This window comes from Paraburkholderia bonniea, from assembly GCF_009455625.1.
Taxonomy (GTDB): Bacteria; Pseudomonadota; Gammaproteobacteria; order Burkholderiales; family Burkholderiaceae; genus Paraburkholderia; species Paraburkholderia bonniea.
The window spans coordinates 115,343-172,883 of record NZ_QPEQ01000002.1 but is presented as its reverse complement, the minus strand read 5'-3'; the positions used below and the strand labels follow the sequence as shown (position 1 = coordinate 172,883).

Annotated in this window: 52 protein-coding genes (2 of these 52 cut by a window edge); 20 read left to right on the top strand and 32 right to left on the bottom strand. The window is 59.3% G+C overall.

Annotated features, from left to right (window positions below):
* From GH656_RS14655 to GH656_RS14625, 7 genes are all read left to right on the top strand, one after another.
* Positions 1-739: the 3' end of a peptide ABC transporter substrate-binding protein gene (locus tag GH656_RS14655; RefSeq protein ID WP_153076811.1), read on the top strand. Its footprint begins 878 nt before the window's first position; the window shows 739 of its 1,617 coding nt (coding positions 879-1,617); its start codon lies off the left edge, out of view; its stop codon occupies positions 737-739.
* 17 nt (positions 740-756) lie between these two features.
* Positions 757-1,695 (top strand): ABC transporter permease subunit, encoded by a 939-nt coding sequence (locus GH656_RS14650; protein ID WP_153076810.1) that lies wholly within the window; start codon positions 757-759, stop codon positions 1,693-1,695.
* A 2-nt stretch (positions 1,696-1,697) separates the two neighbouring features.
* Complete coding sequence (locus GH656_RS14645) at positions 1,698-2,618, top strand: ABC transporter permease (RefSeq protein WP_153076809.1); 921 nt, start codon at positions 1,698-1,700, stop codon at positions 2,616-2,618.
* A gap of 1 nt (position 2,619) precedes the next feature.
* Positions 2,620-3,648 (top strand): ABC transporter ATP-binding protein, encoded by a 1,029-nt coding sequence (locus GH656_RS14640; protein WP_153076808.1) that lies wholly within the window; start codon positions 2,620-2,622, stop codon positions 3,646-3,648.
* Entirely contained in the window at positions 3,645-4,643 is a 999-nt protein-coding gene (locus GH656_RS14635; protein ID WP_153076807.1) for an oligopeptide/dipeptide ABC transporter ATP-binding protein, read from the top strand. Before GH656_RS14640 ends, GH656_RS14635 begins: the two co-directional genes overlap by 4 nt.
* A 154-nt stretch (positions 4,644-4,797) precedes the next feature.
* Positions 4,798-6,309 (top strand): OprD family outer membrane porin, encoded by a 1,512-nt coding sequence (locus GH656_RS14630; protein ID WP_153076806.1) that lies wholly within the window; start codon positions 4,798-4,800, stop codon positions 6,307-6,309.
* A 357-nt stretch (positions 6,310-6,666) separates the two neighbouring features.
* A complete protein-coding gene (locus GH656_RS14625) occupies positions 6,667-7,800 on the top strand; it encodes a hypothetical protein (RefSeq protein ID WP_153076805.1) in 1,134 nt (377 codons plus the stop codon).
* 84 nt (positions 7,801-7,884) lie between these two features.
* Here GH656_RS14625 and GH656_RS14620 read toward each other — a convergent pair whose 3' ends face one another.
* Positions 7,885-9,156, bottom strand: coding sequence for a flavin-dependent oxidoreductase (locus GH656_RS14620; RefSeq protein ID WP_153076804.1), 1,272 nt, complete (start codon positions 9,154-9,156; stop codon positions 7,885-7,887).
* 278 nt (positions 9,157-9,434) lie between these two features.
* Between GH656_RS14620 and gtdA the strand changes: the two genes are divergently transcribed.
* The 4 genes from gtdA to GH656_RS14600 all read left to right on the top strand — a co-directional run bounded on the left by gtdA (position 9,435) and on the right by GH656_RS14600 (position 12,588).
* Positions 9,435-10,487, top strand: a complete 1,053-nt coding sequence (gtdA, locus tag GH656_RS14615; protein ID WP_153076803.1) for a gentisate 1,2-dioxygenase — start codon at positions 9,435-9,437, stop codon at positions 10,485-10,487.
* An 83-nt stretch (positions 10,488-10,570) separates the two neighbouring features.
* Complete coding sequence (locus GH656_RS14610) at positions 10,571-11,269, top strand: fumarylacetoacetate hydrolase family protein (protein WP_153076802.1); 699 nt, start codon at positions 10,571-10,573, stop codon at positions 11,267-11,269.
* A gap of 71 nt (positions 11,270-11,340) precedes the next feature.
* Positions 11,341-11,988: a maleylacetoacetate isomerase gene (gene maiA, locus GH656_RS14605; protein ID WP_153076801.1), complete on the top strand. Its 648-nt coding sequence runs from the start codon at positions 11,341-11,343 to the stop codon at positions 11,986-11,988.
* Positions 11,989-12,099: 111 nt separating this feature from the next.
* On the top strand, positions 12,100-12,588 hold the full coding sequence (locus GH656_RS14600; RefSeq protein ID WP_153076800.1) for a MarR family winged helix-turn-helix transcriptional regulator: 489 nt from the start codon (positions 12,100-12,102) through the stop codon (positions 12,586-12,588).
* A 101-nt stretch (positions 12,589-12,689) separates the two neighbouring features.
* Here GH656_RS14600 and GH656_RS14595 read toward each other — a convergent pair whose 3' ends face one another.
* The gene (locus GH656_RS14595) at positions 12,690-14,276 is read right to left on the bottom strand and encodes an ABC transporter substrate-binding protein (protein WP_153076799.1); all 1,587 of its coding nucleotides are present in this window, start codon (positions 14,274-14,276) and stop codon (positions 12,690-12,692) included.
* Between the two features lie 372 nt (positions 14,277-14,648).
* Here GH656_RS14595 and GH656_RS14590 point away from each other — a divergent pair, with 372 nt between their 5' ends.
* Positions 14,649-15,728, top strand: a complete 1,080-nt coding sequence (locus GH656_RS14590) for a porin (RefSeq protein WP_153076798.1) — start codon at positions 14,649-14,651, stop codon at positions 15,726-15,728.
* Positions 15,729-15,922: 194 nt separating this feature from the next.
* Here the strand turns inward: GH656_RS14590 and GH656_RS14585 are convergent, their stop codons facing one another.
* The 15 genes from GH656_RS14585 to GH656_RS14515 all read right to left on the bottom strand — a co-directional run bounded on the left by GH656_RS14585 (position 15,923) and on the right by GH656_RS14515 (position 31,597).
* The gene (locus GH656_RS14585) at positions 15,923-16,957 is read right to left on the bottom strand and encodes a hypothetical protein (RefSeq protein WP_153076797.1); all 1,035 of its coding nucleotides are present in this window, start codon (positions 16,955-16,957) and stop codon (positions 15,923-15,925) included.
* Positions 16,958-17,192: 235 nt separating this feature from the next.
* Positions 17,193-18,182: an ABC transporter ATP-binding protein gene (locus GH656_RS14580; protein ID WP_153076796.1), complete on the bottom strand. Its 990-nt coding sequence runs from the start codon at positions 18,180-18,182 to the stop codon at positions 17,193-17,195.
* Positions 18,179-19,180: an ABC transporter ATP-binding protein gene (locus tag GH656_RS14575; RefSeq protein ID WP_153076795.1), complete on the bottom strand. Its 1,002-nt coding sequence runs from the start codon at positions 19,178-19,180 to the stop codon at positions 18,179-18,181. Before GH656_RS14575 ends, GH656_RS14580 begins: the two co-directional genes overlap by 4 nt.
* Positions 19,177-20,052, bottom strand: coding sequence for an ABC transporter permease (locus GH656_RS14570; protein WP_153077339.1), 876 nt, complete (start codon positions 20,050-20,052; stop codon positions 19,177-19,179). The genes GH656_RS14575 and GH656_RS14570 overlap by 4 nt, the downstream gene beginning before the upstream one ends.
* Positions 20,053-20,167: 115 nt before the next feature.
* Entirely contained in the window at positions 20,168-21,145 is a 978-nt protein-coding gene (locus GH656_RS14565; RefSeq protein WP_153076794.1) for an ABC transporter permease, read from the bottom strand.
* 206 nt (positions 21,146-21,351) lie between these two features.
* On the bottom strand, positions 21,352-22,479 hold the full coding sequence (gene hisC / locus GH656_RS14560; RefSeq protein WP_153076793.1) for a histidinol-phosphate transaminase: 1,128 nt from the start codon (positions 22,477-22,479) through the stop codon (positions 21,352-21,354).
* 59 nt (positions 22,480-22,538) lie between these two features.
* Positions 22,539-23,306 carry an HD domain-containing protein gene (locus GH656_RS14555; RefSeq protein WP_174769794.1) on the bottom strand — a complete coding sequence of 256 codons (768 nt, stop codon included), beginning with the start codon at positions 23,304-23,306 and terminating at the stop codon, positions 22,539-22,541.
* A gap of 63 nt (positions 23,307-23,369) precedes the next feature.
* Entirely contained in the window at positions 23,370-24,038 is a 669-nt protein-coding gene (locus GH656_RS14550) for a 4-carboxy-4-hydroxy-2-oxoadipate aldolase/oxaloacetate decarboxylase (protein ID WP_153076792.1), read from the bottom strand.
* A gap of 73 nt (positions 24,039-24,111) precedes the next feature.
* Positions 24,112-24,762: an RraA family protein gene (locus GH656_RS14545; protein ID WP_153076791.1), complete on the bottom strand. Its 651-nt coding sequence runs from the start codon at positions 24,760-24,762 to the stop codon at positions 24,112-24,114.
* Between the two features lie 3 nt (positions 24,763-24,765).
* Positions 24,766-25,473 (bottom strand): RraA family protein, encoded by a 708-nt coding sequence (locus tag GH656_RS14540; RefSeq protein WP_153076790.1) that lies wholly within the window; start codon positions 25,471-25,473, stop codon positions 24,766-24,768.
* A gap of 115 nt (positions 25,474-25,588) precedes the next feature.
* Positions 25,589-26,596, bottom strand: coding sequence for a DODA-type extradiol aromatic ring-opening family dioxygenase (locus GH656_RS14535; RefSeq protein WP_153076789.1), 1,008 nt, complete (start codon positions 26,594-26,596; stop codon positions 25,589-25,591).
* Between the two features lie 82 nt (positions 26,597-26,678).
* Entirely contained in the window at positions 26,679-27,698 is a 1,020-nt protein-coding gene (locus tag GH656_RS14530; RefSeq protein WP_153076788.1) for an amidohydrolase family protein, read from the bottom strand.
* A gap of 74 nt (positions 27,699-27,772) precedes the next feature.
* A complete protein-coding gene (locus tag GH656_RS14525) occupies positions 27,773-28,612 on the bottom strand; it encodes a FadR/GntR family transcriptional regulator (RefSeq protein ID WP_153076787.1) in 840 nt (279 codons plus the stop codon).
* Between the two features lie 184 nt (positions 28,613-28,796).
* Positions 28,797-30,245 carry an NAD-dependent succinate-semialdehyde dehydrogenase gene (locus GH656_RS14520; protein WP_153076786.1) on the bottom strand — a complete coding sequence of 483 codons (1,449 nt, stop codon included), beginning with the start codon at positions 30,243-30,245 and terminating at the stop codon, positions 28,797-28,799.
* A 26-nt stretch (positions 30,246-30,271) separates the two neighbouring features.
* The gene (locus tag GH656_RS14515; protein WP_153076785.1) at positions 30,272-31,597 is read right to left on the bottom strand and encodes an aromatic ring-hydroxylating oxygenase subunit alpha; all 1,326 of its coding nucleotides are present in this window, start codon (positions 31,595-31,597) and stop codon (positions 30,272-30,274) included.
* A gap of 289 nt (positions 31,598-31,886) precedes the next feature.
* On the opposite strand from GH656_RS14515, the gene GH656_RS14510 reads away from it, so the two are divergent.
* The 3 genes from GH656_RS14510 to GH656_RS14500 all read left to right on the top strand — a co-directional run bounded on the left by GH656_RS14510 (position 31,887) and on the right by GH656_RS14500 (position 35,487).
* Complete coding sequence (locus GH656_RS14510; RefSeq protein ID WP_153076784.1) at positions 31,887-32,837, top strand: PDR/VanB family oxidoreductase; 951 nt, start codon at positions 31,887-31,889, stop codon at positions 32,835-32,837.
* A 439-nt stretch (positions 32,838-33,276) separates the two neighbouring features.
* Positions 33,277-34,026 carry a FadR/GntR family transcriptional regulator gene (locus GH656_RS14505; protein ID WP_153076783.1) on the top strand — a complete coding sequence of 250 codons (750 nt, stop codon included), beginning with the start codon at positions 33,277-33,279 and terminating at the stop codon, positions 34,024-34,026.
* A 24-nt stretch (positions 34,027-34,050) separates the two neighbouring features.
* Positions 34,051-35,487, top strand: coding sequence for a cytochrome P450 (locus GH656_RS14500; RefSeq protein ID WP_153076782.1), 1,437 nt, complete (start codon positions 34,051-34,053; stop codon positions 35,485-35,487).
* Positions 35,488-35,549: 62 nt separating this feature from the next.
* On the opposite strand, the gene GH656_RS14495 is transcribed toward GH656_RS14500, so the two are convergent.
* Positions 35,550-36,992 carry an aminotransferase-like domain-containing protein gene (locus tag GH656_RS14495; RefSeq protein ID WP_153076781.1) on the bottom strand — a complete coding sequence of 481 codons (1,443 nt, stop codon included), beginning with the start codon at positions 36,990-36,992 and terminating at the stop codon, positions 35,550-35,552.
* 215 nt (positions 36,993-37,207) lie between these two features.
* Between GH656_RS14495 and aptA the strand changes: the two genes are divergently transcribed.
* Positions 37,208-38,536 carry an omega-aminotransferase AptA gene (gene aptA, locus GH656_RS14490; RefSeq protein ID WP_153076780.1) on the top strand — a complete coding sequence of 443 codons (1,329 nt, stop codon included), beginning with the start codon at positions 37,208-37,210 and terminating at the stop codon, positions 38,534-38,536.
* Between the two features lie 298 nt (positions 38,537-38,834).
* On the opposite strand, the gene GH656_RS14485 is transcribed toward aptA, so the two are convergent.
* The 8 genes from GH656_RS14485 to GH656_RS14450 all read right to left on the bottom strand — a co-directional run bounded on the left by GH656_RS14485 (position 38,835) and on the right by GH656_RS14450 (position 46,914).
* Positions 38,835-39,305 carry an RES family NAD+ phosphorylase gene (locus GH656_RS14485; RefSeq protein ID WP_153076779.1) on the bottom strand — a complete coding sequence of 157 codons (471 nt, stop codon included), beginning with the start codon at positions 39,303-39,305 and terminating at the stop codon, positions 38,835-38,837.
* Positions 39,302-39,829: a type II RES/Xre toxin-antitoxin system antitoxin gene (parS, locus tag GH656_RS14480; protein WP_153076778.1), complete on the bottom strand. Its 528-nt coding sequence runs from the start codon at positions 39,827-39,829 to the stop codon at positions 39,302-39,304. Before parS ends, GH656_RS14485 begins: the two co-directional genes overlap by 4 nt.
* 127 nt (positions 39,830-39,956) lie before the next feature.
* Positions 39,957-41,288, bottom strand: coding sequence for an MFS transporter (locus tag GH656_RS14475; protein ID WP_153076777.1), 1,332 nt, complete (start codon positions 41,286-41,288; stop codon positions 39,957-39,959).
* Positions 41,289-41,369: 81 nt separating this feature from the next.
* The gene (gene pcaDC / locus GH656_RS14470) at positions 41,370-42,554 is read right to left on the bottom strand and encodes a bifunctional 3-oxoadipate enol-lactonase/4-carboxymuconolactone decarboxylase PcaDC (RefSeq protein ID WP_153076776.1); all 1,185 of its coding nucleotides are present in this window, start codon (positions 42,552-42,554) and stop codon (positions 41,370-41,372) included.
* A gap of 6 nt (positions 42,555-42,560) precedes the next feature.
* Positions 42,561-43,958 carry a 3-carboxy-cis,cis-muconate cycloisomerase gene (locus tag GH656_RS14465; protein WP_153076775.1) on the bottom strand — a complete coding sequence of 466 codons (1,398 nt, stop codon included), beginning with the start codon at positions 43,956-43,958 and terminating at the stop codon, positions 42,561-42,563.
* Positions 43,959-44,142: 184 nt separating this feature from the next.
* Positions 44,143-44,811, bottom strand: coding sequence for a 3-oxoacid CoA-transferase subunit B (locus GH656_RS14460; RefSeq protein ID WP_153076774.1), 669 nt, complete (start codon positions 44,809-44,811; stop codon positions 44,143-44,145).
* Complete coding sequence (locus GH656_RS14455) at positions 44,808-45,572, bottom strand: 3-oxoacid CoA-transferase subunit A (RefSeq protein WP_174769793.1); 765 nt, start codon at positions 45,570-45,572, stop codon at positions 44,808-44,810. The genes GH656_RS14460 and GH656_RS14455 overlap by 4 nt, the downstream gene beginning before the upstream one ends.
* Before the next feature lie 103 nt (positions 45,573-45,675).
* Positions 45,676-46,914, bottom strand: coding sequence for a 4-hydroxybenzoate 3-monooxygenase (locus GH656_RS14450; RefSeq protein WP_153076773.1), 1,239 nt, complete (start codon positions 46,912-46,914; stop codon positions 45,676-45,678).
* Positions 46,915-47,141: 227 nt separating this feature from the next.
* Between GH656_RS14450 and folE the strand changes: the two genes are divergently transcribed.
* Positions 47,142-47,777 carry a GTP cyclohydrolase I FolE gene (folE, locus tag GH656_RS14445; RefSeq protein WP_153076772.1) on the top strand — a complete coding sequence of 212 codons (636 nt, stop codon included), beginning with the start codon at positions 47,142-47,144 and terminating at the stop codon, positions 47,775-47,777.
* A 135-nt stretch (positions 47,778-47,912) separates the two neighbouring features.
* On the opposite strand, the gene epsC is transcribed toward folE, so the two are convergent.
* Positions 47,913-48,851 carry a serine O-acetyltransferase EpsC gene (epsC, locus tag GH656_RS14440; protein ID WP_153076771.1) on the bottom strand — a complete coding sequence of 313 codons (939 nt, stop codon included), beginning with the start codon at positions 48,849-48,851 and terminating at the stop codon, positions 47,913-47,915.
* A gap of 514 nt (positions 48,852-49,365) precedes the next feature.
* On the opposite strand from epsC, the gene GH656_RS14435 reads away from it, so the two are divergent.
* Positions 49,366-50,070 (top strand): helix-turn-helix transcriptional regulator, encoded by a 705-nt coding sequence (locus GH656_RS14435; protein WP_174769792.1) that lies wholly within the window; start codon positions 49,366-49,368, stop codon positions 50,068-50,070.
* Here GH656_RS14435 and GH656_RS14430 read toward each other — a convergent pair.
* Complete coding sequence (locus tag GH656_RS14430; RefSeq protein WP_174769791.1) at positions 50,054-50,383, bottom strand: helix-turn-helix domain-containing protein; 330 nt, start codon at positions 50,381-50,383, stop codon at positions 50,054-50,056. The two genes, GH656_RS14435 and GH656_RS14430, sit on opposite strands and share 17 nt — an antisense overlap.
* Before the next feature lie 173 nt (positions 50,384-50,556).
* Between GH656_RS14430 and GH656_RS14425 the strand changes: the two genes are divergently transcribed.
* Entirely contained in the window at positions 50,557-51,147 is a 591-nt protein-coding gene (locus GH656_RS14425; protein WP_153077336.1) for an acyl-homoserine-lactone synthase, read from the top strand.
* A gap of 101 nt (positions 51,148-51,248) precedes the next feature.
* Positions 51,249-51,737, top strand: a complete 489-nt coding sequence (locus GH656_RS14420; RefSeq protein WP_153076769.1) for a universal stress protein — start codon at positions 51,249-51,251, stop codon at positions 51,735-51,737.
* A gap of 269 nt (positions 51,738-52,006) precedes the next feature.
* On the opposite strand, the gene GH656_RS14415 is transcribed toward GH656_RS14420, so the two are convergent.
* The 4 genes from GH656_RS14415 to GH656_RS14400 all read right to left on the bottom strand — a co-directional run.
* Entirely contained in the window at positions 52,007-54,310 is a 2,304-nt protein-coding gene (locus GH656_RS14415; RefSeq protein ID WP_174769790.1) for a TonB-dependent siderophore receptor, read from the bottom strand.
* Positions 54,311-54,368: 58 nt separating this feature from the next.
* Positions 54,369-55,745, bottom strand: coding sequence for a lysine N(6)-hydroxylase/L-ornithine N(5)-oxygenase family protein (locus GH656_RS14410; RefSeq protein ID WP_174769825.1), 1,377 nt, complete (start codon positions 55,743-55,745; stop codon positions 54,369-54,371).
* A gap of 68 nt (positions 55,746-55,813) precedes the next feature.
* On the bottom strand, positions 55,814-57,001 hold the full coding sequence (locus tag GH656_RS14405; RefSeq protein ID WP_246184319.1) for a GNAT family N-acetyltransferase: 1,188 nt from the start codon (positions 56,999-57,001) through the stop codon (positions 55,814-55,816).
* Positions 56,988-57,541, bottom strand: partial view of a non-ribosomal peptide synthetase gene (locus GH656_RS14400; RefSeq protein WP_153076767.1) — the end only. Its footprint extends 4,615 nt past the window's final position; 554 of the gene's 5,169 nt are visible here — the last part of the coding sequence; the start codon falls outside the window, past its right edge — the gene reads right to left on this strand; the stop codon is at positions 56,988-56,990. The genes GH656_RS14405 and GH656_RS14400 overlap by 14 nt, the downstream gene beginning before the upstream one ends.

Here is a 57,541-nt window from a genome sequence, read left to right as displayed (position 1 = left end):
TTACTACTACAGCCTGAACAATCAGGATCCGGCATTCAAGGACAAGCGGGTACGTGAAGCGCTCTCGCTGGTCATCGACCGCAATCTACTCACGTCAAAGCTGACCGCCAGTGGCGAGCTGCCGCTGTACGGCCTGATCTCGCATGGCACCGAAGGCGCGGCGGTGTACCAGCCCGAGTGGGCTGCGTGGCCGATGGACAAACGCGTCGCCTATGCCCGCACGTTACTCAAGGACGCAGGCTATTCCAGCAGCAAACCACTTGAATTCACCTTCACGTACAACACCAACGACCTGCATAAAAAAGTCGCGCTGTTCGTCACCTCCGAGTGGCGCACCAAACTGGGCGTCAACGCCAAACTGGAAAACGTCGAATACAAGGTGCTCATCAAGCAGCGCCATGACGGCAAGGTGCAGGTGTCACGCGATGGCTGGTTCGTCGATTACAACGATGCGATGTCGTACTTCGACCTGATTCGCTGCGGCAGTGTGCAAAACGACCAGCGCTACTGCAATCCCAAAGTGGATGCGCTGGTGACCCAGGCCAACCAGCAGCTTGATGCGGCCCAACGCACCGCATTACTAACCCAGGCGCATGAACTGGCGATGAATGATTTCCCGCTGATTCCGCTCTTTCAGTATTCCGCCGTGCGCCTGGTGAAGCCTTATGTGGGTGGCTACATGCTGTCGAATCGTGTCGACCAGCGGGCGTCGCAAGACATGTATCTGACGCGGCACTAGGCGCAGGAGCATCCGCCATGCTGGCTTACACCTTGCGCCGCACCTTGTGGGCGATTCCAACGATTCTGGCCGTCATCACCGCGTGCTACGTGCTGTTGCACTTCACCCCAGGCGGGCCGTTCGACACGGATAAACATTTGTCGGCGGCCGTGCTGGCAAACCTCAATGCGAAGTACCACCTCGACGAGCCGCTCTGGCAGCAATATCTGCACTATCTCGGTGCCTTGCTGCGAGGGGATCTAGGTGCGTCATTCAGGTATGCAGACTGGTCCGTTAACGACCTGGTGTGGAAGGCACTACCTGTGAGCCTCGGCATCGGCGGGCTGTCGGTGCCACTGGCGCTGCTGCTGGGCGTGACGCTGGGCACGCTGGCCGCCGTGCGGCGCGACAGTCTGCTCGATCATGCCGTGATGCTGCTGGGCAACCTCGGCAATGTGGTGCCGCCATTCGTGCTAGGACCCGTTCTGGTGTGGATCTTCGCCATCCTGCTGCGCGGCAGTAGCGGTCACGGCTGGCTTCCGGCCGGTGGCTGGGGCGAAGGGGAGTGGCGCTACCGGGTGCTACCCATCGTGTTGCTGACAATCATCAACATGGCCGCCATCGCCCGCGTGATGCGCGGCAGCATGATCGAAGTGCTCTCCAGCAACTTCATCCGCACCGCGCGTGCCAAAGGGCTGCCAGGCCGCACGATCGTGCTGCGGCATGCGCTCAAGCCCGCGCTAATGCCCGTCGTGTCACTGTTCGGCTCGGTCTGCATTGCCTCGATCACAGCTGCAGTGGTGACCGAATCGGTATTCGCGCTGCCAGGTCTTGGGCAACTGGTGGTGAATGGCGCGATCAACCGGGACTACACCCTGGTGCTAGGGCTGGTCGTCCTCACCACGGTCATCGCCGTGCTGTTCAACCTGCTGGTCGATCTCGCGTATGCGTGGCTCGATCCGCGCATCCGGTACTAACCATGTCTCGCACTCTGCATTCCGCCGACGCGGCCACTGTCTCGGCCGGCCCCCCCGCGCCGCCCGTAGCGGCCCGCTCACGCAGCCCGCTGCTCCTTGCATGCCAGCGCCTGGTGCGCAACCGCGCGGCACTAGTCAGCCTCGTGCTGCTGGCATTGATGGTCGCCGCGTGTTTTATCGGACCCTGGCTGCTGCCGCACGATGCACTAAGCAACGACTGGGAAGCACTGAGCCAGCCGCCTGGCTGGCACGGCGCGCATTGGTTCGGCACCGACGAACTCGGCCGCGACCTGCTGGCGCGCACGCTTGCAGGGGGGCGTGTATCGCTTGAAGTCGGCCTGCTAGGCACCCTCGTCTCCGGTGTCATCGGCGTCGCTTACGGTGCCACTGCGGGCTATCTCGGCGGCCGCACCGACAGCATCATGATGCGCATCGTCGACATGATGTATGCGATCCCCTACATGCTGATTGCGATCCTGATGATGACGTTTTTTGGCCGGGCTTTTTATCTCGTGATCCTGACTATTAGCACGTTCTCCTGGCTTGATATGGCACGCGTAGTGCGTGGCCAGACACTTTCACTGCGCTCGCGCGAGTTTGTCGATGCCGCCCGCGCGACGGGTGTGCGCTCCCGCACGATCATTGCGCGCCATATCGTGCCTAACCTGGTCGGCGTGGTGGTGGTCTACGCCACGGTCACGGTGCCCTCAATCGTGCTGACTGAATCCGTGCTGTCTTTTCTCGGGCTCGGGGTTCAGGAACCGATGACCAGTTGGGGCGTGTTAATCCAGGACGGCGCGCAAAAGCTCGAATCCATGCCATGGCTGCTGCTCTGCCCCGCATTGATGCTGTGTCTGACGCTGTATTGCGTGAACTTCGTCGGCGATGGCTTGCGCGATGCGTTCGATCCGAAGGAGCGCTGAGATGCCATTACTCGAAGTCAAAGATCTGAGCGTGCGTTTTACCCGCCGTGAAGGGCTCAGCGTTGCAGCAGTCCAGCGCGTGTCGTTCGCCCTCGAACCTGGCCAGACGCTCGGCATCGTCGGCGAATCCGGCTCGGGCAAGAGCCAGACGGTCATGGCGCTACTGGGGCTGCTCGCGGGCAATGGCACAGCCACCGGCGAGGCGTACTACGCTGGCCAGAATCTGCTGACGCTCGGCGAAGCTGGGCTCAACCAGATTCGCGGCAACCGGATTGGCATGGTGTTCCAGGATCCGATGACCTCGCTCAATCCGTTCCTCACTATCGAGCGGCAAATGACCGAAGCGTTGCAACTGCACGCGCGCGTCTCCCGCCGCGAAGCACGCCGCCGTGCCATCGAAGCCCTTGAGCACGTGCGGATTCCGGATGCCACGCGCCGTATTGGCATGTATCCACATGAGTTTTCTGGCGGCATGCGCCAGCGCGTGATGATTGCGATGGCGCTGCTGTCAAAGCCCGACATCCTGATTGCCGATGAACCCACCACCGCGCTTGACGTCACCGTGCAAGCGCAAATCATCGAGCTGCTGCGCGAACTGAACCAGACCTGCGGCACCGCGATCATTCTGATTACGCATGACATGGGCGTCGTCGCAGGCCTGTGTGACGAGGTGATGGTGATGTACGCCGGGCAGACCGTTGAACAAGCCGATGCACGCACACTCTTCAGCCGTCCAAGCCATCCGTACACGATGGGCTTGCTCAATGCGTTGCCGCGCCTGACTGATCCCGATGACGACACGCCACTGCGCACGATTCCGGGCAATCCGCCGCTGCCCGGTGAAAGCGGCGACGGCTGCGCCTTTGCCCCGCGCTGCGCCAGCGCAGTTGCGTATTGCCGCACCGCCCGTCCGTCACTCGCGCCGCTTAACTCCCTGGCTTCTCCGCTGGCCTCCTCATTTACCGCTCTAACTCCCGCGCTACGTGCCTGCCACCGGCCGCTGAACGAACTCCAGGAATTACGTCCATGAGCACCCCAGCCTTGCTGTGCGTCAGCGATCTGCACGTCCAGTTCAAGATCAAACGCGGCAGTCTTCCATGGTCCGGCAGCAGCCTGCTGCATGCAGTCGATGGAGTGTCCTTCGACATCAAACGCGGCGAAACAGTCGGCCTAGTTGGTGAATCGGGTTGCGGCAAATCCACGCTCGCGCGCGCCATCATCGGTCTCACACCCGTCGCCAGCGGCCACGTGCGCTGGCTGGGCGAGGACACCGTGCAAGGTGCAAAACGCGAACTGCGCCAATTACGGCGCGACGTGCAAATGATTTTTCAGGACCCGCTCGCCTCACTCGATCCACGCATGACCATCGAGCAGATCGTGGCCGAACCTTTGCGCACGCATCAGCCTGAAGTGGGACGCCATGAAGTACGCAGCCGTGTGCGCACCATGCTCGAACGCGTGGGCTTGAGCGCGCAGCATCTGCGGCGCTATCCGCATGAATTTTCAGGTGGGCAATGTCAGCGCGTCGGCATCGCCCGGGCCTTGATCGGTGCGCCGCAATTAGTCATCTGCGATGAACCCGTCTCAGCGCTCGATGTGTCGATCCAGGCGCAGATCGTCAACCTGCTGCGCGACCTGCAACGCGAGCTGTCGCTCTCACTGCTCTTCGTCGCGCACGACCTCGCCGTGGTGAAAGCCATCAGCCAGCGCGTGCTGGTGATGTACCTCGGCCGCGTGATGGAGTTCGGCAACCGTCACGAGGTGTACAGCACCCCGCAACATCCGTACACCCGTGGGCTACTGGCGGCAGCACCGGTGCCCGACCCGGTGCTGGAGCGCAGCCGCGAGCGCCTGCTGCTGCGCGGCGACATCCCATCGCCACTCAATCCGCCATCGGGCTGTGCCTTTCGCACACGCTGCCCCGATGCGCTTGCTGCGTGCGCCAATGAGCAACCCGCGCTCATCCGTCACGGGGCTCATGCATCCCAGGTGGCGTGCCTGCGGGCTGGCGCGAACGCCCTTTAGCAACCCACACGCCGGGCTCCATCCAGACCCTATGCCGTACTCAGGAAACGCCGTGCGCCGCGTGGCAGCCACCCACTGCAATGCAGCCTGCGGCATAACGTTGGCTGGCCCAGCACCAGCCAGCAGATTCATCGACATCAAAAACGAGACCTTCATGAGACACCAAGGACATACATCAGGAGCACAAAACGTTCTATGGCTGGCATTGGGCCGGCCCATGGTTGCCACCGTCGTCGCCACCGCCGCCACCGCTGCGCTGGCTGACGAGCCCCCCGCGCCGCCCAACCCGGCACCGTTGACGCAGCTGGCGCAGGCAAACCCCGGCGCACCGGCCACCTCCGTTGCGGCGGGCATGCCGGACATGAATAGCCCGCTTATCAAAGTCGAAAAAAATCGCGTCAACCTGCCCGAGCCAACACTATCGAGCCAGGCGAAGAGCCAAGGCCTGATCGGCGATAGCCACCTCAACCTGCTATGGCGCAACTATTCGGATTACATGGAGGTGAGCAATTCAAGCCATCGTCATGCGTGGATACAAGGTGTTCAGGCTAACTATGAATCCGGCTATACCCAAGGGTTGATCGGCTTTGGCTTCGATGCCTCGCTCTTCGCTGCGCTCAAGCTGGACGGCGGCAAAGGGGCTGGCAACATGGTGCATGTCGGCAAAGACGGCGATGGGCAAAACCAGCTGGCCTGGGCCTACCCTGGGATGTACGACATCAAGGGCCGTATTTCCGAAACGGTGTTGAAGTACGGTTTGCAAATCGTGTCGAATCCCTTTCTTGATCCGCACGACAACCGCGCGTTGCCCCCCACCTTCCTCGGTGCTTCGCTGGTGAGCAAGGATGTGAAGGACATGTCGCTGGAAGCTGGCAGCTTTACCAAAGTCGACGCACGTGGCCACACTAATCTGAGCTCACTCTCCACCTCGTATGGCGGAGTGAAGTTCAGCCGCCTGAGCTACTTTGGCGGCAGTTGGGACTACGCCCCCAGCGGCACGCTGTCGCTCTACGCCGACCAGGCCGACGATATCTGGCGTCAGTACTACGCCTCGGTATCGCACTCGATTGGCGACCCGCGCACGGTGAAATGGAGCGGCATGGCCAACGTCTATTCCACCCACGACACCGGCGCAGCCCGTCAGGGGCATATCAACAACAACGCCTATAGCCTGACGCTCTCCGCGCAACATGGCGCAAGCGGTTTGTTGCTTGGTTACCAGCAAGTGCTGGGTGACCAGTTTTTTGATTACGTGAATGAAACCAACGGCATCTATCTGAGCAACTCCATGGACGTTGATTACAACGCGCCGCATGAACGCTCATTGCAATTGCGCTACACGCTGGACGGCAGCTATCTCGGCGTACCAGGTTTGCGCGCGATGCTGTGGGGCGTGATGGGATGGGATGCGGATGCTTCAGCAGGGGCCGCGGCAAATGCCTCGGCCTCCAGCCCGTTGCATGACCTGTACTGGAAGAATGGCGAACCGGTGCACGGCCGTCACCACGAAATTGGCTTTGTCCCGAGCTATACGCTGCAAAGCGGCCGTTTCAAGGATACGAAGATCACCTTCATGGCGATGTGGCATGTCGGCCAGGCTCACTATTCCGACAGCAACAACATGGAATACCGGCTGGTGGTCAATCTGCCGATGAAGGTTTTTTAATGAATCAGTTGCACATGGCTACGATTGAGCGCCGCCATGCGCAACTGACGAACTGGCAAGCCAGCAGATAGCGGCAACGGGTGTGGGGCATTGCATTACCCCTATCCGGTGTCGCTATTTTTCATTCAATTTATTAGCCAATTTTTGACTCAGTGCCGCTCAAACCATGACCATTTAATTGCGCTTTTTAATCTACTGGCAACGCTTCATTCCGCAATTATTTCCGCTGCTGGCATATTCTGCCCAATAGCTGCTAACGTACGCTCGCGTATTGCATCAGTCATGCTGCTAGACTGGCAGCCCTGACCCCCGGCACAACATGACGCATACTTGACCGGCACTTATCGGAGTCAATCAATGCCAGCCAGCCCGATCCCTCCCCAAAGCACCTCACAGCACTCTGTGCGACATTTATCTGCTTCAGCCAGCGGCCTGAAGAACCTGCAATCAAGAGCCATCAAGACGATTACCTGGCTGTTATTCCGGCAGCGTCCACTGCGCCTGAAAGGCCCGGTCCAGGTAGACAGCAGCATGACACGCCGCAGCGATCCCTCTACAGAGATGGTCGCTGAACTATGGAATCAGCTCCCGGCCGAAATCATAGACTCCATCAAACCAAAAAGCCTGCCACTCACGCAGGCCGAAATTATCCGCAATATCCGCTTTAAACCTGACTATCAGGATTGCGCCCGTCATCTCCGCTATTTATCTGAACTTAACCTCGAACCCGAAATTTATGCACAACATGTTGCTGCGCTTTTTTCTAGCCCGGTACCGCAACAGACATTGAAAAAAATCGCAGTCGATCTGACTTTACTTAAACCTCATGAAATCACTACGCTGCTCACTTTTTTCAAAAATCAGGCGAGTACCACAGTCGATGGAATCAAATTAAAGCTGAAAGTCACGCTAAAAACCCTATTTGATATGGTTAAACAGGATGAAACGATTCCAGTGGCTGAATTTTTAACCTCTAACCTCTGCCATGAAAAGCTTTTGGCGCTATCTTTTGAGGCAAGTATTTTTTCCCCTGACACTTGGGATCAATACATTTCGAATACCAAATTTAAATCCTTAAAAAAAATCTCTCTGACGCAATGCGTGATGCACAAAACCGCCCAGACTGCGCCAGCCCCCGAGCATTTATGCTCAAGCGTCAAAGAGCTTGAAATCAGAAACACCTGTGATAGCCGTGCCTATCTCCTTCTCTGCTTTCCAGCAGCTGAGCGCATCACGCTGAGTGCTTCCAATGTAGAAATGGCTCATCTCAAGGCGCTGCAGAAAAATAAAAATCTGAAACAGCTCGATTTCGAATTTTCATCTGCGTCAGATCCCGCCAGGCCGCCCGCACTGCATACCTGGATGAGTCTCTCGATGATGGCTACATTGCGTTCCATCGCAGCGCGTGGCTGCGTAATCAATCAGGGGGCGTTTGACCCCGACTTGCGTCTTTCACCTTCGTCTGCCTCCCCTTCCTTACCTCCCGGATAAAACGCAGGTCCGGCCAACGCATCCGCATCGGGAAGCGTGCCGTAACACCCTCCCCATGCAGCAAGCCAGCGCTTAAAACAGCACTTAAACAGCCGCGCCGCTCTCAGCCGTGCCACGGTTCTTCAAATCATCCAGATGAAATCCCGCCACCCGTTTGTACTGGTTCGCAATCTCGCTTAACTCAGCGGCACTCGCCACATCTTCGATGCGCTCGAAACGCTCGCCCTGGGTGCGTTCATAGATCACTTGCAAGATCCGGTCCGGGGGGGCCTTGCGATTCATCAGCACCACGTCACCGGTTGCTTTCACCCGCGCGTGGTCGTATGCCATCAGCGCAGCCTCACTCACACCCAGTTCGGCGCAGCGTTGCGCCAGATACTGCGCATCCAGAATCGCCTGCCCCGCGCCGTTCGAGCCACGCGGCACCATGGGGTGCGCCGCATCGCCTAGCAGCGTGATGCGGCCGAAAGTCCAGCGCGGCAACGGGTCTTGATCGACCATCGGATATTCATAAATGGCTTCACTCGATTCGATCATCGCTGCGACATCGAGCCAGTCGAAATGCCAATCCGCGAACGCCGGGAAAAAATCGGCCAGACGTCCAGCGCCATTCCAGTCGCGCTTAGCAGGTTGCGGCGCTTCTATTTCCGCCACCCAGTTCACTAGCTGATTGCCTGCGTCATCGACGTTGTTCCGGATCGGATAGATCACCATCTTGCCGTGCGTCAGCCACCCGGCGCGCACCATGCTGGCACCAGTCAGAAACGGCGGTGCCTTGATCGTGCCGCGCCACATGTTGACGCCGGAATAACGTGGCGCACCTTCGTCGGGATAGAACTGCTTGCGGATCACCGAATGCACACCATCGCAAGCGACCAGCGCTGCACCATCCACGCGATAGCTCACTCCGGTGCGATCGGCAAATTCAACGCTCACGCCCTGGCCGTTCGCTGTCGCACCCAGGCAGCGGCGATCAGTCAGCACCCGGTCGGCTCCCAGGCGCTCAAGCACCGCATTCAGCAGCACCGTTTGCAGATCGCCCCGGTGAATCGAAAATTGCGGTTGCTCGTATCCGGCAAAACGCCCTGCGGGCTCCCGATAAATCAGTTGGCCGTGACGATTGAAGAATGCTGACTCTTGCGTTGTCACCGCAACCGCAGCCAACGCGTCGATCAAGCCCAGCTCTGCCAGCACACTGGTGGCATGCGGCAACAGGTTGATGCCCACGCCTAATGGCTTGATCTCCGGTGCCGCTTCGAATATCCGGCACGCGATACCCGCTTTATGCAGCGTCAGCGCTAGCGTCAAGCCGCCAATCCCTGCGCCAACGATGATGACTTCGTTGCTGTGTTGCATCTGTCTCCTCCTTGTAGGGCACGTGCGCCGCGCCGGTATTGCCTGAATTCAGGCTCTTGCGACGCCGCCTCAAAAAATACGCAGACGTCTGTTGAATATGCAGCGAAATATAGTGAGCACAAATCCGTTCGTCAAGCGCGGCATGCAGCGCAAAAAATTCATTTGACAGCCAGGGCGAGATTCACTATTTTCGGCAGACGTCTGCGTATTTACAGAAAGAATGGTGTAGCGACTGCCACTGCGCGGCACAGAACCAAACCCACCATGAAGGAGACAGCATGACCACCCGCCCCACCGGCTCTGCCCGGCAAGCGTTCTATGAGCAGATTCGCGCGCTCAGCATGACGCCGCTCTGGGAGTCGCTCAGCACCCTGGTGCCTCACACGCCGAATGGTCCGTGCGTTCCGGCGCTGTGGCGCTGGCAGGACGTGCTGCCGTATATCGAGCAGGCAGGCACGCTAATTACCGCCGAAGAAGCGGTGCGGCGTGTGCTCGTGCTGGAAAACCCGGCCCTGCCTGGGCAATCCAGCATCACGCAATCGCTCTACGCGGGGCTGCAATTGATCTTGCCTGGCGAGGTCGCGCCCGCGCATCGTCATGTGCAATCCGCGCTGCGCTTTATCGTGCATGGCCGTGGGGCGTATACCGCAGTGGATGGCGAACGCACCACGATGTTCCCCGGCGATTTCGTCATCACGCCAGGCTGGACCTGGCACGATCACGGCAATGACGGGCTGGATGGCCACAGTGAGCCGGTGGTGTGGCTTGATGGCCTCGATATCCCGATGATCCGTTTCTTCGACGCGGGCTTCGAAGAAAAAAGCGCGGCGCGCTCACAGCAAGTCTCTCGTCCCGAAGGCAATGCGCTGGCCCGTTATGGCCACAACCTGCTGCCGGTGGATTACACCCCTGGCTCACCCACCTCGCCGATCTTCAACTACCCGTATGCGCGCACCCGCGAGGTTCTTGACCGGCTATACCGCGACGGCGAAACAGACGCATGGCACGGCGTGAAGCTGCGCTATGTCAATCCCGTTACCGGCGGCTGGCCAATGCCTACGCTCGCCACGTTCATGCAGTTTCTGCCAGCGGGCTTCACGGGCAAGCCGTATCGCAGCACTGACGGCAGTGTGTTTTCAGTGGTCGAAGGACGCGGTTGCGTCGTGGTTGACGGTCAACGTTTTGTGTTTGGCCCGAAAGATCACTTCGTCGTGCCGTCATGGAAAAGCTTCACGCTGCATGCCGATGAAGATGCCGTGCTATTCAGCTTTTCGGATCGCCCGGTGCAAAGCGCGCTGAATATCCTGCGCGAAGAAAAACTCGACGCTTAACGTAGCGCACCACCTGCATCATCTGCACTATCTGCGCCAAGTTAGCTACTTTTGCTACTCACACATTTAATGGAGCACTTTCAATGACTCTGGTTTTTCAGGCAGCCCCTGTGGTCACGGTCCCCGTCGCGGGTTCAGACGATGCGTTTCCCGTGCGCCGGATTTACTGCGTAGGCCGGAACTACGCCGCCCATGCGCGTGAAATGGGTTTCGATCCAGAACGCGAACCGCCGTTTTTCTTTTGCAAGCCAACTGACGCGATCGTGTATGTCGCGCCGGGCACCACCGGCCAGTTCCCCTACCCCACGCAAACCGAAAACTGCCATTACGAAATGGAGCTGGTGGCCGCGATTGGCAAAGGCGGGCGCGACATCGCGGAAACAGAGGCGCTGGAGCACGTCTTTGGCTATGCACTTGGGCTCGACATGACACGGCGCGACCTGCAAATGGAAATGCGCAAGATGGGCCGGCCGTGGGATATCGGCAAAGCCTTCGATCATTCCGCGCCAATTGGCCCCCTGCATCGGGCAGAGCAAACTGGGCACCTCAAGCAGGGCGCGATCTGGCTGGAAGTGAATGGCATAACGAAGCAACGTGCAGACGTATCGCAACTGATCTGGTCGGTAGCTGAAACCATTGCGTACCTGTCGCGCTATTTCGAGCTGGTGCCGGGTGACCTGATCTATACCGGCACGCCGGAAGGCGTAGGCGCAGTGGTGAAAGGCGACACGATACGCGGCGGCATCGACGGCCTTGGTGAACTGCTAGTGGACGTGGTTTAAACGCTTGAGGCAAACGCTTGAAGCAACCACCGGTGCGCTATGCGTGAGGCACCGGTCACCGGGAACAACCTGTGCAACTCCATAACTTCTTTCGCAGCTCGGCTTCGTACCGGGTGCGCATTGCCCTCAATCTGAAAGGGCTGGCTTTTGATTACCTGCCCGTGCATCTGTCACGTGATGGCGGTGAACAGTTCGGTCCGGCTTACCGTGCGCTCAGCCCGGAAGCACTCGTACCGGTATGGCAAAACGGCGAGGTGTCGTTACATCAGTCACTGGCGATCATCGAGTATCTGGATGAGCGTTACCCCACTCCGCCGCTGCTGCCAGGCGACGCGCTCGGGCGGGCCTGTGTCAGAGCACTAGCGCTGGATATCGCCTGCGAAATTCATCCGCTGAATAACCTGCGGGTGCTGAACTACCTGAGCGGACCAGCGGGCTTGTCGGCTGAGGCGCGTCAAGCGTGGTACCACCACTGGATTCATACCGGCTTTGGCGCGCTCGAAACCCGTCTGGCCACCGCACGCACCACGGGCCGTTATTGCTATGGCGATACGCCAACGCTGGCTGATATCGCGCTGGTGCCGCAGATATTCAACGCCCAGCGTTTCGAGGTTGATTTGAGCGCGTATCCAACTCTGATGCGCATCAACGAGCAATGTCTGCAACTGCCCGCGTTTAGCCAGGCCGAACCAGCGCAACAGCCCGACGCCCAGCCGTAATACGCACGTAGTACACCGCCCTGGCGCAACACTCGCGCCAGGCGATAATGGCGCCCGCTCATCAAAACCCGATTCACGGCGCTGCGCCGCCCTCACTCTTTCGTTTTCGCCATGGCCAAAAATCCTGCTGCACGCGAGCCACGTTTGAGCCCGCTTGACCGTTTGTATACGCGCCCAGGTTTTATGATTCGGCGCGCCCATCAAATTTCAACCAACCTTTTTATCGAGGCCTGCGCGGAGCTCGATATCACCCCCAGTCAGTACGGTGTGCTCTATATCCTGTTGCATGAAGAGCCGCTAGAGCAGGTTGGCATTGCCCGTCTGATTGGTCTGGACCGTTCGACCACAGCGCTGGTAGTTAAAATTCTGGCCGAGCGTGGCTGGTTGGATAAAACGAAAAGCGTGACCGATCAACGCAAAGTTGAAATCTCGCTAACCGAAACCGGACGGCAAGCGCTACGCCAATGCGAGCGTTATGCGAAAAATTCGGTAACCACGCTGCTCGCGCCGTTCGATGAAGCGGAACGTGAACAGTTTCTGGGCCTGCTCGACAAATTTGTTTCGCACTTCAACGAGCACACCAGAGTGACGCTGGGGTAAGTGCTCAGATAAGCGGCCAACCACCCAGCACGCAAAACGGCGGGCAGTTCAAAACCATTGAACTGCCCGCCGTTTTTTACCTGCCTGAAACTGGCCGCAGCTTACTTCGCCGGGGCAGCATCAAAGCCATACATCTGTGAATCAATCCGTGGCACGACATGAATGCCGGCCCGCGCCGCAAAAGTGGAAACCTGCAGGTGAGTCGGAATAATCCCGACTTCGTCATGCAGCACCTTCGAGGTTTCACGGTACAGCGCTTCACGTTTCGCGTTATCGACCGTAGCCAGGCCCGCATTCAACGGCTTCCAGAAGTTCGGTGAATCGTAGGTCTGGATGTTGATCTTGCGGAACGGGTTGTTGGTCGGGTTCGAGAATAACGACTCAAGCTGAACGCCCATGTCACCCGCATCCGCACCCCAGCCGATCATGAAAAAGCCCATCTGCAACTGGTTCACCCGCGAGATGAAAGTGCCCATCGGCTGGGTTTCAACCTTGGTGCGGCAGCCAACCCGGGTCAGCATCTGCGCCACCGCTTGCGCCAGTTGCGAGTCGTTCACGTAACGGTCGTTCGGCGCGAACAGCGTCAAGGAGAAGCACTCGGGATAACCGGCTGCGGCCAGCAATTTCTTCGCTTCCTCTGGCTTGTACGGCTCAGGCGGCAACGCAGGGTTGTAGCCAAAAACGGTGCTCGGCACGCTGTTTTGTGTCGCTACCCCAAGGCCCTTTAACACCCGCTCAACCAGCACCTGGCGATTAATCGCCAGCGAAAACGCCTGACGTACCCGCACATCCTTGAACGGATTCTTGCCCAATGGTTTGCCGTTGTTATCAGTCACATACGGCGCGTTGTCGTTCAACTGGTTCATCACCCAGAACACCATCAGCGTGCTCGGCTTGGTGTACACGCTCAGGTCTTTGTCCGCCTTGATCCGCGCGACATCAGCACTCGGCACGTCGATCACGGCATCGACATCGCCCGACAACATCGCGGCTACGCGTGCCGCTGAGTTCGGCAAGATGCGGACCGTGACTTTTTCATAAGCAGGCTTGCTGCCCCAATAGCTGTCGTTGCGCACCAGCTCCACCCGGTCGCCACGCTGAAAGCGCGCGAACTTGTATGGCCCGGTTCCGACGAGACCCTTACCAGTTTCGAAGTCCTCACTCTTCAAGCCTTGCGTGTCCTTCTTTGACAGCATGAAGATCATCGACAGGTAATTCGGCAGCACCGCCAGCGGCCGCGCCGTGGTCAAGCGCACGGTGTACGGATCAACCGCTTGCACCTTGATGATGTCTTTGGTGAACACGCCGAACGTGGCTGGCGAATTGGTCAGCGTATCTGGGCGCGCGAGCGAATAAATCACGTCGTCAGCCGTAAAAGCTTGCCCGCTCTGAAACTTGACGTTGTGCCGCAGCTTGAGCTCCCACGTTTTGTCATCCAGCGGCTTCCATGATTCGGCCAGCCCCGGCTGCAAACGGCCATCCGGCGACATGTCGATCAGCGGCTCGAACACATTGCGCGCGACATTGCGGTTACCCGGCAAGTTGGCGAACTGTGGATCAAGCGACGTCACATCCGCGCTCACGCCGTATTTGAATTCAGCCGCACCGGCCTGTTGCTGCATCAATGCTGCAGCCAGCGCTCCAGCTGCTACCGCCAGCCGGGTCCAGCTCCGCAAGGTTGTTCCCATCTCCGTCTCCTGTCTGTGCGCAAGCCCACGTAGAGCTTCCGCTTTATTAAGGGGGCCGCATGCGGCCCCCGCCTGAAACACCTGTTGCGGATCACGCAAACGCTGCTTGTGGGGGCGCTTGCGTGTTTACCATTATGCAATAGACATAAATTTATTTCTGTATAACTGTATTATCGTTATACACTTCAATCGAAGTCAAGCGTTGCTCAAACAGATCTCAGGGGAACGCGAAACCGGCATACGGTGCACCGGGATGGAGGGGTGCACTGTGTGGAATACATGCGGCGCGCGAACACTGCGCACGACGCGCCGCAAATACCTGTAGCACTTTTAAAACCTGGCGCAGACTATCCACGGAATGGAGACAAAGAAATGAGAAAGTCCCTTGCGGCACCCCTCGCCGCCGCATCGTTGTGTGTCTTTGCAGCGACCGCGCAAGCCCAGAGCAGCGTCACGATCTACGGGATCGTCGATGCTGGTCTGACTTACGTCAACAACAGCAACGGCCACGCCGCATGGCTCACCGACACCGGTGTCCAGCAAGGCAACCGCCTGGGCTTCAAGGGCACTGAAGATCTGGGTGCCGATCTCAAAGCGCTATTCGTGCTGGAGAGCGGCTTCAATCTCAGCACCGGTGCGATGAATAACGGCGGCATCTTCGGCCGCCAGGCGTATGTCGGTTTGTCCAATTCGATTGGTACGTTGACGATGGGTCACCAGTACGACTTCATGGGTGACGTGATCGGCAATTACTCGATAGCGTATGTCGCGGGGGTCTATGCCTTCCACCAGGGCGACTATGACCGCATCTCGGGCGACCGTCTCGACAACACCGTGAAGTTCGTCAGCAAGAGTTTTGGCGGTTTCACCGCAGGCGGCATGTATAGCTTTGGCAATGTCGCGGGCGATTTCCGCAAGAACAGTGCAATGAGCTTCGGGCTGACATTCGATCAAGGCCCGTTAAGCCTGGGCGCGGCGTATACGGGCATCAACAATTTCCGTATTAACCCGGCCAATGACCTAGGTGTGAACAGTTTGTTCGGCCAGCCGCTGAACGGTACGGCTTTTGTCGCCGACAGCATGAAGACATGGGGCCTAGGTGGCAGCTATTCATTCGGCAAGTTCGGCCTGATGGCGAACTACACCGGCACACGGATCTCGTACCTCGGCAATGCCGCTACGCTGACGTCTGTCGAAGGTAGCTTGCTGTATCACTTCACGCCAGCGCTGGTGGGGGGTGCGGGCTATACGTGGTCGAAGCTGGAAAATTCACGCTGGGGGCAAACTGCCATTGGCCTGGATTATTCGCTCTCGAAGCGCACTGATGTCTATGCGGAAGCGAACTACCAGCAAGCCAGCGGTGATGGCACGCAAGCGGTGGTGCTGACGTTGCCAACCTCAAGCACCAACAAGCAGCTGGCGATGCGAATCGGCATGCGTCACCGGTTTTAAGCACAACCCCGGCGAGCGGCGTGGGTGAGCCATTGGCCGGGGAGTGTTAGCGCAGATTCAGTTTCTTTCTGGTTTCGAATTGCGGAGCGTGAGGTGCCGGACAGCAGTGGGGCACCTCACGCATTACGCCGGCCGATGTTGGCCGGCTTTTTTTCGTTGTGGTGATGTGCCGGTGACGTGCCCGCGCCCTAAATTTATTTAAGTGAGTTATTCAGCGAGAAAGACCTTATCAACTTGGAAAAAAACTTCGGTTTTTCCTTTGAAGACGACGGCACTGACAACTGCGGGGAACTCGATTGCTGCGGGCTGCAATCCGTTGCCTCCTGGCTCAGGTTAGGCGAGTTGGTATCCAGTGGCACGTTCTGCATCTCAGGCGTAACTGCAGGAGGCGTAACTGCAGGAGGCGTAACTGCAGGAGACTTAACCGCAGTGGACGTGACTGCAGGAGACGTAACCAGCACGCTTGGTGCACTAGGGCTTCTCCCCCTCCTAGCCTCATTGGCCTCATCTTTTTTCTCATCCAGCACGGGATTTTCATTCACTGTAACCGTGACAACCGGTATCTCTAGAAAACTCGTTGCTAAACTGCCTTGCCTCATTGCGTCAGCCAGAGGTTTCACCTCAAACAGGTCTGAATAATCGTGATCCAATTTGGCGTTGTTCTGCATCACGCCCGGCAAAACGGGAAAGGCTGGATGCATTGAACCTGGGCTCATGGCCTCTTTCTCGAACATGAGCTCGGCAGAAACCAAAAGCTTCTCTGAGGGGACCTGGGTCCAGCTACTGCTGGCACCATTTTGCATCGGCTGGCCAGGATATAAATCGTCTCGCGAGCTCAAATATAAATCGTCTAGTGATCTTGATAATTCGCTTTTGTAATCGTCTAAATATCCGGATCTTCTGGAGTTAGATTCACCATCAATTTTCTCCGGACAAACCTGCTTTTGCTCATAAACCATTACAGGGCCAGATTCAGAATTACTGCCACCTGCAGTGACATTTTCACCTTTCTGAGTCGCGTTATTAACCCGGTCCGAATTCAGGCTTACTTTACCCATATTGCGCAAATTAATTCCATTACCTGGATTTCCATTTCCATTTCCATTTCCATTACCCGAATTAACCTGCTGGACCTTCTTTCCAAGCACCGATCCGACCGGGTTACCTCCTCCATAAGACACTCCCATTCGGGTACATGCTGCCCTAAACTCAAGAGAAGAATTATTCATTTCATGTCTCCAAATAAGGCGGATTCTCCTGCTCTCCAGACAAGCATGTCAAGCCTGATTCATAAATATTCCATTTGCATTGAATGATTGCCTTAATCAGTAAATCTTGATTAATCAGGGACGCATGCAAAATGCTAAAATTTCAAACAAATGTTTAAAATAAATCGAATAAAGCAAAGGCCGTCGCATACCGCCGACGGCCTGTTTATTCAAACGGCCTTAGCCGTGTCTGGTCTCAGTCAAGCAAGTGACACGCCGCGAATTGCCCCGCCCCCACACTCCGTAATTCCGGGGCCAGCACTTTGCATATCGGCAACGCATGCGGGCAACGCGTATGAAAATGACATCCCTCCGGTGGCTTCAGCGGCGACGGAATTTCACCCTTGATCCCCATAAAGATCTTCTTGCGCTTGTCCAGCGCAGGCACCTCAGCCAATAACGCCTGAGTGTATGGATGACGCGGATGTTGATAGACCTCTTCGGTTGGCCCGGATTCGACGATCCGCCCCAGATACATCACCACAATCCGGTCGGCGATATGCCGCACCACGCCCAGGTCATGGCTGATAAACAGGTAAGTCAAACCCAGTTCTTCGCGCAGCTTGATAAAGAGGTTCAGCACTTGGGCCTGAATCGACACATCCAGTGCCGCAACCGATTCATCACACACAAGAAATTTCGGATTCACCGATAACGCCCGCGCAATCCCGATCCGGGCACGCTGCCCGCCTGAAAACTGATGCGCGAAGCGGTCCATCGAATCAGGATCAAGACCCACTCGTTCAAACAACCCAGCGACAAAATCACGCACTTCATCGCGCCGGATAAAACCATGCACGTGTGCGCCTTCGGCAACGATATCGGCCGCCCGCATACGCGGATTCAGTGAGGCATAAGGGTCCTGAAAAATCATCTGAATTTCCAGCCCGCTGCGCTCACGTTCACGCCGCGCCAGCGTCGCCATGTCCGTGTTCTGCCAGTAACGCTGGCCGCTGCTGGGCCAGTACACCCCTGCTGCGAGCCGCCCCACCGTCGATTTGCCGCAGCCCGATTCACCAACCAGCCCCACCACTTCGCCCGCATTCACGCTCAGGCTCAGATTGCTGACGGCTTGCACGCCTTTCGGTTTGGCGCGGCCAGTCAGTGCGCTGACAAGCCGCCCCGTCACATCCTGACGAGCGGAAAAGGTCTTGCTGACCTGACGCAATTCAAGCAACGGGGTCATGCGATCTCCTGATGAACGTCGGCTGCGTGCAGCTCACGCGCGGGGCGGATGCAGCGAACCATATGGCCTTCTTCAGCGCGGACTACAGCAATCTCCTGAGCGCATTCCGGCACCGCCGACGCGCAGCGCGGACGAAACGCACAACCACTGCCCAGCGTCAGCAATGATGGCGGCGCACCGGGAATCTGCCGCAGCATCACGCCTTTCGGATTACGGCTGGGAATCGAGTTCATCAGGCCCTGGGTGTAGGGATGCAACGGCGTATCCAGCACCTGATCAACACTGCCGTACTCAGCGATACGCCCGCCGTACATCACGCAAACCCGATCCGCGAGCCCCGCGACCACCGACAAGTCATGGGTAATCCAGATCAATGCGGTACCCGAATCGCGGCAGAGCTGCTGGATCTCGCCCAAGATCTGCGCTTGAATCGTCACATCGAGCGCCGTGGTGGGCTCATCGGCAATCACGACTTCAGGGCGGTTAATCAGCGCAATCGCAATCGCCACGCGTTGCCGCATGCCGCCCGAAAGCTGGTGCGGATAGCACTTTAAACGCTCGTCCGGCGCGGGAATTCCGACTTGCGCCAGTGCCCGGCGTGCCTCATCCAGCGCAACCCGCCGGCTCACTGAGCGATGTGCCAGCACCGCTTCGATCATCTGGGTATCGACGCGCAGCACGGGGTTGAGCGTCATCATCGGGTCCTGGAAAATCATCGCAATCCGGTTGCCGCGAATCTTGCGCCACTGCGCTTCATTCAAACCCGCAAGCTCATCGCCCGCCAGCCGGATGCTGCCGCTCACCACCTTGCCAGGCGGATCAATCAGCCCCATCACCGAATAACCTGTCTGCGATTTGCCCGAGCCTGATTCACCCACCACACCGAGAATTTCGCCGCGCCCGACGCTAAAACTGACCCCGTTCACCGCCTTTACGATGCCGCGCGGCGTCGTGAAATGCGTCGAGAGGTTGTCCACTTGCAAGACTGGCTGAGTCATTTCTTCAACCTCGGGTTGAGCACATCGCGCAGGCGATCTGCCATCAGGTTCAGGCACAGCATCAGCAGCAGCAGCGCCACGCCAGGAAACACGCTGATCCAGTACGAGCCGGACAGCAAGTAGTTATAGCCATTCGAAATCAGCAGCCCAAGCGACGGCTCGGTGATCGGCAGGCCCAAGCCGAGAAACGACAGCGTGGCTTCCAGTGAAATCGTGGTCGCCATCTGCACCGTGGCCACCACCAGCAGCGGTGGGATGCAGTTCGGCAGCACGTGGCGAAAAATGATGCGAGCGTCACTCAGCTTCAGGCAGCGCGCCGCCTCAACGTATTCCTTGCGCAGCTCGACCAGCGCCGAGCCGCGCGCAGTGCGGGCATACACCGCCCATTGCACCAGCACCAGCGCGTAGATGATCTTGTCCACGCCCTTGCCGAATGCGGCGATGAACACCAGCGCGATCAGGATCGACGGAAACGACAGCTGGATATCCGCGAGCCGCATGATGAACGCATCCACTCGACGGCCATAGAACGCCCCGGTGAGCCCGAGTGCCACGCCAAGCGCGAGCGCCAGCACGGTGCAGATCACGCTGACATACAAGCTGGTGCGCATGCCGTACAAGATCGCCGAGAGCATGTCGCGCCCTTGGTCGTCGGTGCCCAGCCAGTAGCGATGTGCGCCGGAGGCAGCATGAGCGAGCGGCGCGAGCTGCGAATCGCCAATGTCGATCTGCGCCAGGTCATAGGGGTTCTGTGGTGCGATCCATGGCGCGAACACGGCAAGCGCCGCGATCAGCACGAACAGCACGAGCCCAATCAATGCGAGCTTGCTCTGATAGAACTCATTCCACAGCGCGCTTAGCTGCCCGCCCATGCGCGCCAGCCGGTGCGGACGCTTGACGGGTTGCTTGATGGGTTGAGTTGCGGCCCTGGCCGGGTCCGGCTTGATACCTGTTTCAGCCACGGCGGTTCCTGTTGTCTGTGCCATATCAACCCTCTTGCGCTGCAACTGAAATACGTGGATCTAGCAGCGAATACAAAATGTCCACCACTAGGTTAATCAGCATGTAAATCAGCGCGACCGTCAGCAAGTACGCAATCACCACCGGCCGGTCCAGCGCATTGATCGAATCGATCAGCAGCTTGCCCATGCCGGGCCACGCAAACACCGTCTCAGTGACGATCGAAAACGCAATCAGCCCACCGAGGTTGATCCCAATCACGGTAATCAGCGGAATCATGATGTTCTTCAGAATGTGCACACCGACGATGCGTGAAGCACGCAAGCCTTTGGCGCGAGCAAATTTCACGTAATCAGTGAGCGCCGTTTCGCGCGTGGACGAATACGCGAGCCGGATAATCAGCGCGATATTGAACAGCGCCAGATTGAAGGCTGGCAAGATCAGGTGACGCCAGCCATCGAGTGTCAGAAAGCTCACCTGCATGCCCAGCCACGCGGTGGTGGTGCCGCGCCCGCCTGAGGGCAGCCAGCCGGTTAACACCGAACACAGCAAGATCAGGATCAGCCCGACCCAGAACGTGGGCAAGCTAAAGCCAATGGTGGAAGACGCGGTAATCAGGCGCGAAGTGAATTTCTCTGGCCGCAGGCCTGCATACATGCCGAGTGGAATCCCCAGCACCATCGCCATCAGCATCGAGATCAGCGCCAGCTCCATGGTGGCGGGCATGCGAGCCAGGATCATTTGCGCGACCGGCGCACCGGTCAAAAATGAAGTGCCGAAATCGCCGCGCACGGAGTGGCTAAGGAAGTTCCAGTACTGCCGCCAGGCGGGCTGATCGAGCCCGAGTGAAGCGATGATGCGGGTGCGCATTTCTGGCGTGGCGCTATCCGGCACCATCAGCGCAATCGGATCACCCACCACATACACACCGGCGAACACCAGCAGCGACATGACCCACAGCGCCAGTACGCTCTGGAATAGTCTGCGCAAAATAAACTCAAGCATGGAATGTCTCGCTCCATCGGGGGAATGGTTCTAAGCGACAGGACGGAATGCGCCTGTTTGTGATCTGCCGCAGCCAGAGATGCGCGCAGCGGACCGAGCTTTTTTGCCAAGTATAATATAGTTTATATTTATGTTCGTTCTAATCTCAAAAATAAGACTGACGCCGGAATCCTTGCTGCATGGGTCCGGCGTTATGCGTTACCGCTTCAAGCGCTGACCGTCACCAGCTCGCGCAACGCGGCAAAAAAGCGGGCGTTTTCTTTTGGCAACCCGACCGTCACGCGCAGCCATTCACCTAAACCGTAGTCGACCACCTTGCGCACGATGATGCCGCGCCGCAGCAGCGCATCGAACAGTTCGGCCGAGTTACCGACCTTGATGACGACAAAGTTGCCCTGGCTTTCGACATACGTCAGCCCAAGTTCCTTACACAGCGCGTAGAACTGCACGATGCCTTCGCGGTTGAGGCGATATGACTCGTTTAGATAATCGTCGTCGCTCAACGCGGCGATAGCCGCAGCCTGTGCCAGCGAATTCACGTTGAAGGTTTGACGCACGCGGTTGAGCAGATCGGTGACGTAAGGCGTGGCCAGGGCAAAGCCCACGCGCAGCCCCGCCAGGCCAAAGGCCTTCGAGAACGTGCGCGACACCACCAGGTTCGGATAGCGCCGCACCAGTTCAGTGCTGTCGTAGCGCAGCTGCGGTTCGAGGTATTCGTTGTATGCCTCGTCGAGCAGCACCACCACATCGCCGGGAATACGCTCGAGAAAAGCGCTGAGCTGCTCCAGCGAAAAGAACGTGCCAGTTGGATTGTTTGGATTGGCGAGATACACCACCCGGGTTGCGGGCGTCACGGCTTTTGCCATCGCATCGAGATCGTGGCCGTAGTCTTTTGCCGGCACCTGGATCATGCGTGCACCGGTCGCCTTGACTGCGTTTTGCCACGCCATGAATGCGTATTGCGACGACACCGCGTTGCAGTCCTGCTCCGGTTGCGCTGCCTGCAAAAAGGCCCGCGCCACCAGCTCAAGAATGTCGCTTGAGCCATTGCCCAGCGTGATCCAGTTCTTTTCGATCTTGTAGCGCTGCGCCAGCGCGGTTTTCAATGCATGGCCGTTCGGATCGGGATAACGCGCCCCACCCTGCAAAATCGCGTCGATCGCAGCCCGTGCTGCCGGCGGCATGCCCAACGGGTTTTCATTCGAAGCCAGCTTGATGATGCTGGCTTCCGGCAAACCGTATTCACGGGCTGTTTCTTCGATAGGCTTGCCCGCCTGATACGGTTTGAGCGAACCAATATAAGCAGGAGCGACGGGGCGCAGTTCGGTTGTCATGGAGAGGCCTTGTTAGCGAGCTGAAATACGGTGAGAACGTGTGGTGGCAGCAACCGTGGTTATAAAAACTTCGTCGGCCAGATGATGGTGCGCCAGATATGAGCCGACGGACTGCCGTCAAAACCCAGACCTTCTTTGGGCTGCCTGAAGTTGCGGCCGATGATGTCGGTGAAATCTTCCAGGTTGACCACCGCCTTCGGGTCGAACGAATAAATATCGTGCAGCGTGATCGAGCGGCTCGACATGTACCACTTGTGATTGCGTGCAAGCTCGTAATCGCGCTTGATGTAATCCTCCGGCTCGTACTCTTTGCCGAAGTAGCGCAGATACGCTTCCGGATAACCGTAGCCCACCGATTCATCAGCGAAAAAGCGCAACGCCTGGTGATACTGGATCGCCCAGCTCACTTCTTCATCAACATATGGCGCGATCATCTGCGCGCCCCAGTAACCGTGGTCACCGCGAATAAAACCCGCCACGCTGATGTCGTGCAGCAGGCACGCCAGCACCACCTTCTCGCTTTGGCCCGCTTTGAGCGCGTGCGTCGCGCTTTGCAGCACATGATTGGCCGGGCCAAAACGGTATTTGAAAAAATCAGCGAGGGTCGGCGCGGCAGGCATCTGCTGCAAACGCGGATCGTGGCCCATCATGAAGTGGCCATTGCCCGGCGGCGGTGGCACTGCCTGGGTCGGATCACGCTCGCCCGAGGTGTAGATCACAGACTTCACCACGCGCTGGTCCAGCTCCGCGATCATCTTGTGTTCGAGCGCATCGGCACGCTCGGAAAGGCTCAGCGGTTGGTCCGCCGTTGTTGTGGGGTGGCTCATTACAGTGGCTCCAGATTCCAGATGTGAGGTGTTGCGCGCTGTCGCTGCGCGGTGCCGGAGCGTCTAGCGATTCCAGCCGTAAATATCGAGGGTCAGCTCGCCCGCCGTAATGCGCTCCAGTATCTGCGCTTCGAGGTCTTCGCGCTCACGCGCTGCGCGCAGGGTTGCGCCCAGCATTTCCTGCGCCAGCACCACTACGCCATCCGCATCACCCACCACCAGATCGCCAGCACGCACCGGCACGTCCCCTATCCGCACCGGATGATTGATCCAGCCGCGCGCGCCGAAATCTTTGGTCGTGCCGCGAATGCACAGGCCACGCGCGAACACCGGGAAGCCAATCTGCGCCAGTAAATCCGCATCGCGCACGCAGCCGTCGATCACGAGGCCAGCGATGCCACGCTCTTTAGCCGCCGTGGACATCACTTCGCCCCAATAGCCCGCTTCATGAAAATCGCTGGTGTACACCACCAGCACATCACCCGGCTGCGCCACGACCATCGCCCGATGCAACCACAGGTTGTCGCCTGGCGGCGAATGCACCGTGACGGCCGGGCCACAGACGCGGAACGTCGAGCTCACTGGCTTGATCGCGGAAGGCAACGCGCCAGTCTTGTTCGCGGCTTCCAGCAAGGTCGCCGTGGGGAAAGCGCGAGCAATGTCGATCACGGCAGCAGCGGGCCGCTCGATGGCGGCGCTCACTAGCGGCGACTCGATGAAGGGATACGGCATGGTGTCTCCTGATGGATAACTTGATATGGACCCGCCACCTGCGGCGGGTGCGCCATGGGCCATGGGTCAGGGCTTAAGTCTTGGTTTGCAACGCGTGATAGCGGTGCTGTGCCCGGGCCTCGTCCAGCCTCATTCCCTCGCGGGCGGCGGCACGGATCGCGTTTTCCGCCTCGTGAATTTCTTCAGCCGCAGCCAGCACGCGTGCTTCGTGCGCTTGCGGAATCACGATCACACCGTCCGCATCACCAATCAGCAAATCCCCTGGTGTGACGCGCACATGACCGATATTCACTGGCACCTGGGTGCTCTCTACCTGCACCCGGTCTTTGCCGGTGCGCATCCAGTGCCCCTTGCTAAACACCGGATAACCCAGCGACAGGCACAGGCTGACATCGCGGCAGATGCCGTCAATCACCGTGCCCGCAATCTTGCGCCGGTGCGCGATCTCCGTGAGGATGTCGCCCCACACGGTGCAGTCCTCACGGCCTGCGTTATCGAGCACCACCACGCCCCCTTCCGGCACGTCGTCGATGTAATCGCCCACCGTGCCTGGCGGCGTCGAAGGCGGGCCGTAGAGAATCGTAAAAGCCCGGCCGCATAGCTTGAAAGACGGGTCGCGTGGTTTGATTCCGGTGCACTGGCCAACGATGCCCAGCCGATCCAAAGCGTCGCTCAAGGTCGCCGTATCGAGGCGCTGGGCGCGTGCTGCATTCGTATCGCTCATGATTTATCCGTGGTTTTCCAGCATGTATTCGTAATCCGCGCCCATCACCTGAGCAATCGGCACACCGTTCAACAGCTTTTTCGCCATCGCGGCTTCCTTGCCCGCGATCTGCTCGGCGGCGGCTAGCACGCGCTCGATCTCCTGCGCGGCAATGAAGATCACCGCGCTGTTGTCGGCAATCACGTAGTCACCTGGCTGCACGCTGACTGAGCCGACGTTGACCGGCACATTGGTGCCGGCTTCCGCGACACGGTTGCGGGCAGTAAATGCGGTCAAGGCGCGGGCGAACACCGGAAATTCGTATTGCCTGGCTTCGTCGATATCGCGCACCGGGCCATCTGCAATCACGCCTTCTATGCCGCGCAGCGAAGCGCCCAGCGACAAAATTCCGCCCCAACTGCCAGCATCCAGCCCGGTGCGCTGCTCCACCACAATCACGTCCCCGGGCCCAGCGAATTCGACCGCCGTGGTGCCCAGATGACGCGGTGCGCCGTTCGTAGCAGGGGCAGCGGCGAGCGCCACGGCATGGGCTTTGGCTTCGACCAGCTTGACCGTGACGGCGCGGCCCGCGATACGCTGCGAGCCCGAACGCTGGGGCAAGCCGGTTACGGTTCCTGGCAGCCCGAGCTTGTCGAGCGCGTCCGAGACCGCGCAGCAGTCAAGCCGCTTCAGGCGTCGGGTGTAGTCGTCTTGTTGCGCTTGTTGCTGCATGTTGCCCATCTCCTGTGCTTCAGTTTTTGTGTGACTTGATGTGGTTTTGCGTGACTTTTGCGTGACTTGGCATGACATGAATCCGGCTTCGTCCAGCGCTCATCCGGCGCTAGCGCTAGCTCCAGCTAGCGAAGGCCATGCCCGAGCCAGTCCCCGCTGGCGAGCGGTAGCACGCCACGTAGTCGATCAGGTTCATCGTCAGTCCAGCGCTTTGCGCAATGCCCACCAGCGGCAGCCAGCTTTTGATCTCAGCGGTATTGCCGTTGAAGTACGGCTCCGCGATGCCGCACAGCGTCGCTTCATCACCTTGCGCCAGCGCCTGCAACACCATCTGGTCGAGCGCTTCATCAACCACGAAATGGCTCATCCCACCCGAAGCCACCACCGCTACCCGCAACTCATCGGGCAGGCTTTTGAGCGCAGCGCCCAGCGCATGCCCCAGCGCCAGGCAGCGCGCCACGCGTGGCTGATTCGGCGCGACGCCGACGTTCAAAAAGAGCGGCACCGAGGGCGGTGGCGCATCGCGCATCACCCGGCGATAAACAAAACCAAACGCATGCGGAATGCCGTGCTGCCGATCCTCGCCTTGCGGCAGACGGTGCGACACGGCTGGATCAAAACCCGCATCGCACAACGCGGCGGCCAGCTGCAATGCATGCGCCGGTGCGCCTGGATAAACCGCACCTTCCGGTGGGCAATGGCCGTCTTCCGCTTCAGCGACACCTGGCGGCAAGCGCAGCCGCTGCGCTTCGGACAACGCGATGTTGTCGATCTGCGCGCCGCTGTACAGCGTGAGCGCGGGCGTCAGGTCATCCTTGAACACTTCGCGCTGATCGTTGCCCAGCACCAGCACCAGATCAGCCTGAACAGCGGCAAAACGCTCGGCCAGCGTATCCAGCGCCACCTGGCACGCGGCGAAACGCGCCTGCATTTGCGCTTGCGTCACCGCGTCAGCAAAACCGGGAGCACGCGCTTCGAGCAGTTCGGCATAGCTGTACGCCCGCCCCTGAAACCAGTGCGATGGATTTTTCATGTCCGCACCTGCACGCAAATGCCACAACTCAGGCGGCATCGACAGCAAAGGGCCATGTGAAGCTGCAAACGCACCGACGATCGTCGCCATGCGGTTCTCCTGCGGGTTTAACTAATTTATTAACTCAAGATGCCTAACGATGTTGTTATCCAGCGCGCAGTACAAAAGGCACTCACGCCGGCAAATCAAGGCGGAACACCTTGCGCGCATTGCCCGAGAAGATCTGCTGTTTCTCCACCGCGCTCAGCCATTCGAAGTTTTCGATCACCGGGCGGATATCGTCGAGCCAGCGGCCGGTCTGCGGGTCTTGCACCGTGCCCACCCCAGGACGCTCCGCACCAAAAATGCAGCGATCCGCGCCAACGGTTTTAATCAACAGACGCAACGCTTCTTCCGAATACAGCACGGTGTCGTAATAGAGCCGGCGCAAGCTGTCGAGAAACGGCTCGCTAGCACGTCCAGGGCGCAGCGACGGTGCCTGGAAGCGGCCAAACTGATACGGCACCGCGCCACCGCCGTGCGACACAACGATCTTCAGCTGCGGGAAATCTTTAAACACACGCGAACGCGCCAGCGCCATCACTGCAATCGTTTCTTCGTTGATGAAGTGCAGCGAGTAGTTATGCCGCTCTGAACGGCAGCCCGCCGAATGCAGATAGGCTGGCACATCGAGCTCCACCAGCTTTTCGTACAGCGGATACCAGTATTCGCTGCCCAGATCGGGCACGTCATTGGTGGCCAGGCCTTCGCTTGGATCTGTGTTGAGCAGCACGCCGACCAGACCAAGCTCCTTGATGCAGCGCTCAAGCTCAGGCAGACAACGGCTGATGGGTTCGCCATACGCCTGCGGCAAACCGCCCACGCCACGAAACGTCTGCGGCACGAGGCGCGCTTGCTGGGCAATGATGTCGTTGGTTTCTTCCGTAAACCAGTGGACGATTTTTGCTGGCTTTTCGCTGTGCATCATCTGGTACGGACGCGGCGAAATCAGTTGCAGGTCAGTACCGATGTCGCGCAATTGCTCGATGTGCGATTTAGTGCCGAAGGTGGGTGCGTTGAGCACCGCGAGCATTTCGTCGTCGCTGATCTGCGCGCTGCCCCGGCCATGTGCACCGCGATGGGATACAAGGCCAGACTTCCACACATAGAGGGAATCGGGGGCTGTGACGTGCGCGTGCGCATCAATAATCATGAGTGTCTCCGTCGGTTTATGTTTGTGGGTTAGATGCTGTGCGGTGCTGTTCGATGCGGTGTGGTTCTGAGTTACTACGCCGGGTTATTGCGCTGGACTGCCGGGTCATCGCCCTGACTGGCGCGGCGCACGCTCAAAGCTGCACCTGGCGTATGCGGCATACGTTCCGGCCACAGCGGAAGAAAGCTGGTGCGCACCACTTCGATTCGAGCACGCATCAATTGCCGCGCTAAAGCCACCTCACCGCGGCACACCGCTTCAAACAAAAGCCGATGCGAGGCCACCACACGCGCAGCGGTCGCCGCACTGGTATAGGTCGCCAGCAATGGCGTCAGCATGAAACGCAGCGCCTTGAACTGGGCCAGCAACAACCGGTTGCCCGACGCTGCAACCAGCGCTTCATGAAACCGCAGCGAGGCTTCGGTAAAAGTGTCGAGTTGCGTCCGCGCAGCATCAACGGCATGCAACGCGGCTTCCAGCGCGTCACGCTGCTGGGGCGTCAGCCCTTCGGCAGCCTTCTCGGCGGCCAGCACTTCGAGCGCCATTTGTGCTTCGAAGACTTCCGCCGCACTCGCACCCATCAAGCTGAGCTGAATCGAGAGCGCATCAGCAAAGCGCTCGGGATTGGCCCCGGCGATCCATGCACCGCCTTTAGCACCCATGCGAATTTCTACAATGCCCACGGCTTCAAGCGTGCGCAGGGCATCGCGTGCGGCGGTTCGGCTCACATGGAACTGCTGCGCCAGCGAAGCCTCGCTGCCCAGGAAATCCCCCGCTTTCACCTGATGTGAGAACAACGCGCTGCGCACTTGCGCAGCAATGCGCCACGACAGTTTTTCCGTTTGTACGGATTCCCAGGCGGCTGAAGCCAGGGCGGGGACTTGCTCATCGTGACGCGTTTGAACGGCTGTCATGGGGCTGAACGTAAAGCAATCGTGGGGATGCCTGAAACCTGCTGCGGGCTGCACCGTGCCTCCCCGAGGGCCAAAACTTAACTATAATATATATAACTATATTGCGTTTGCCTACCAGGGTTCGCCATCAGAGCGCAGAAAACCAACAACCGCCAGTGGCGCTAAAGGCCTGGTTTGCAGAGCGTTACAAAACGGCTTGCTGCACGAACTTGGTCACCAGATACGCCTGCAAACCTTCCACGCCATTTTCTGAGCCAATGCCGCTTTCCTTGACCCCGCCAAACGGCACTTCAGGGCCCGACACCAGCATGCTGTTAATGCCGATCATTCCCGCTTCGAGGCCATTCGACAGTTGCAGCGCGCGCCGGTCCGAGCCGGTGAAGGCATACGCTGCGAGGCCGTAATCCAACCGGTTGGCGCGCGTCAGCACTTCTTCGATGGTGTCGAACGCGCTGATGGGCACGACCGGGCCGAAGGGTTCTTCATTCATGATGCGAGCGCTTTCTGGCACATCGGCCAGCACCGTCGGCGCATAAAAGAAGCCTGGCCGTTCGAGCCGGTGTCCGCCTAATGCGAGCCGTGCGCCATGCGCCAGCGCGTCCTGGACGAAAGCATCCGCCGCCGCCAGGCGCCGGGCATTCGCTACAGGGCTGGCTTGCACGCCGGGCTCGAAGGCCGAACCGAGTTTCAGCTTCGAGGCCACCTCAACGAACGTTTCGACAAACGCGCCGTACACGCCGCGCTGGATATAAAAACGCGTAGGTGAGATGCATGCCTGACCGGCCTGACGGAACTTGGCGGTAGCGGTTAGCGTGGCGATGCGCTTCACATCGGCGTCATCGCAAACGATCATCGGTGCATGCCCGCCCAGCTCCATCACCAGTTTTTTCAGGCCGTTTTGCGCGGCGAGGCTGGCCAGGTGTTTGCCCACCGGAATCGAGCCAGTGAAAGCCACGGCCTTGATGACATTCGATGCAAGCAGGTAGGCAGACACGTCCGCAGGCACGCCGAACACCAGGTTCAGCACCCCTGGCGGCACACCGGCATCCTCGAAGCAACGCACCATCGCCACGGTGGAACCGGGCGTTTCTTCCGCCGCCTTCAGGATCACTGAACACCCAGCCGCCAGTGCAGCCGCCACCGTGCGCGCAGGAATCCGCACCGGAAAGTTCCAGGGAGTGAAGGCCGCGACTGGGCCAACCGGCACTTTCAGCACCAACTGGCGTGAATCGGGCAGCGGCCCAGGCACGATCCGGCCATATGCCCGCCGCCCTTCTTCGGCAAACCATTTGACGATATCGGCTGAGCTATGGGCTTCCTGCAAGCCATCGGCCAGCAACTTGCCGTGCTCGAAACTCATGAGCTTGCCGATCTGCTCAGCGCGTTCGTGCATCAGCGCCGCGGCTTTTTCCAGAATGCCTGAGCGCTCGAACGCGCTCATCCGCGACCATGTTGTAAAGCCGCTGGCGGCCGCCGCCAGTGCGTCGTCCAGATCAGCCACGGTGGCCAGCGGCAATTGCGCCAGTTCGGTTTCGTCAGCCGGGTTGATGACCGCCTGGGTGGCACGGCCGCTCGTGCGCCATTCGCCATTGATGAACAGCCCTAGTGGGATGTCGTAGTGTTTGCTGTGCATCTGCGTCTCCGATAAGTCAGATCAGGCTAGCTGGCAGTACCGGTCGTAACCGGTGTTGCGTCTTGCGCCACAGGCGAAGGTGATGGCGAACCATCGGGCTCAATGCCCATCGCCTCAAGAAACGCGCGCCGCACACTTTCAGGCTGCCCCGCCTGAAAGCGGAAGTCCTTCAGATGATGCCGCCAGAGCGGATGGTTAGCGACTTCGGCACGCGTCATGCCTTCTACGAAGGTTGCCCGGGCTGCGATGGGCAACTCTACCGACTCATTGAGTTTGGGGTCGCGGATGATGCCCTTCGGCTCGCCGCCATTGGCGATCACTTCCAGCTCTTCGAAGAAGCGCCGCCGCAGCATCACAATGCCGCGATCACTGCTACCAAGGTTTTCCTTCGTGCGGTCAGCGATCACCCCCTGCCCGGCCCACGCGACGAAATCCTGATTCATCACGTGGCTGGTGATCCACAAGCCGGTTTTCGGATCGGTTACCGGGCCATGCCAGGTCGGAATACTTTTCTGCACGAACGGCTCGCTTTCTTTCGGTACCCGCGTAAACGCCCAGGTCACGCTGAGAGTGCGGAAGTCGTCAATCGGCACACGCCATTCGAAATGCTCACCAAGGAAAAACGCATTCGGCCACAGACATACCCGGCCAATTGACCAGAGCGGATCATTTTCGTCAGCATCGCCACGCAGGCGCTTGTAGATAAAGCCGTACTCGAATTCGTCGAAATCGAGCTGTTTGTGCGTGGGAGAGTACGGGCCCGTATCGCCATTCAGGCGAGTGGTCCAGTTGTTGTGCATCCATTCGAAATGAATCGGATCAATCGAATTTTCCTGACATTGCAGCCAGTTGCACGGCACTTCTGAGATCACGATTTGCATAAAACCGTTTTCCCATGAAAACGGCTCCCAGTTCGGCACCAGCGGCGCGGGCTGCGGCCCGAGATAAGCCCACAACATGCCCGCTTTTTCCTGCACCGGATACGCCTTGATCTTCACTCGCTCCTTGAGCTTGAGCTGTGGATGCGCGACGTCTTCATACGGCTGCTCAGCGCATTTGCCATCCTGTTCATACAGCCAGCCGTGGTAATTGCAGCGCAGCCCGCATTTTTCAACGAAGCCGTAAGCCAGATCGGCTCGGCGATGCGGACACTGGCGGTCGATCAAGCCAAAGTTGCCACTCAAATCCTTGTACAGCACGAGGTCTTCGCCTAACAGCCGCACCGGCTTGACCGCCACCTCATCAAATTCGCTCACGCCCGCAATCGGCATCCAGTAGCGACGCAGCAGCTCACCCATGGGCTCGCCAGGGCCGACTTTCGTCAAGAGTTCGTTTTTTGCTTGGGACAACATTTTTTAAGTCTCCATTGTTATCGCATGGCTCGGCTTGTGGGCATCGTGCGGCCAGCTCTAGCTACGGCTGAATAGTAATACACATTAGATATATAGAGATGCTGGGCAGAACCCCTGGCTTCCTGGCTTCCTGGCTTCCATCAAGCAAATCTGTTTCTGCCACTTTCTCTGGGACGGCAAATGCTTGCCCGCACCGTGTTGGTAATATATATTATATATACACAGATGCGCAACAGAATTTACCAGGCGAAACGCGCCCGCATCAGGGACGGCATACAGGAAGGAGACTATGACTACGCTACAAGTGCGGCTTCACGCGATCAGCTATGAAGCGCCCACCATCAACACCTATGAATTACGCACACTCGATGGCGCAGCGCTGCCCAGCTTCAGCGCAGGCGCGCATATCGACGTGCATTTGCCCAACGGCATGACGCGCAGCTATTCGCTGTGCAATGCGCCGCACGAGACCCATCGCTATCTGCTGGGTGTCAACCGTGATCCCGCCAGCCGGGGTGGCTCGCAATGTGTGCATGAGGATCTCCAGGTTGGCACGACGCTGGAGATCAGCGCGCCGCGCAATCATTTCCCCCTCGTCGAAGACGCGCCGCACACCGTGCTGGTGGCGGGCGGAATTGGCATTACGCCTATGCTCAGCATGTTGCAGCGGCTCGAAGCGTTGGGGCGTTCATGGGAGCTGCATTACTGCAGCCGCACGCGTGCCGTCACTGGTTTTATCGCCGCGCTGGCACAGTACGGCGCACGCGTGCAATGGCATCACGATGCCGAAGCCGATGGCGTCAGACTCGATCTGGCCGCGCTGCTGCAAAGCCATGACACGTCAACGCATTTTTATTGCTGCGGCCCAAGCGGCATGCTAAGTGGCTTCGAGGCTGCCGCTGCGCAATGCGCAGGCGCGCCTGAGCGGTTTCACGTCGAATACTTTGCTGCCAAGGAAGCCAGTGCCGCAGAGGGCGGCTTTACCGTGCAACTGGCGCGATCCGGGCGACTGATTCCAGTGAGGCAAGGCAAAACCATTCTGGATGCGCTGGTTGATGCAGGGGTGGAGGTCAGCTACTCGTGCTCACAAGGCGTGTGTGGCACCTGTGAAACCCGTGTGCTGGAAGGCGTGCCCGATCATCGGGACATGGTGCTAACCAAAGGCGAGCAGCAAACCAACCGCTCGATGATGATTTGCTGCTCAGGGAGTAAAAGCGCTTGCCTGGTGCTAGACCTATAGCACCAGGGAAAACACCGGAGCAGGTGATGAGGTGAACTGAACCAGAGCGCCATAACCTGGTTAGAGCCGGTTGTATATATCTAGTAATAGATAATCTATATAAACGTATGATGATTGGTTGACTATGCTAGGATCCCGCCTGCTTAATCAAAAGGATGACGCGAGGGCCACGTACACAAAAACCCGGCATCTACTGCTGCGTAAATGAGTTAACGCGGTGGCTTAACGCAGCGGGTTAACGAGGACTGGCGAAAATTGCCAAACCATCGTTAGACACAGCGCCCCAGGGTGGCCGCCCTGGTCCCTCGCTTCAGGTCTTTTAAGCTGCCCGGGCTGCTTTTTTAGCTTTAGGCTAGTCCGCTCCACCCAGGCGTGAGCGCGACACCCCAAGCCACCCGATTCATTTAATGCAGCCACACTCAGGCTTTGGAGAACTAATTTGAAAAATAAAATAAGCAGTTTCACCCCGCTCTGGGAGCCAGTACAAACCGAAACTCTCTCCTGGCGCATCGTCTCACAAGTCAGAAGCGCCGTTTTTTCTGGCCAGATCAAAGCCGGTGATTTTCTTGGCAGCGAGACCTCCCTGTCAACCCAGTTCAACGTCAGCCGCATGGCCGCGCGCGATGCGCTGCGCTCACTCGAAGCAGTCGGCATCGTGCAGATCCGGATGGGTGCCAAAGGTGGCGCATGGATTGCCCAGGGCAACCCTGAGCGTTTCGCTGATGCGCTAGCGATTCAGCTGCATCTGATCGGCGTCAGCGCCGAAGAAATTTTCGATGCGCAAGTCGCCATCGAAGTCACCTCGGCAGAACTCGCCGCCAAAAACGCCACCCCCGAAAATCTCGCCAAACTGCATGCGCTGCTCACCGAGCTTGACACGCTGCGCGCTGATCCGCTGTTGTTCACCGATGCCTCCATGCGCTTTCATGAAGCGATTGTCGAAGCCTCACAAAACCGGGTGCTGCTCGCGCAGTTTCGCGGTCTGCGTTTCGTGCTCCAGCCGCTGCTCGCGCCCAACACCACCCACGCTATCGCCACGCGCGTGATCCGTTCGCACAAATCCGTACTGAGCGCGATTGAAGCGCACGACGATGCCAAAGCACGTGAAATCATGCTGCAACGGGTCAAGGCGATCCGCTCACGTGTGCTCTCCGGCACAGCGATCCTCCATCCTGACGACGACGAATAACGCGCCTGACACGCTTGCCGCCCGATGACTGATATTGCCTCCACTCCCCCCACACCCTCCGCGCCACTGCGGCAACTCGCCGATTTGCCCTGTCCTGCCGGATTGCCTCTGCTAGGCAATCTGCATCAGTTGGCCCCGACGCAACTACATCTGACTCTCGAGCGCTGGGCCGCTGAGCTAGGCACGCCCTATCGCTTCCAGATTTGCGGCACACCGGTCACGGTATGGACCGATCCTGAGTTATGCCAAACCATTTCGCGCGAGCGGCCGCATCGCTACCGCCGCTTCACGCCGATTGAAACCGTGCTGGAAGAAATGGGCTGCAATGGCTTGTTTTCCGCGGAAGGCGTGGCATGGGAGCCGCAACGCAAGCTCGTGATGCAAGCGCTATCAATCCCGAACATCAAATCGTTCTATCCCACGCTGAATGCGATTACCGAGCGGCTATACCAGCGCTGGCAACGCGCCGCCGCAAGCGGCGCAATCGTCGAAATGACGCAAGACCTGAAGCGTTATACGGTCGATATCACCAGTGCGCTGGCCTTCGGTGAAGACCCGCGCACGCTGGACCAGGACGGCAGCGCGATTCAGGAACCGCTGGCGCTGATCCTGCCTGCCGTGATGGCACGCATCAATGCACCGTTTCCGTACTGGCGCTATCTGAAGCTGCCAGGCGACCGGCGCGTTGACCGGGCGCTCAAGGAAGTGCATCAATACGTGCGCCAGATGATGCAACGCGCCCGCGAACGCATGCGTGATGACCCCGCCGAAACCCCACGCCATCTGCTCGAAGCGATGCTGCGCTTGCGCGATGCGCCAGGCTCGGAGATCAGCGACGACCAGGTGGCCGCGAATATCTTGACGCTGCTGCTAGCAGGTGAAGACACCACCGCCAATTCCATTGCATGGGCTCAGTTGTACATCGCCACTCAGGCACCGCTGCAACAGCGCCTTGCCATAGCAGCACGCGCAGCGCTGGGTTCGCACACGGTGTGCCCCGACTATGCCGGGCTAAAACAACTCGATCTGTTCGAAGCCGTATGTACTGAAGCCAGCCGCCTGCGTCCAGTAGCCGCAATCAGTTCGTTCGAGCCATTGGAAGACGTCTGCCTGGATAACGTGCATGTGCCTGCTGGCACGACGATGTTCTTTTTAAGCCGGCCCTCGATGCTGGACGAACGGCATTTTTCCCAGCCAGAAATCTTCGATATAGACCGCTGGCTGCGCGAACGCGATACCCGCACCGGCAACCATGACATGCGCGCGTACCTGCAGTTTGGCGCGGGCCCCCGAGTGTGCCCGGGACGGCATCTGGCCAGCGTGGAAATGCGTCTCGCACTCTCCACGCTGCTAGCCAGCTTCGAGATCGAACTGATGACGGACTCCGCCAGCATCAAGGAGATCAGCGCTTTCACGATGGTCCCGGACACCATGCCGATGCGGCTCAAAGCCCGCCATTAGTGCACTAGCTAGCGCACCGAGCCAGCACGCTAAGCCAATGCACTAAGCCAGCACACCTTCGCTCAAGCCACGCCCGGCGCACTCCGGGCGGTCTGCGACTGAACCAGTTGGGCAAGAAAACGCCATAGCGCATCGTCCGTTGCATACGGCACGTTGAAACGAAACCAGGCGCTCGGTGCAGCCGCAGGACGGAAATAAGCACCGGGTGCGAGCCAAATGCCTGCGGCTAGCGCTGCATTCGCCACCGCCTCCGCCCCGGCTGGTTCGAGCAGCAAGCGAGCCCACAGAAAAAGCCCCGCGCGCGGACGGTGAAACACCTCGAGCCCCAGTTCATCCAAGCGCTCTTCGACTCTTTCATGAGCCCGGCACAAACGCTCGGTGAGCGTCTCGACATGCCGTTGATGACGCCCTTCAAGCAGCACCTTGTGCACGATTCGCTCGGTCGTTTCTGAAGAAGTCAGCCCAACCGCCATCTTCACCCGCGCCAGTTCGCGCAGCACCTCGCGTTGCGCGACGATATAGCCGCAGCGCAATGCAGGCGTGATCGTCTTCGAAAAACCCCCTACATACAGCACCCGCTGCAACCCATCCAGCGCCGCAAATAACGGTGCGCCAGCTGGTGCGAGTTCACGGCTGACGTCATCTTCGATCAGCCACATCTGCTCGCGCTGAACCAGTTGCAGCAAGCGGAACGCCGCCGCCATGCTGTAGCTTGCGCCAGTCGGATTTTGCAGCACGGTATTGACGAAGATGGCTTTAGGCCGATGCCTCGCCACCAGTGTTTCCAGTACTGCCAGATCGACACCGGTTGCCGTGCGCGGCACGCCATGCACCACCAGCCCCGCCAGTTGCAGTATCTGCAGCAGATTGCAGTAGCCTGGATCTTCCACCAGGACGCTATCTCCCGGACGCAACAGCGTGCGCACGATCAGATCCAGCGCCTGGGTCGCACCCTGAGTCAGCAGCACATCGGACACATCTAGCGGCAAGCCACAACGGTCGAGCTGCGCCACGATTCGTTCGCGCAACGGCGCAAAACCATACGGCTGGCCGTAGTCGCCCAGCCGCACCGCAGGCACCCGGCCCACCGCGCGCAACGCATGTTGCAAGCCACTCTGGTTGATCCATTCATCCGGCAGCCAGCCGCCCCCGGCCTTGACTGGCATCGAATGATCCGCGAACACATCGGACAACAACCACGTCGCCGTCAGGCTAGGGGGTTGCCACGCCACCGCGCCAGGCGAGCACGGCGTGACAGCACGGGGCAGCACCCGGTAAGCCGAACCGCGCCGCGCCACCACCAGCCCTGCGGCCACCAACCGGTTGTAGGCCTCGACAACCGTGAAGGTGCTCAGATGATGCGTGCGAGCCAGTTCCCGCACCGACGGCAGCCGCGCCCCCGCCCGGAGCGTCTGCTGCTCGATTGCCTGGGTAAAGCACTGCACCAGTTGCTCAACTAGCGTTTGAGACGCGTCAGCGTCACGCCGTAATTCGAAGTCGATCATCGGGCTCGTGAACGTTAGAGAAGGGATGAGTCGCGTTATCGCGTTAGGGAGAAAGCACGCGGCGCTTAAAACACACCATAAAAAAAGCACCCGCATACCAATACAGTTGAGGCGTTTTTACCAGCACAGTAAACAGCGCCAGCGCGCCAACTGTTTATGTCCAGCATTTAACCCCGGGCGCTACAGTTGCCGCTACCACTTCGAGGAAATAAACCATGACTTCGCGCCCCGTTAGCGACGATCTTTCGTCTTTCTGGATGCCTTTCACCGCCAATCGCCAGTTCAAAAGCGCCCCGCGCTTGCTGGCCTCAGCCAAGGGCATGTATTACCGCACGACAGATGGACGCGAAGTGCTCGATGGCTGCGCCGGGTTGTGGTGCGTCAACGCAGGCCACGGCCGCGACGAAATCATCGCCGCCATCACCCAGCAGTTGGCTACGCTCGACTTCGCGCCCACGTTCCAGATGGGTCACCCGCTCGCATTCGAAGCGGCCAGCAAAGTAGCCGAGTTGATGCCTGCTGGGCTCGACCGGATTTTCTTCACGAATTCGGGTTCAGAGGCGGTCGATACCGCGCTGAAAATCGCGCTGGCCTATCACCGGGCGCGCGGCGAAGGCCAGCGCACCCGCCTGATCGGACGCGAGCGCGGCTACCACGGAGTTGGCTTCGGGGGTATTTCGGTAGGCGGGATCTCGCCTAACCGCAAAACTTTTTCGGGCGCGTTACTGCCTGGCGTCGATCATCTGCCGCACACCCACAACCTTGAGCACAACGCGTTCTCTCAGGGGCAGCCCGCCTGGGGCGAGCATCTGGCGGACGAACTAGAGCGGCTGGTCACACTGCACGACGCATCGACCATCGCCGCCGTCATCGTTGAGCCCGTGGCCGGATCGACTGGGGTGCTGATTCCACCTAAAGGCTATTTGCACAAGCTGCGCGAAATTTGCACCCGGCACGACATCCTGCTGATTTTCGATGAAGTGATTACCGGTTTTGGCCGTCTTGGCACCGCCACTGCCAGTGAATTTTTCGGCATCACGCCAGACCTGCTAACGATGGCCAAGGCCATCAACAACGCAGCGATTCCAATGGGTGCTGTCGCGGCCAGCCGCAGCATTCACGACACGGTGGTCAATCATGGCGCACCGGGCGCGATTGAGCTGTTTCATGGCTACACCTATTCGGCCCACCCAGCGGCAGCGGCCGCAGCCGTAGCCGCGCTAGCGCTGTATCGCCACGAGAACCTGTTCGCCCGCGCGGCAACGCTCGCACCCACATTTGCCAGCGCCGCTCACGCACTCCGTGATGCACAGCACGTCAAAGACATCCGTAATCTCGGGCTGGTGGCGGGTATCGAGCTAACGCCCCGTGATGGTGCACCGGGAGCACGCGCCTACGAGGCATTTGTTAAATGCTACGAAGCCGGTGTGCTGGTGCGTTTTACCGGCGACATCCTGGCGTTTTCGCCACCGCTCATCATTGACGAAGCGCAGATTGCTCACCTGTTCAATACGGTGCGAGCCGTGCTGGCGACGGTTGAATAGGCTGGGTTTTGCGGTGCGGCGAAAGGAGGGGATTGTCCGGTGGAAGGGGGATGCTGGCGGTGTGGGATGAGGGGGGGCGGCGGGGTCTTGCGGCGGGGGGTCTTACGGCGGGGTCTTGCTGCGGGGTCTTGCTGCGGGGTCTTGCTGCGGGGTCTTGCGGTGAATGCGGTGCCTTACGGCGGGTGCGGTGCGGGTACGGAGCGCAGCACATGAATGAATCAGACTGCACTAATGCCAGGACAAGCGCGCCAGAACAACCACACCGCCCGTGTGCCGCTGCCTGACGAGCGACGTAGCGCTACTTGAACAGACGCCGATCCAGTTCAAAGCGCTGCTTGTACAGCACCTTGACCTGCGTCATGCCTGCATGCACCGGATTGAGAATCAGGTTGTCATCTGTCGGGCACACCACCGACGGCACCCGCATCACCAGCCGTTTGCCTTCTTCCAGCCATTGCCGCGCCAGCGCAACCGTCGAGGCGGGATCGTGATCCAGCACGTTCCAGTCGTCAGGTAACGCAGGAACATACGCAGCCGTCACGGCCCGGTCTGGCACCTCAAGCGCCACCAGATAAAAATTGGCAACCGGTAAAAGACCTGCTGCATGCACCCGCGCTTCAAGCACGGCAGTCGAAGCACTGCAGCAGGTGTACAACACGGGCAAGCCCCGTGGATTCCAGCGCCCGCCTGTGAGCGCCGCACCATTGCCGCTCAGGTCATCCGCCCGGTAACGCCCGGGCTTTTCTTTTGCCAGGCGAAACACCTTCATACAGTGACGCCATGCTCAAGGCGCAACAGAATGTCGCGGACCCGGTCGAACCCCGTTTGGGTATCCAGCAGATTCAGCGGCCGCTCGTCACGCAATTGCGCATTCGGGCGCATGAGCCATTCGGCGGCCAGTTTTGGATCTTCCAGCACGTCAGCCGCCTGGCCATAAATCAGCATTGCGCGTGCGGCGCGGTCGGCCTCGCTGGCACTGAGCCGTTCACGCTGGGCGATCTTGCGATTGATCGTGCTTCCGGGCAAACGCAAGCTGGCCAGCAGCGATTGCATCGGAATACCTAATAACTCACTAGCAATGCGGTTGATAATCATCGCCTCCATGCCATCCCGAATCAGTTGAGATTGTTCAATCGGGTCGAGATCGAGAAAGAATCTGAAATCATCCTGCTCTAAACCCAGCCCATGTGTGCCGATCTGCGCGAGCCTTGCTGCCACTGCCAGCTTGACTACCGTTGCGCGGCTCCGGGCCCCGCGCGGCCCCTGTTCTTTTTGAATCGTATGTAGCGACATAAAGTTTCCCGGAGGGGTCATGTGCTGGTTTTATTCTATGGTCTTCCCAAATAAATAACAAGCCCCTCCCATTTGGGATATTGCTATTTGCAACGGATAGGTGAATAGGTGGATAGGCCCAGAGCATTTATCCAGCTCGAGCCCGCATCACAATGCCTTTGACCAGCAACGCGGCGGCGGCGGCCAGCGAAGGCAGCGCCAGCCAGGCAAAAATCGTGCTGAAGGCAAAGTTCGCCTGCAGCAGCAACCCGCCAGCGAAAGCGCCCAGAATTCCGCCAAGACGTCCTACACCTAGCATCCACGCCACCCCAGTGGCCCGCCCGCTCGTTGGATAAAATGCCGCCGCCAGCGCAGGCAATGACGACTGCGCCCCGTTCATGCACACCCCCGCCACGAAAGTCAGCAGTGCCAGCCACATCAGATGGCTGGCTTGCTGCCCCACCATCCAGACGAATAGCGCTGTCAGCGTGAATGCCAGTGCGATGACCCGGTGCGGCTCAAAACGGTCCATCAGCCAGCCCATCGCAATCGCGCCAATGCCACCGCCCAGCGGAAACAACGCGCTCACCAGCGCCGCTTCGCGCGCGGCATAACCCACGTCGTGCATCAATGTAGGCAGCCAGCTGGTCAGCAGGTAAAACACCAGCAGCCCGCAAAAATAAGTTAGCCAGAGCATTGCAGTGCCGCTTCTGAAACGCGGCGACAGCACCACTGAAAGCCCGGTTTGCTGCTGTAACGACACCTCTTCCGGCAGCACAAAACGCATCTGCCCAAACGCCATGCCTGGCGCAATGCGTTGCAGCACGGCTGCGATTTTCGCCCGCGGCCAGTCACGCAACACCATGAAGCGGATCGACTCCGGCAGCGCCAGCAGCACGACCACCAGCAACAGCGGAAACACCCCGCCAGTAATAAACACACTGCGCCAGCCGTAATGCGGCAGCAGCAGCGCGGCAACCAGCCCCCCCGCCGACGCACCGAGGGTAAAGCCGCAAAACATCGTATTCACCACCAGCGAGCGGCGACGCGCTGGCGCGTATTCGGCCATCAGCGTAGTGGCATTGGGCATCGCCGCACCCAGCCCGATGCCGGTCAGAAAGCGCATCACGGTCAACTCCGTTACCGACGATGCAAAGGCACAGACGATGCTGAACAGGGCAAAGATCAGCACCGAGCCAACCAGTACTTTCTTGCGCCCCATCCGGTCTGCCATCGGCCCGGCCATGAGCGCGCCCAGTGCGAGGCCAGCTAACGCGGCGCTCATTACCGGTGCCAGCGCGGTTTTCGACACCTGCCATTCCACCGCCAATGCGGGCGCAACAAAACCAATCGCCGCGGTATCGAAACCATCCGCCGCGACAACCAAAAAACACAACACCAGAATGAACCACTGATACGGCGAGAACCGCCGTTCGTCGATGAACTGCTGCACGTCAAGCGTGTGGGGCCTATCTGCCATGCGGATCTCCTCCAGATTTTTTTTCTGTTTTCACCAGCCTGCTGGATGCAGGCCCTTCATTTCACACCCGCATCAAAACCATTACAAACCAGTGCCGGTGTGAGCCCCCTCTGCGAATAGCTTGTCGGCCAGATGAAACGCCGAATTAGCAGCAGGCACACCGCAGTAAATCGCGGTTTGCAGCAAAACCTCCTTGATTTCAGCGCGAGTCACGCCGTTGTTTTTCGCCGCGCGCAGATGCAACGCCAGTTCTTCAGTGCGGTTCAGCGCAACCATCATCGCAATCGTCAGCAGGCTGCGCGTATGACGCGGCAAGCCGTCCCGGGTCCAGATTTCGCCCCACGCGTAACGGGTAATCAGATCCTGAAACTCGTGATTCAGCTCCGTGCGCGCGGCCAGCGAGCGTTCAACGTGAGCCTCGCCCAGCACCGCGCGGCGTACTTCTAGCCCGGCTTCATAACGTTCGTCGTTAGTCATGGCTGTCTGCTCCTTGAGAAAATTCAGCACCGTCCGGGTAAACAGTGGTGCCTGTTCAAGATTCGATAAATGCGCTGCGTCGAGTTCGACATAACGCGCGTCGGCAATCCGCAACGCCAGATCCCGGCCTTGCGCGGGTGTCGTCGCCAGATCATGCGTACCCGCCAGCACCAGCACAGGTGCCGTGATGCGCGCCGTGTCAGCGCGCAGATCCGCCGCATTGAGTGCGGCGCAGTTCGCCGCGTAACCTTCAGCGCTGGTATGCACGAACCCGTCCTGCAACGCAGCCAGCACGAGCGGTTCATGCGCTACGAAGCGAGCCGTGAACCAGCGTGACAGCACCGCATCGGCCAGCGCGGCCATGCCTTCGCTACGGGCCTTCGCGGCACGCGGCAGCCACACCTCAGGCGAACCAATGCGTGCCGCCGTATTGCACAGCACGACGCGCTCAAACCGCTCAGCGTGACGCGCGGCCAGCGCGATGCCGGTCAGGCCTCCCATCGACAGCCCGCAAAAATGCGCTCGTTCGATCCCCAGCCGATCCATTAAACCCAGCACATCGCTGCTTAACTGCTCGATGGTGTAGGGCCCCGGTGGAGCCGATGACTGGCCATGGCCACGCGTGTCGTAACGCAGCACACGAAACTGCTGCGCCAGCGCGCTAACTTGGGGGGCCCACATCGACAGGTCGCAACCCAGCGAGTTCGATAGCACCAGCCACGGGGCATCGGTGCTGTCACCATCAATCCGGTAATGAAGCTGAATGCCGTTAACGGTGAGATAAGGCATGCGGTTTTACTCCTGCGGTAAATGCGATGAATGCTGCGATGCGCGGCTAGCACGCGTGGTGTAAAGAGCCAGCACAGCGTCAACGCTGGCGCTCGCCTGGCCGGTGTAATGAGTGGGCTCAAGCAGCCGCTCAAGCTCGGCAAGCGGCAGATGCTGCGTGACCGTAGCGTCATCGGCCAGCACCTCGAACAACGTGCGGCCGCTTTGCAATGCGGCCCGGGTGGCCTGCTCCACGAGATGGTGCGCCTCAAGCCGGCCAGTCTGGTCCGCCAGCGCGAGCATCACCGCTTCGCCAAGAATCAGGCCATGCGTAACGTCGAGATTCGCCGCGAGGCGGGACGTATCTACTTCGATTCCGCTAATGATCTGCGCGGTCTGGGCCAGCGCGCCGCCTGTCAAGCGGGCAAGATCGGGCAACACATCCCACTCTGCCTGCCAGCCCCCCAGCGCACGCTCATGCTCCTGCACCATCGCGCTCAACATGGTCGCCACCAGCCCTGGCGCGCGCGTTGCCGCGCTCAGCACCGCAGCGCATCCCACCGGGTTGCGCTTGTGCGGCATGGTGGACGAGCCGCCCTTTCCTGGTGCGGCGGGTTCGGCCAGCTCACCGATTTCGGTTTGCATCTGCAGCGAGATATCGCGGGCCATCTTGCCCAGCGTACCCGTCAGGATGCCGAAGAATGCCGCAACCTCCGCCACACGGTCGCGCTGGGTATGCCACGACACGGCCGGCAGTGCCAAACCGAGCTCAGTGGCAAGCGTCTGCGCCACAGCCGGTGCGGCCTCGCGCAAGCTGGCCAGCGTGCCTGCCGCGCCGCCAAACTGCAGCACTAGCAGCCGCGCCCGCAGACCATCGAGCCGCTCGTGATGACGCAGCAACGCATCCAGCCATTGTGCAAACTTCAGCCCAAGCGTGAGTGGCAACGCCTGCTGCAACCATGTGCGGCCGACCATTGGCGTCGCGCGATGCTTGTGCGCCTGGCCCGCGAGCGCGGCGCAAAGCGTCTGCAAACCAGCATCCAGCAACGCGAACGTATCGCGCAGTTGCAGCACCATGCCGGTATCGAGAATGTCCTGACTGGTCGCCCCCCAGTGGACGTACTTCGCCGCTTCAACGTCAAGCTGCCTCACCTGCGCGGTGAGCTGCTGCACTAATGGAATAGCAAGGTTGCCGCCTGACGCGGCATCGCGCGCCAGCATTCCCGCATCAATCAGGCGGACAGCGCAAGCGGCCTCAATCACACTCGCGGCGTATGCCGGAATCACGCCGTGCGCCGCACAGGCGCGGGCCAGCGCGGCCTCTACATCGAGCATCCGTTGCAGCGTCACGCGCGGCGACCAGACCTCGTTCATCGGTTCGGTGCCGCAAATCAGGCTAGTCAGACGGACGCTGGAATCGAGCATGGAAATGGCTTCTACAGAACAGCAGCGCAGGAAAAAAGCGCGGGAGAGGAACGTGAGGGAAACGTGAGAAAAACGGCAACACAGGGGTAAGCAACACAGAGGCAAGAAAATCAGCGTGGCATGGGCATGGACATGGCTGAGGCCCCGGGGTGGCCGTAACCACGATCCGGCATCAGCCATGCATTTAATTCACCTGCTCCACTGGGGACGCACCGGTTGCATCAATCAGCGGCACACCGGTCAGCCGGGACAGCTCAGCAAAATCAATATCCGAAAATATCTCGCGCACCACCAGGCCATCGGGAGTGAAATCCAGCCGCGCCAGATCGGTATAGATCCGGTCCACGCAGCCCACTCCGGTCACAGGACAGGTACAGCTCGCCGTGATCTTGCTTTCGCCTTGCCGCGTCAAGTGCTCCATCATCACGTACACCTGCTTCGCGCCAAGCGCCAGATCCATCGCGCCCCCTACTGCCGGAATCGCATCCGGCGCGCCGGTGTGCCAGTTTGCAAGATCGCCAGTAACTGAAACCTGAAATGCACCCAGCACGCAAAAATCAAGGTGACCGCCGCGCATCATCGCAAACGAATCCGCATGGTGGAAATACGCGCCGCCAGTCAGCAACGTGACGTGCTGCTTGCCCGCGTTAATCAGCTCGTCATCTTCTTCGTTGGGGGCCGGTGCCGGGCCCATACCCAGCAGGCCATTCTCGCTATGAAGAAAAATTTCGCGGCTGGGGTCGAGATGATTGGCGACCAGGGTAGGCACGCCAATGCCAAGGTTCACATAAGCGCCTTCAGGAATGTCCTGGGCCACGCGCTGGGCCATTTGATCGCGGGTCAGTCGTTTCATGGTTTGAAATTCCCTGGTCGAACAGAAGTAGTCTGACGAAGTGCCGCTGCGCGCTCCACCGCCTGAGCGGCCTGAACCGCCTGGGCCGCTTGACCCACCTGCGGCACCTCAACCACACGCTGCACGAAGATGCCCGGAGTCACGATCGCTTCAGGGTCCAGCGCGCCAAGCAGCACCACCTGCGACACCTGAACGATCGTGGTCTTCGCCGCGCTCGCCATGATCGGCCCGAAATTACGGGCGGTTTTGCGATACACGAGGTTGCCCCAGCGATCGCCCTGATACGCCTTGATCAGCGCGAAGTCGGCAGCCAGCGGCGACTCAAACACGTAGTGACGGCCGTCGATCAAACGCGTTTCCTTGCCCTCAGCGAGCTGCGTGCCATAGCCCGTAGGCGTAAAAAACCCGCCGAGGCCCGCGCCAGCGGCACGAATCCGCTCAGCCAGATTGCCTTGCGGCACGAGCTCCAGTTCGATCTCGCCAGAACGATAAAGCGCGTCAAAAACATAGGAATCCGTTTGACGCGGAAATGAACAGATGATCTTGCGCACACGCCTGGCTTTGAGCAACGCGGCCAGGCCAATTTCGCCGTTACCGGCGTTGTTGTTCACGATGGTGAGATCACGTGCGCCCTGATCGATCAGCGCGTCGATCAACTCAGAAGGCATGCCCGCCGTGCCAAAACCACCAATCATGATCGTCGCGCCGTCATGAATGTCAGCGATTGCCGCCTGAAGTGAAGCGAATATTTTGTTAACCATGCCGAATCCCTTCTAGAACGCTGCAACAGATTGTTCGAATACGAGGTTAATTCTGTTCGACTAATGAATGAATCTGAAGCACGTTTAACGAACGTGCTGCGCATTATCTTAGTCGCGCAGAGACGCTGTCAAGGCAGTGCCCACGGCCGTCTGGCAAGGCATTTTGCATGCCAAAAGGCAACCCGGCGTAGTCTTCTGCCAGCACACGTGCGGCGGCTTGCGAGCGTGTGATTTGCCGGAGTTCTGCGAGGCGCAGACGCTGGGTGAAGGGTGTTTCGTCAGGGGTGGCATGCAGCAGATTCGTCATGCGCAAGGAGAAATGCTCCGCACGCCAGACCCGCTCCAGGCAAGTCGCTGAATAAGCCTCCAGCAAGTCCGTGCGATTGTCGCGGTAACGCGCCCCGAGCGCGCCCGACAGCACCCGGACATCCGCCACCGCGAGATTCATGCCTTTAGCGCCCGTGGGCGGCACGATATGCGCGGCATCACCTGCCAGAAAAAGTTGACCGTACTGCATTGGCTCGGTGACAAAACTACGCATCGGCGTCACGCTTTTTTGCATGATCGGCCCCTGAGCTGGAGTCCAGCCATCCGCGCTGGCAAAACGGGTACGTAATTCAGACCAGATACGGGCATCCGGCCAGAGCGCCAGATCTTCATGGATGCCGCATTGCAGATAAAGCCGCGTCACACGGGGTGAACGCATGCTGTAGAGCGCAAACCCGCGCTCGTGATGGGCATAGATCAGCTCATCGGCAACGATCGGAGCGTCCGCCAGAATGCCGAGCCAGGCAAACGGATACGTCCGTTCATATGTGCGCAGCACCTCTGATGGAATCGCCGCGCGGCTCACGCCATGAAACCCGTCGCAACCGGCGATGTAATCGCAGTCAATCTGCTGCCGCACACCTTGATGAGTAAATTGCACGGATGGCTGCCCAGTCTTGAGTCCGTCCAGTGCCACCTCGCTGACCTCGAAGTACATTTTTTGCTGCTCGCGCGAAGCCGCCGCCAGCAGATCGCGCACCACTTCATGCTGGCCATACACCGTAATCGCGCGCCCCCCAGTCAGCCCGGCGATATCGACACGATGCCGCTGATGCTCGAACAGCAACTCGATGCCGCGATGCACCAGCCCTTCGCTACGCATCCGGCAACCCAGCCCAGCCTCGTTCAGGGTATCGACCGTGCCTTGTTCCAGCACCCCCGCTCGCACCCGGTTTTCGCAATGCTCGCGCGAGCGGGCTTCAATCAGCACCGACTCGACACCCTGCAATCGCAGCAAATGAGCCAGCAGCAATCCTGCCGGACCCGCACCGATGACCGCCACCTGAGTACGCATGTCTTCTCCTCTCTTTTATTAGTTCGGACAACATGCGATTGTTCTTGCTTCTTTCTGGTACTGCAAGAGGGCCAATGCAATACGGGGTATAGAACGAAATTTCCCCCGCCTGAGCAGACAATTCCATGACCCGCCTCACCGTGAAGCGAATCACGTCCCAACAGCCGTGGCCAAAACATGGAACAATGCGCGATCTTTTGCCTCAGATTTTCTACAGGAGAACCCAAATGAGCCGCGATGCGCAGCCTGCGAAGCCCATTGACACACCCGAGCGCCCCACCCGTGAAGAAGCCGAAGCCGCCGTTCGCGTATTACTGCGCTGGGCCGGTGACAACCCGCAGCGCGAAGGGCTGCTGGATACGCCAGCCCGGGTTGTTCGTTCTTATGAAGAATTTTTCGCGGGTTATTCAGTAGAGCCGCGCGAAATTTTGTCGCGCACGTTTTCAGAAGTCGAAGGCTACGACGAAATGATCGTGCTGAAAGATATCCGCTTCGAAAGCTATTGCGAGCATCACATGGTGCCGATCATCGGCCGCGCTCATGTGGCGTATCTGCCCGAACGACGGGTAGTGGGCATTTCAAAACTGGCACGGCTGGTAGATGCCTTTGCCAAGCGTCTGCAGATTCAGGAAAAAATGACCGTGCAGATTGCCGACGCGCTCAACGAAGTGCTTCAGCCCAAAGGCGTAGGCGTCATGCTCGAAGCGTCGCACCAGTGCATGTCGACGCGCGGCGTGCATAAAGCCGGAGTGGGCATGGTGACTTCGCGCATGCTCGGCACCTTCCGCACGGACGCCTCCACCCGGCGCGAATTTCTGGCGATTATCGGCAACCCGATCGCCATGAGCGTATCGAATACCTGAGCTCCCGCGACCATCCTGGGTGCCCTTGCCAACGCGCCCCGCACGGAATCCGTGCGGGGCGCGTTGTGCTTTGCTGGCCTCACAAGGCGGGCCGGTCGTTTGCAGCAAACCGCTGCAAACCCGCTACCTCAATCGCTATGGCTGCACTCTGGAAGAAACCGCATCGGCACGTTCACCCTCTCGAACCTTGCCTTGGGAAACACTGCTGCCCGGTGGCACGCTATGCGTCAGCCAGACATTGCCGCCAATCACCGAGCCCCGCCCGATAGTCACGCGCCCCAGGATGGTCGCCCCGGCATAGATCACCACATCGTCTTCGACCAGTGGATGGCGCGCATTGCCTTTTACCAGCGAGCCGTCGATATCAGCGGCAAAACTCTTTGCGCCTAGCGTCACGGCCTGATACACCCGCACCCGCTCGCCGATGATGGCGGTTTCGCCAATCACCACGCCGGTGCCGTGATCGATAAAAAAGCTCGGTCCGATCTGCGCCCCTGGGTGAATGTCGATCCCGGTTCCGGAATGCGCGATCTCATTGATAACGCGCGCCAGCAACGGCACGCCGAGCCGGTACAACGCATGCGCCATGCGGTGATGCGTCATTGCACAGATGCCGGGATAGCACAGCAAAATCTCCGTTATATGCTGCGCGGCCGGATCGCCAGCAAACGCCGCCTGAATATCGCTGACCAGCAACGCCCGGATATCAGGCAACTGCCGGCCAAATTCGCTGGCGATCGCATAGGCGTGCTCGCGCAATTCGGTTTCGGGCGTATCGGCATGCTCGGGTAAAAAGCGCAAGGCCCGCCGAATCTGTTCAGCCAGCAGACGCAGCGTGCTTTCCAGCGTATGGCCGACGTAGTAATCGACGGTTTCATCGGTCAGGCCAGGCGCGCCAAAGTGGGTGGGAAACAACGCCGCACGCAAGCCATTGATGATATTGGCCACAGCCTCGCGCGACGGTAGCTCACGAATCCCCCGTGGATGCCGCGTGCGGTGGAGCTCTTCACGCGAAGCACGCAGCGCAGCAACGATTGGCTCAAGGCCCCAATGATGGGAAGGTACGTTGGACATAGTCAGAACGACAACCGTGCGGGAACACGGCTCAGAGTGAAATGTCCCGAGAGATTACCGTGTTTCCCTAACCCCCGCGCGAAGGCCCACTCCGCTCCGTTGCCATGAACCCGATGAAGTTGAGCGCCGCGTTGATCTCGCAGCGATGGGCATTCGTCGGCCTTAAAACCAGCCGCTATTAACAAAACAGCCATAGATCAATACTCAAAATAAAAACCCTAATGAGATAAATTGATCTTATTAAAGAATAACCGTGAAACTCCCGCTGACAATCTGTCAGGTTAGCGTTTTTTTTAGCCTTTTTTGGAACGAAAGCGTCTCTTCTAAAACTTCACAAAATTACGACAGTTGAGCCCGATCTCGCTCTGTGCCTGGAACAAACAATGCTAGATTATTGCGATACAACAAAAGGATGACAAATACGAGGTGTTAGACGCTTAGACGTCGGCTATACCTGCAGCGTAGCCTGCTGCGACTTCAGAGAATAATAATGTCGCTAAATTTCATTGAGCAGATGTCTCCGATGCTCAACGCGACCGACGAAGCATCGTGGTTCGACGCGGTGACGCAGTTAGCAGCAACATGGGGATTCGATCAGGTTCTGGTGGCCATTCTGCCGCGCCCGGGCTTGCGCCTTGAAGACGCGTTCGTGCGCACGACCTATTCGGCATCGTGGCGGCAAGCCTATATCAAGCAGGGCCTGGCGCACATCGACCCAACCGTTCAGCATTGCGCGACCAAATCGAGCCCGCTGATCTGGTCACCGACGGTGTTTTCAACTTTGCCGCAGCAGTCAATGTATGAAGAAGCTCGCGCTCATGGCTTACGCGCAGGCATCACGCTGCCCATCCATGGCCCAAAGCAGGAAGCGGGCATGTTGTGTTTCGTCAGCGACAGCAACCCAACAGAAGAATTCTGGAATCATCTGGACAAGGCGCTACCAAATCTTGTTTTATTGCGTGATCTGATAATTGATAGCAGCCAGCAGCATTTAAATACGCACGCTCAGGCTTTATTACCCAAACTTACGCCGCGCGAACGCGAATGCCTTAAATGGACAGCGCGCGGTAAATCCACATGGGAAATTTCGCATATTCTGAATTGCTCGGAAGCCGTGGTTGACTTCCATATGAAAAATATCAGAACGAAATTCGGTGTGAATTCACGGCGCGCAGCTGCAGTAATTGCAACCCAGCTTGGACTTATCGACCCTGGCTGACCATTGAAGCTGGCCCCCAGCTATACAGCAACCGTTCAGCGCGACCAAGATCGCCATCGGAAACTGTTTTCGTAAAATACAAACCCAATAGAATTGAAACTGGAGCCGGGATTTCTGCGCCCGCTTCAAAACGGCTGCCGCGCGACTGCGTCACGCCAAAACGCGCCCAAAAGCGGCGCTGACTTTCTTTTTTCTTCTTCCTGTACTCGATGATTCGGGCGCGATCTACCGCGGCAGAGGACCTGTCCGAGGGTACGATGGGCATCACCCGGTTATGGGTGATCTCTTGCCGATGCATTTCTACTAATTCCATATAACCCTCGCCATTTAATTTAAGTGTGGTGTGTCTGTGTTTGGCTGCTCTCAGGGCGCATTCTGCTTGAGCCTTTCCGGCTGCACACCTACCCATGTGGATAGGTGTGCAAGTCACCCAAAATGCATAAATTTCTATGCGTGTCAGATCACTAACACGCACAGGAGAAAATGATGCAAACGGCTATCCGGATTGGCATGAGACAAGAATTCGACAATAACGACATTAATGAAATGTACCGGTTGCGAGCCCGGGTCTTTCAAGGTCGGCTTGGATGGGAAATTCCAATTATTTCCGGCATGGAAATTGATGGTTATGACGCGTTAGGGCCCTATTACATGCTAATTCAAAATGCCGCAAAAGAAGTAAGAGGTTGTTGGCGTTTAATGCCAACTGAAGGCCCTAATATGTTGAAAGACACTTTTCCGCAATTACTGCATGGCGCGGATGCCCCTAAAGCGCGCGATATCTGGGAATTAAGCCGCTTTGCCATTGAAGCCGAAGGCGATCATGGCTTTGGCTTCGCCGATCTGACCATTAATGCAATCCAGCAACTCGTCACCTTCGCTGATCGCATGAGCATTACGCGTTACGTCACCGTCACCACCATCGCCATCGAGCGCATGCTGCGTCGCACCGGGATCGAAGTCAGCCGGCTCGGGCCACCGGTGCAAATCGGCGTCGAACGAGCGGTCGCGCTCGATATCGCGGTCAGCCCGCAAACCCGCCTCGCGCTCTTCGGCCCAATGCCACTCGCCGCTTAACGCTGCATCTTCACTCCTGATCCATTAAGCTCCTGTCAGCAACCGCCGCGGCCATACCCATGGCCTGCGGCGGATTTTCTGGCCGAATCGGGGAGCTTTCCATGTACACACGCATTCTGGTTGCAGTCGATGGTAGTCACACCTCTCGCCGGGCATTCGCTGCGGCACTCGATCTCGCCCGCTCCATGGGCGCGCAGTTGCAACCGTTTTATGTGGTCGAGAACACCCCGGTGTATTTCGAAGCGCCGGGCTACGATCCCTCCATCCTGCGTAACAGCTTGCTCGCACAGGGCAAAGAGCTAGCCGCGCAATTTGGACAAAACATGCGTGAACAAGGGGTGGAAGGTGCGCTCGCCACCGGCGAGGCGTCGTCGCTGGAAGATGTGGCGACGGTTATCCTGCACGCCGCCGCGCAATTTGGCGCAGATTTGCTGGTGCTCGGCACGCATGGCCGGCGCGGTGTCCAGCGGCTGATACTCGGCAGCGTCGCAGAACGCTGTGTGCGTCAGGCTACGTTGCCGGTACTGCTGATTCCTGCTGCTGCGGCAGCCAGCGAAGAAGAAACGTCAGACAAGCCTGCGGTTGCCTGACTGAGCAGCAAGAGCAGAAAAAACAGAAAAACCCTCTGTCGGCAGCACTCGCTGCCGACACGCTGAGAAATATCCCCATCCCCGCTTACATCCAGGCTTACCGTAACGCCGGCAGTTGTCCAGCAACTGCGGCGGCGATGGCTACCCCATGAACGCACTTGCTCCTACCCGTGCTTGAGCCCATTGCCATTGAGGCAACAGACGGCGGCCTCTCTGCCGCCACCCGGCACTGGTTCAACGCATCAAGCAACGCATGTGCCCTCTTTCTTTCACCAGTCGTACCGGGCCGTCGCCAGCACCGTGCGCGGGTTGCCATAAAAGCAGGTCGCAGCGCTCTGGCAGCCGGTCACGAAGCGCCGGTTGAACAGGTTCGTGGCGTTTACCGCAAAGCGCCAGCTGCGCACGTCGTAATGCAGCGCCGCGTCATACACGGTGTAACCCGGCACGCTTAGCGAATTGTCCTGCCCGCCTGCGCTCGAACTCGAATAACGCAGGCCCAACCCTACCCCCAGCCCGCTCAGCACGCCGCTGTGCCAGGTCCAGTCGCCCCAGAGTGAGGCGCTCTGGCGCGGCAGCGGAATTGACACTGGCCAGTGGTTCAACGAGGCGTCGTTGGCGGCGATGTTCTTCACGTCCTGATACGCATATGACGCAATCAGGCTCAACTCCCGCGTGAGATTGCCAACCGCGCTGAATTCAATCCCGCGTGAGCGCACCTCGCCAGTCTGCACGCTAAACGTGCCGGTTGGATCGGTCGGGTCGGGCGTGGTCACGTTGGTCTGGTTGATCTGGTACAGCGCGGCATTCAGCATCAGGTTCTTGCTGAACGGCTGCCAGCGCAGACCAGCTTCAATCTGGCGGCCCCGGGAAGGCTTGAAAGGCGTGCCGCTTTGCGTCACGCCAAGTTGCGGATTGAACGAGGTGGCATAGCTGATGTAGGGCGAAAGACCGTAGTCACCGAGATAAACCGCTCCCACCCGGCCAGTAAACGCATGGTCGTCTTGCTGGGTTTGCGTGCCTGCGATCAGATCGTGAGTCGAGCTGCGGCTCCAGTCCTGACGGCCGCCCAGTGTCACTACCCAGCGTGGCGTGAGCTTGATCTGGTCTTGCAGATACAGGCCAAAGCTGTCGAGCGCTTGTTGGGTCGATGTCGGTGAATAGGCGTTGGGGCCGGAGAAGATCGCGGAGGTGACTGGCGTATAGACCGGGTTGAAGACGTTCAGGCTCGGTGCCAGCGCCAGTTGTTCGCTATCGGTGGATTGCTGGCGGTTGTATTCGAAACCCGCTAGCAAGGTGTGCTCGACCGTGCCGGTGCGGAATTTCGCTTGCGCCTGGTTATCTATGTCAAACCGGCTGTAGTTCGGCTGGAACAGGCCAGCGTAGCGCGTGATGCTCGCGTCGGTCGGGTCGGATGTATCGAGGCCGCCGCCATAGACCGTCGCGTTGTTCAGCGACAGATGCATGTAACGGGTGTTCTGGCGGAAGGTCCACACCGGGTCGAAATGATGTTCGAACTGGTAACCCACCGACCATTGGCGTTTGTCGTAACGGGCAAAGCTGGCTTCGCCTGTATACAAACGCTCCGAAATCGTGCCGTTCGGATTGGGCAGGATCGTGCCAGAAGCCGGCAGGAAGTTATCCGATACGTCAGCGTTATCGCGCAGGTAGGTCGCATAGACGGTCAGCGAGGTGTCAGCTGTCGGCTGCCATTTCACCGAAGGCGCAAGCAGCAGGCGCTGATCGGCATGTGGCCCGGTCGCCATGTTGCCATCACGCCCCACGCCAATGAAGCGGTAGGTCAGAGTGCCGTTCTGGTCAATCTTGCCGCCCAGATCAAGGCCGATCTGCTTGCGCGCGTCAGTGCCAAGCTGCAACTCGATTTCGCGCACGGCGTCGGCCGTCGGCTGTTTCGTCTGGATATCAACCAGCGAGCCGGGATCGCCCTGGCCATACAGCACCGAAGTGGGCCCGCGCAGCACGGTGATGCTTTCAACCTGATACGGATCGACCCGCCAACTGGCGAGGTTCATGGTGTTCGGCACTTGCAGGCCATCGACAAACACGCTGGGCGTGAAGCCGCGCAATGCGGTGTACCAGTCTGAGCGGGTGCTCGCGCCATACGAGGAAAACCCCGGCACATAGCGCAACGCCTGGTTGATCGTGGTCGCACCCTGCTGCTCGATCTGCTCGCTGGTCACGATATTGACGGTTTGCGGCACTTCATCGAGCGGCGTATCAGTTTTAGTGCCCGTGCGGGTGCGATGCGCCACGAGCCCAACCGTGCCGTCGTCATCCGCTGTTTCTTCTACCTTGATAACCGGCAGGGTGCTGCCGGGAGTGGCTTGGCTGACCTCCGTGCGGCGTGCTGTGTTTGCCTCGCTGCTACTGCTACTGCCGCTACCACTGCTACTGCCAGCGCTACTGCTACCACCACTGGTCTGCACGCTATTTTGCTGGGGCGCTGCTTGCGCGTTTGCATAGCTTGCCGCCAGCGTCAGAAACGTCAGGCTGACAGCCGCCGCTATCGCACGCGGGGGAAAGTTGCGCCTTTGCGTGCTGGTTACCCACTTCATTGCTTCACTCCGTTCACGATAAAAAAAGCGGCACCTCTGCGCCGCTGACGATCAACCGTTACAGCATCGCTGCGAGATGGGCTGCGCCGGCATGGCTCGCCGTGCAGCGCTGCGCGCTGCTTGCGGTTGCGCTCACCGCCTCATCCGCATCCAGCGACAGCGCGATTTCATCGGCACGGCGGGCCAGCACCGACAGCAAGGTGTCGCTCAAACCATGGCTGTCCTCGCAGCAGCCTTGCAGGTAAATCCGTGGCTGAAAATGCGCTGGTGTGACGAGCTGGTAGTCACGCGCTACATCGCATTGCTCGACCGTTTGCCCCAGCGCTGCGTCAAGGCCGTCCAGCAGCACGTGATGAGCGTCACGGCGGTAACCCGTGGCCAGCACGACGACATCGAAGTGCTCGCTGCTCACCGTATGGTTCAGACGGTCGCGCAGGCGCAGCGCCAGCACGCCACGGCTGTCGCCGCTGTCGTGCTGCACCGCTTCAAGCGCGCAGTTCGGCAACAGCCGGTGACGCGGCGACTGGCTCACGCTCTGCACATACAGCAGCTCGTAGATCTGCTCGATCAGCGGCCGGTCCACCACCGAGTAATTGGTATCGCGGAAGGTGTCGATCAGCGACTGGCGGGCATCTCTCGGCTGGGCATAGACCAGATCAGTAAAAGCCGGACTAAAGATTTCATTGACGAACGGACTGTCGTCGGCAGGCTTCAGCACGGGGGCGCGCATCACCAGGGTCGCATCCACTTGCGGATAGCGGCGCGTCAGGTCGATGAAAACCTCCGCTGCGCTCTGGCCGCTGCCAACCACCGCCACCCGCTGACGTCGCACCGGGTTGCCCAGGTACTGGTCGATCTCCGTCAGATAGCGCGATGAATGCAGCACCGGGGCTTCGCGCAGCGCCGCGAACGCGGGGGGGATCTGTGGCGTGCCACCCATCCCGACTGACAACGCGCGCGTCAAACGCTGCCGTTCGCGGCCGTCGGCGGCGCGCGAGAACACCCGCAACTGCGTCACCACTGAAGCATCGTGCGCCGCCATCACCGGCTCAATCGCGGTAACACGTTCGCCGTAATGCACCTGGTCGTCGAAGGCGTTCGCCACCCAGCGCAGATAGTCATGAAACTCAACCCGCGTCGGATAGAAATTCTTCAGGTTCACGAAGTCTTGCAGGCGGCCGCGCTCGAACAGGTAATTGATAAACGTGAACGGGCTTTTCGGGTCGCGCAGCGTCACCAGGTCTTTCAAAAACGAAATCTGCATCCGGCTGTCATCCAGCAGCATGCCGCGATGCCAGCCAAATTCGGCTTGGGCTTCGATAAAACAATGTGCCGCTGGCGCGGCGTTGCGACGCTCCGCCAGCCGTACGGCCAGCGCGAGGTTGGACGGGCCAAAGCCCACCCCAATCAAGTCATGAACCGGCTCTCGTTGAATCATGTAGCTCTCCCCTGATACGGCTAGCAAATCGTTTCTGGAATAGGCATGGCAATGGCTACGGCGGGTTATAGATGCGTGCCGCCGAAAAAATCTGCGCGTCTGGCACGCATCAGCCGGGCGCGTTTATGCGGGAAATCAAAGTGATGAAGCGCGGTGAAACCGTGCTGTGTCATGTAACCGATCATGCGGTCGTTGTCGTGGCGCGGTTCGCTGAACACGGCTTGCGTGCGCGGGTCGTCCAGAAACAGGTAATGCAGCAACGATGGCAGCCACGCGGCCACGCACCTTGGCCCGCGCCAGCGGGTATCGCCCACCAGCATGTGGATGCCACGGTCATAGGTGCCCGGTTCGGCAAACGGGGCAATCCGGTCTTCAATCGCCCAATAACCTTCGAAATAACCGAATGGTTCGCCATCAAAGGCACCGATCAGCGGATGCATATGCGGCGTGGCCAGCACCCGTGTGAGATACGCCTGCAACGCCAGGCGCGGCCCGGCTTCGCCCCAGAACGCGTTGACGCGCGGTTCGTTCATCCAGGCATGCAGGTGCTCGACGTCATCCGCCAACGTCGCGGTGCGCAAGGTGAAGCGGTGGCCAAAGGCGGGGATATCGCGGGTGTAGACGATGCCGGATGGGCGCGGCCGCTGCGACGACGGCAAAGCGGATGAGGACGGCGCATCTGCGCTCAGCAGGTTGTGGGCGTTAGCGGTGTTAGCGGTGTTAGCAGCGTTAGCGGTGTTGATTTCACTGGCGGCACTGGCAGGTGCCGTAACTGGGTGGGGCAGCCAGAGCAAGGCTTGCTGGGCCCAGGCCGCGCGCTGGCACAGGCCTGTCTCGCTCAACACGCCGCTGTGACGCAACGCGGCACGCGCCAGAGGCTGCAGGCCGGGGGCGACGAGCCGCACCGCAGACATCCCGGGCGCGTGAGCAAACACGCCGCTAAGTGCCGCGAGCACGGCACGTGGCTGAGCCTCGGACGAAATTCCGGTGCACCAGTCGCTCACGCTGAGGCCCTCTTCTTCGCTCAAACGAGCGCTAAGCACGATGCCATCGGCGCGCCCATCCTCGGCAACCCATAACGCCGCGCCTTCGCGCAGCACGGCCAGCGGCGGCGAGCCGCTCAGCAGCAGCGGCGCAAAGACCGGCTGCGGGGCTGTCATCGCGGCATGACTCGCAACATGACTCGCGGGATGACTCGCGGGATGACTCGCGGGATTACTCGCAGCATGACTCGCAGCATTACGACTGGACATCACGCACCTCCTCTGTTGCATGACCGCTGGCGGTGCTGGCCACGAGCCAGTGAGCGAGGCCTGCGAGCGTCTGATGCTGGAACACATCGGCAATCGACAGGCGATATCCCAACGCTTGCGCCGCATCGACCAGGCGCACCACATCGAATGAACTGGCTCCGGCTTCAAACAGATTCGCGTCGAGCGCCAGCGTGGCGCGGCCGAACACGCTCGCCGCGAGACGCTGTAACGCGCTGGCGGCTTGCTCCGCGTCTGGTGGCAGCGATGCCAGCACGGGCACAAGCACAGATGAAACATCGTTCGCATGTTCTGGCTGACGTTCAAACGGCAGTTCGAGCAGTGCCTGAGGTGCTTCGATGAAGCATGTTGTCAACGCCAGATAGGTCTGTAGCAACTGCTGCACGAATGCTTGATCAACCCGTTCACTGGCATAAGAAAACGCGCCGCTGACATGGCCGTCGGCATGTTCGACCAGATCGAGTTCGAGATCGAACACCACCCGGTGACGGACTTCTTCGTTAAAACCTTCCAGCGTCAGGC

Excerpts from the sequence above, each read along its gene's own strand:
- GH656_RS14590 (WP_153076798.1), top strand. The coding sequence starts at position 14,649 with ATGAGAAAGTCCCTTGCGGCACCCCTCGCCGCCGCATCGTTGTGTGTC.
- GH656_RS14610 (WP_153076802.1), top strand. The coding sequence starts at position 10,571 with ATGACTCTGGTTTTTCAGGCAGCCCCTGTGGTCACGGTCCCCGTCGCG.
- GH656_RS14565 (WP_153076794.1), bottom strand. The coding sequence starts at position 21,145 with ATGCTTGAGTTTATTTTGCGCAGACTATTCCAGAGCGTACTGGCGCTG.
- epsC (WP_153076771.1), bottom strand. The coding sequence starts at position 48,851 with ATGTCCAACGTACCTTCCCATCATTGGGGCCTTGAGCCAATCGTTGCT.
- GH656_RS14530 (WP_153076788.1), bottom strand. The coding sequence starts at position 27,698 with ATGATTATTGATGCGCACGCGCACGTCACAGCCCCCGATTCCCTCTAT.
- GH656_RS14600 (WP_153076800.1), top strand. The coding sequence starts at position 12,100 with ATGGCCAAAAATCCTGCTGCACGCGAGCCACGTTTGAGCCCGCTTGAC.
- GH656_RS14635 (WP_153076807.1), top strand. The coding sequence starts at position 3,645 with ATGAGCACCCCAGCCTTGCTGTGCGTCAGCGATCTGCACGTCCAGTTC.
- GH656_RS14465 (WP_153076775.1), bottom strand. The coding sequence starts at position 43,958 with ATGCTCGATTCCAGCGTCCGTCTGACTAGCCTGATTTGCGGCACCGAA.
- GH656_RS14650 (WP_153076810.1), top strand. The coding sequence starts at position 757 with ATGCTGGCTTACACCTTGCGCCGCACCTTGTGGGCGATTCCAACGATT.
- GH656_RS14495 (WP_153076781.1), bottom strand. The coding sequence starts at position 36,992 with ATGATCGACTTCGAATTACGGCGTGACGCTGACGCGTCTCAAACGCTA.
- GH656_RS14525 (WP_153076787.1), bottom strand. The coding sequence starts at position 28,612 with ATGACAGCCGTTCAAACGCGTCACGATGAGCAAGTCCCCGCCCTGGCT.
- folE (WP_153076772.1), top strand. The coding sequence starts at position 47,142 with ATGAGCCGCGATGCGCAGCCTGCGAAGCCCATTGACACACCCGAGCGC.
- GH656_RS14485 (WP_153076779.1), bottom strand. The coding sequence starts at position 39,305 with ATGAAGGTGTTTCGCCTGGCAAAAGAAAAGCCCGGGCGTTACCGGGCG.
- GH656_RS14460 (WP_153076774.1), bottom strand. The coding sequence starts at position 44,811 with ATGAAACGACTGACCCGCGATCAAATGGCCCAGCGCGTGGCCCAGGAC.
- gtdA (WP_153076803.1), top strand. The coding sequence starts at position 9,435 with ATGACCACCCGCCCCACCGGCTCTGCCCGGCAAGCGTTCTATGAGCAG.
- GH656_RS14535 (WP_153076789.1), bottom strand. The coding sequence starts at position 26,596 with ATGGCGACGATCGTCGGTGCGTTTGCAGCTTCACATGGCCCTTTGCTG.
- aptA (WP_153076780.1), top strand. The coding sequence starts at position 37,208 with ATGACTTCGCGCCCCGTTAGCGACGATCTTTCGTCTTTCTGGATGCCT.
- pcaDC (WP_153076776.1), bottom strand. The coding sequence starts at position 42,554 with ATGCCTTATCTCACCGTTAACGGCATTCAGCTTCATTACCGGATTGAT.
- GH656_RS14640 (WP_153076808.1), top strand. The coding sequence starts at position 2,620 with ATGCCATTACTCGAAGTCAAAGATCTGAGCGTGCGTTTTACCCGCCGT.
- GH656_RS14450 (WP_153076773.1), bottom strand. The coding sequence starts at position 46,914 with ATGCGTACTCAGGTGGCGGTCATCGGTGCGGGTCCGGCAGGATTGCTG.
- GH656_RS14550 (WP_153076792.1), bottom strand. The coding sequence starts at position 24,038 with ATGCCGTATCCCTTCATCGAGTCGCCGCTAGTGAGCGCCGCCATCGAG.
- GH656_RS14595 (WP_153076799.1), bottom strand. The coding sequence starts at position 14,276 with ATGGGAACAACCTTGCGGAGCTGGACCCGGCTGGCGGTAGCAGCTGGA.
- GH656_RS14575 (WP_153076795.1), bottom strand. The coding sequence starts at position 19,180 with ATGACTCAGCCAGTCTTGCAAGTGGACAACCTCTCGACGCATTTCACG.
- GH656_RS14630 (WP_153076806.1), top strand. The coding sequence starts at position 4,798 with ATGAGACACCAAGGACATACATCAGGAGCACAAAACGTTCTATGGCTG.
- GH656_RS14570 (WP_153077339.1), bottom strand. The coding sequence starts at position 20,052 with ATGGGCGGGCAGCTAAGCGCGCTGTGGAATGAGTTCTATCAGAGCAAG.
- GH656_RS14415 (WP_174769790.1), bottom strand. The coding sequence starts at position 54,310 with ATGAAGTGGGTAACCAGCACGCAAAGGCGCAACTTTCCCCCGCGTGCG.
- GH656_RS14430 (WP_174769791.1), bottom strand. The coding sequence starts at position 50,383 with ATGGAATTAGTAGAAATGCATCGGCAAGAGATCACCCATAACCGGGTG.
- GH656_RS14555 (WP_174769794.1), bottom strand. The coding sequence starts at position 23,306 with ATGAGCCACCCCACAACAACGGCGGACCAACCGCTGAGCCTTTCCGAG.
- GH656_RS14540 (WP_153076790.1), bottom strand. The coding sequence starts at position 25,473 with ATGCAGCAACAAGCGCAACAAGACGACTACACCCGACGCCTGAAGCGG.
- GH656_RS14515 (WP_153076785.1), bottom strand. The coding sequence starts at position 31,597 with ATGTTGTCCCAAGCAAAAAACGAACTCTTGACGAAAGTCGGCCCTGGC.
- GH656_RS14645 (WP_153076809.1), top strand. The coding sequence starts at position 1,698 with ATGTCTCGCACTCTGCATTCCGCCGACGCGGCCACTGTCTCGGCCGGC.
- GH656_RS14435 (WP_174769792.1), top strand. The coding sequence starts at position 49,366 with ATGTCTCCGATGCTCAACGCGACCGACGAAGCATCGTGGTTCGACGCG.
- GH656_RS14625 (WP_153076805.1), top strand. The coding sequence starts at position 6,667 with ATGCCAGCCAGCCCGATCCCTCCCCAAAGCACCTCACAGCACTCTGTG.
- parS (WP_153076778.1), bottom strand. The coding sequence starts at position 39,829 with ATGTCGCTACATACGATTCAAAAAGAACAGGGGCCGCGCGGGGCCCGG.
- GH656_RS14580 (WP_153076796.1), bottom strand. The coding sequence starts at position 18,182 with ATGACCCCGTTGCTTGAATTGCGTCAGGTCAGCAAGACCTTTTCCGCT.
- GH656_RS14585 (WP_153076797.1), bottom strand. The coding sequence starts at position 16,957 with ATGAATAATTCTTCTCTTGAGTTTAGGGCAGCATGTACCCGAATGGGA.
- GH656_RS14425 (WP_153077336.1), top strand. The coding sequence starts at position 50,557 with ATGCAAACGGCTATCCGGATTGGCATGAGACAAGAATTCGACAATAAC.
- hisC (WP_153076793.1), bottom strand. The coding sequence starts at position 22,479 with ATGACAACCGAACTGCGCCCCGTCGCTCCTGCTTATATTGGTTCGCTC.
- GH656_RS14405 (WP_246184319.1), bottom strand. The coding sequence starts at position 57,001 with ATGTCCAGTCGTAATGCTGCGAGTCATGCTGCGAGTAATCCCGCGAGT.
- GH656_RS14500 (WP_153076782.1), top strand. The coding sequence starts at position 34,051 with ATGACTGATATTGCCTCCACTCCCCCCACACCCTCCGCGCCACTGCGG.
- GH656_RS14620 (WP_153076804.1), bottom strand. The coding sequence starts at position 9,156 with ATGCAACACAGCAACGAAGTCATCATCGTTGGCGCAGGGATTGGCGGC.
- GH656_RS14510 (WP_153076784.1), top strand. The coding sequence starts at position 31,887 with ATGACTACGCTACAAGTGCGGCTTCACGCGATCAGCTATGAAGCGCCC.
- GH656_RS14455 (WP_174769793.1), bottom strand. The coding sequence starts at position 45,572 with ATGGTTAACAAAATATTCGCTTCACTTCAGGCGGCAATCGCTGACATT.
- GH656_RS14520 (WP_153076786.1), bottom strand. The coding sequence starts at position 30,245 with ATGCACAGCAAACACTACGACATCCCACTAGGGCTGTTCATCAATGGC.
- GH656_RS14545 (WP_153076791.1), bottom strand. The coding sequence starts at position 24,762 with ATGAGCGATACGAATGCAGCACGCGCCCAGCGCCTCGATACGGCGACC.
- GH656_RS14475 (WP_153076777.1), bottom strand. The coding sequence starts at position 41,288 with ATGGCAGATAGGCCCCACACGCTTGACGTGCAGCAGTTCATCGACGAA.
- GH656_RS14420 (WP_153076769.1), top strand. The coding sequence starts at position 51,249 with ATGTACACACGCATTCTGGTTGCAGTCGATGGTAGTCACACCTCTCGC.